64 protein-coding genes and 2 riboswitches (2 of these 66 cut by a window edge) are annotated in these 56438 nt (G+C 39.8%); of the genes, 17 read left to right on the forward strand and 47 right to left on the reverse strand.

Going from position 1 to position 56438, the window contains the following annotated elements:
• On the reverse strand, window positions 1-337 hold the start of the coding sequence (gene yutH / locus FZC88_RS13335) for a spore coat putative kinase YutH (protein ID WP_148995264.1). 665 nt of this gene lie to the left of the window's left edge; the window shows 337 of its 1002 coding nt (coding positions 1-337); it begins with the start codon at window positions 335-337; its stop codon lies off the left edge, out of view.
• Window positions 338-620: 283 nt separating this feature from the next.
• Here yutH and FZC88_RS13340 point away from each other — a divergent pair, with 283 nt between their 5' ends.
• Both FZC88_RS13340 and sda read left to right on the forward strand, forming a co-directional pair.
• A complete protein-coding gene (locus FZC88_RS13340; protein ID WP_113968983.1) occupies window positions 621-1121 on the forward strand; it encodes a phosphatidylglycerophosphatase A family protein in 501 nt (166 codons plus the stop codon).
• Between the two features lie 317 nt (window positions 1122-1438).
• Window positions 1439-1561, forward strand: coding sequence for a sporulation histidine kinase inhibitor Sda (gene sda / locus FZC88_RS13345; protein ID WP_113969158.1), 123 nt, complete (start codon window positions 1439-1441; stop codon window positions 1559-1561).
• On the opposite strand, the gene FZC88_RS13350 is transcribed toward sda, so the two are convergent.
• From FZC88_RS13350 to FZC88_RS13360, 3 genes are all read right to left on the reverse strand, one after another.
• A complete protein-coding gene (locus tag FZC88_RS13350) occupies window positions 1558-1809 on the reverse strand; it encodes a helix-turn-helix domain-containing protein (protein ID WP_098350080.1) in 252 nt (83 codons plus the stop codon). The genes sda and FZC88_RS13350 overlap by 4 nt on opposite strands.
• 584 nt (window positions 1810-2393) lie before the next feature.
• Window positions 2394-3158 carry a TIGR01457 family HAD-type hydrolase gene (locus FZC88_RS13355; protein ID WP_148995265.1) on the reverse strand — a complete coding sequence of 255 codons (765 nt, stop codon included), beginning with the start codon at window positions 3156-3158 and terminating at the stop codon, window positions 2394-2396.
• 130 nt (window positions 3159-3288) lie between these two features.
• Window positions 3289-3726 (reverse strand): DUF86 domain-containing protein, encoded by a 438-nt coding sequence (locus FZC88_RS13360; RefSeq protein WP_148995266.1) that lies wholly within the window; start codon window positions 3724-3726, stop codon window positions 3289-3291.
• A 133-nt stretch (window positions 3727-3859) separates the two neighbouring features.
• On the opposite strand from FZC88_RS13360, the gene FZC88_RS13365 reads away from it, so the two are divergent.
• Together FZC88_RS13365 and FZC88_RS13370 are read left to right on the forward strand one after the other, a co-directional pair.
• Entirely contained in the window at window positions 3860-4129 is a 270-nt protein-coding gene (locus tag FZC88_RS13365) for a DUF3055 domain-containing protein (RefSeq protein WP_148970783.1), read from the forward strand.
• A gap of 77 nt (window positions 4130-4206) precedes the next feature.
• Window positions 4207-4509 (forward strand): cytosolic protein, encoded by a 303-nt coding sequence (locus tag FZC88_RS13370; protein ID WP_148970784.1) that lies wholly within the window; start codon window positions 4207-4209, stop codon window positions 4507-4509.
• A gap of 44 nt (window positions 4510-4553) precedes the next feature.
• On the opposite strand, the gene FZC88_RS13375 is transcribed toward FZC88_RS13370, so the two are convergent.
• Window positions 4554-4829 carry a YutD family protein gene (locus FZC88_RS13375; RefSeq protein WP_113968994.1) on the reverse strand — a complete coding sequence of 92 codons (276 nt, stop codon included), beginning with the start codon at window positions 4827-4829 and terminating at the stop codon, window positions 4554-4556.
• Between the two features lie 102 nt (window positions 4830-4931).
• On the opposite strand from FZC88_RS13375, the gene FZC88_RS13380 reads away from it, so the two are divergent.
• Window positions 4932-5660 (forward strand): YhcN/YlaJ family sporulation lipoprotein, encoded by a 729-nt coding sequence (locus tag FZC88_RS13380; protein ID WP_148995267.1) that lies wholly within the window; start codon window positions 4932-4934, stop codon window positions 5658-5660.
• A gap of 115 nt (window positions 5661-5775) precedes the next feature.
• Here the strand turns inward: FZC88_RS13380 and lipA are convergent, their stop codons facing one another.
• Window positions 5776-6693 (reverse strand): lipoyl synthase, encoded by a 918-nt coding sequence (gene lipA, locus FZC88_RS13385; protein WP_148970786.1) that lies wholly within the window; start codon window positions 6691-6693, stop codon window positions 5776-5778.
• 268 nt (window positions 6694-6961) lie between these two features.
• Between lipA and FZC88_RS13390 the strand changes: the two genes are divergently transcribed.
• The gene (locus tag FZC88_RS13390; protein WP_148995528.1) at window positions 6962-7921 is read left to right on the forward strand and encodes a M23 family metallopeptidase; all 960 of its coding nucleotides are present in this window, start codon (window positions 6962-6964) and stop codon (window positions 7919-7921) included.
• 47 nt (window positions 7922-7968) lie between these two features.
• Here FZC88_RS13390 and FZC88_RS13395 read toward each other — a convergent pair whose 3' ends face one another.
• The 9 genes from FZC88_RS13395 to FZC88_RS13435 all read right to left on the reverse strand — a co-directional run bounded on the left by FZC88_RS13395 (window position 7969) and on the right by FZC88_RS13435 (window position 17413).
• A complete protein-coding gene (locus FZC88_RS13395) occupies window positions 7969-8076 on the reverse strand; it encodes a methionine/alanine import family NSS transporter small subunit (protein ID WP_148970787.1) in 108 nt (35 codons plus the stop codon).
• 1 nt (window position 8077) lies between these two features.
• Window positions 8078-9604 (reverse strand): sodium-dependent transporter, encoded by a 1527-nt coding sequence (locus FZC88_RS13400; protein ID WP_148970788.1) that lies wholly within the window; start codon window positions 9602-9604, stop codon window positions 8078-8080.
• Between the two features lie 308 nt (window positions 9605-9912).
• A complete protein-coding gene (locus tag FZC88_RS13405) occupies window positions 9913-11478 on the reverse strand; it encodes a Na+/H+ antiporter NhaC family protein (RefSeq protein WP_148970789.1) in 1566 nt (521 codons plus the stop codon).
• Between the two features lie 115 nt (window positions 11479-11593).
• A riboswitch (Lysine riboswitch) is annotated at window positions 11594-11775 on the reverse strand.
• 79 nt (window positions 11776-11854) lie between these two features.
• Window positions 11855-12619, reverse strand: coding sequence for a sporulation protein YunB (yunB, locus tag FZC88_RS13410; RefSeq protein ID WP_148970790.1), 765 nt, complete (start codon window positions 12617-12619; stop codon window positions 11855-11857).
• A 59-nt stretch (window positions 12620-12678) separates the two neighbouring features.
• A complete protein-coding gene (locus FZC88_RS13415; protein ID WP_148970791.1) occupies window positions 12679-13791 on the reverse strand; it encodes an HD-GYP domain-containing protein in 1113 nt (370 codons plus the stop codon).
• 194 nt (window positions 13792-13985) lie between these two features.
• Window positions 13986-14288: a YunC family protein gene (locus tag FZC88_RS13420; protein ID WP_148970792.1), complete on the reverse strand. Its 303-nt coding sequence runs from the start codon at window positions 14286-14288 to the stop codon at window positions 13986-13988.
• Between the two features lie 56 nt (window positions 14289-14344).
• Window positions 14345-15697 carry a bifunctional metallophosphatase/5'-nucleotidase gene (locus tag FZC88_RS13425; RefSeq protein WP_148995268.1) on the reverse strand — a complete coding sequence of 451 codons (1353 nt, stop codon included), beginning with the start codon at window positions 15695-15697 and terminating at the stop codon, window positions 14345-14347.
• Between the two features lie 27 nt (window positions 15698-15724).
• On the reverse strand, window positions 15725-16549 hold the full coding sequence (locus FZC88_RS13430) for a sulfite exporter TauE/SafE family protein (protein ID WP_148970794.1): 825 nt from the start codon (window positions 16547-16549) through the stop codon (window positions 15725-15727).
• Between the two features lie 21 nt (window positions 16550-16570).
• Window positions 16571-17413 carry a DUF72 domain-containing protein gene (locus tag FZC88_RS13435; RefSeq protein ID WP_148970795.1) on the reverse strand — a complete coding sequence of 281 codons (843 nt, stop codon included), beginning with the start codon at window positions 17411-17413 and terminating at the stop codon, window positions 16571-16573.
• A gap of 493 nt (window positions 17414-17906) precedes the next feature.
• On the opposite strand from FZC88_RS13435, the gene FZC88_RS13440 reads away from it, so the two are divergent.
• From FZC88_RS13440 to FZC88_RS13460, 5 genes are all read left to right on the forward strand, one after another.
• Window positions 17907-18914 carry a DUF3231 family protein gene (locus tag FZC88_RS13440; RefSeq protein WP_148970796.1) on the forward strand — a complete coding sequence of 336 codons (1008 nt, stop codon included), beginning with the start codon at window positions 17907-17909 and terminating at the stop codon, window positions 18912-18914.
• A gap of 180 nt (window positions 18915-19094) precedes the next feature.
• Window positions 19095-20639, forward strand: a complete 1545-nt coding sequence (locus tag FZC88_RS13445) for a spore germination protein (RefSeq protein WP_148970797.1) — start codon at window positions 19095-19097, stop codon at window positions 20637-20639.
• 17 nt (window positions 20640-20656) lie between these two features.
• Window positions 20657-21733 (forward strand): Ger(x)C family spore germination protein, encoded by a 1077-nt coding sequence (locus FZC88_RS13450; protein ID WP_148970798.1) that lies wholly within the window; start codon window positions 20657-20659, stop codon window positions 21731-21733.
• A gap of 27 nt (window positions 21734-21760) precedes the next feature.
• On the forward strand, window positions 21761-22864 hold the full coding sequence (locus FZC88_RS13455; protein ID WP_148995269.1) for a GerAB/ArcD/ProY family transporter: 1104 nt from the start codon (window positions 21761-21763) through the stop codon (window positions 22862-22864).
• 139 nt (window positions 22865-23003) lie between these two features.
• Window positions 23004-24101, forward strand: coding sequence for an L-dopachrome tautomerase-related protein (locus FZC88_RS13460; RefSeq protein WP_148995270.1), 1098 nt, complete (start codon window positions 23004-23006; stop codon window positions 24099-24101).
• Between the two features lie 331 nt (window positions 24102-24432).
• On the opposite strand, the gene FZC88_RS13465 is transcribed toward FZC88_RS13460, so the two are convergent.
• From FZC88_RS13465 to FZC88_RS13490, 6 genes are all read right to left on the reverse strand, one after another.
• Complete coding sequence (locus FZC88_RS13465) at window positions 24433-25332, reverse strand: aldo/keto reductase (protein ID WP_148970801.1); 900 nt, start codon at window positions 25330-25332, stop codon at window positions 24433-24435.
• Window positions 25333-25469: 137 nt separating this feature from the next.
• Window positions 25470-25982, reverse strand: coding sequence for a type 1 glutamine amidotransferase domain-containing protein (locus FZC88_RS13470; RefSeq protein WP_148970828.1), 513 nt, complete (start codon window positions 25980-25982; stop codon window positions 25470-25472).
• A gap of 141 nt (window positions 25983-26123) precedes the next feature.
• Complete coding sequence (locus tag FZC88_RS13475; RefSeq protein WP_148970802.1) at window positions 26124-26423, reverse strand: iron-sulfur cluster assembly accessory protein; 300 nt, start codon at window positions 26421-26423, stop codon at window positions 26124-26126.
• A 144-nt stretch (window positions 26424-26567) separates the two neighbouring features.
• Complete coding sequence (locus FZC88_RS13480; RefSeq protein ID WP_148970803.1) at window positions 26568-27590, reverse strand: LLM class flavin-dependent oxidoreductase; 1023 nt, start codon at window positions 27588-27590, stop codon at window positions 26568-26570.
• A 43-nt stretch (window positions 27591-27633) separates the two neighbouring features.
• Window positions 27634-28065, reverse strand: coding sequence for an LLM class oxidoreductase (locus FZC88_RS13485; RefSeq protein WP_187443437.1), 432 nt, complete (start codon window positions 28063-28065; stop codon window positions 27634-27636).
• A 90-nt stretch (window positions 28066-28155) separates the two neighbouring features.
• A complete protein-coding gene (locus tag FZC88_RS13490) occupies window positions 28156-28407 on the reverse strand; it encodes an ArsR/SmtB family transcription factor (protein WP_397541043.1) in 252 nt (83 codons plus the stop codon).
• A gap of 396 nt (window positions 28408-28803) precedes the next feature.
• Here FZC88_RS13490 and FZC88_RS13495 point away from each other — a divergent pair, with 396 nt between their 5' ends.
• Entirely contained in the window at window positions 28804-29823 is a 1020-nt protein-coding gene (locus tag FZC88_RS13495; RefSeq protein WP_148970830.1) for a zinc-binding alcohol dehydrogenase family protein, read from the forward strand.
• 306 nt (window positions 29824-30129) lie between these two features.
• Here FZC88_RS13495 and FZC88_RS13500 read toward each other — a convergent pair whose 3' ends face one another.
• Window positions 30130-30558, reverse strand: coding sequence for an ASCH domain-containing protein (locus FZC88_RS13500; RefSeq protein ID WP_148970804.1), 429 nt, complete (start codon window positions 30556-30558; stop codon window positions 30130-30132).
• 188 nt (window positions 30559-30746) lie between these two features.
• Window positions 30747-30962 (reverse strand): LysR substrate-binding domain-containing protein, encoded by a 216-nt coding sequence (locus FZC88_RS24745; protein ID WP_148970805.1) that lies wholly within the window; start codon window positions 30960-30962, stop codon window positions 30747-30749.
• Window positions 30963-31219: 257 nt separating this feature from the next.
• Between FZC88_RS24745 and FZC88_RS24750 the strand changes: the two genes are divergently transcribed.
• Together FZC88_RS24750 and FZC88_RS13515 are read left to right on the forward strand one after the other, a co-directional pair.
• Window positions 31220-31906: a benzoate/H(+) symporter BenE family transporter gene (locus tag FZC88_RS24750; protein ID WP_397541195.1), complete on the forward strand. Its 687-nt coding sequence runs from the start codon at window positions 31220-31222 to the stop codon at window positions 31904-31906.
• On the forward strand, window positions 31845-32306 hold the full coding sequence (locus FZC88_RS13515; RefSeq protein WP_148995272.1) for a benzoate/H(+) symporter BenE family transporter: 462 nt from the start codon (window positions 31845-31847) through the stop codon (window positions 32304-32306). Before FZC88_RS24750 ends, FZC88_RS13515 begins: the two co-directional genes overlap by 62 nt.
• Window positions 32307-32800: 494 nt before the next feature.
• On the opposite strand, the gene FZC88_RS13520 is transcribed toward FZC88_RS13515, so the two are convergent.
• The 4 genes from FZC88_RS13520 to zwf form a co-directional block, all read right to left on the reverse strand.
• A complete protein-coding gene (locus tag FZC88_RS13520; RefSeq protein ID WP_148970808.1) occupies window positions 32801-33151 on the reverse strand; it encodes a winged helix-turn-helix transcriptional regulator in 351 nt (116 codons plus the stop codon).
• A gap of 266 nt (window positions 33152-33417) precedes the next feature.
• Window positions 33418-33900 carry a hypothetical protein gene (locus FZC88_RS13525; protein WP_148970809.1) on the reverse strand — a complete coding sequence of 161 codons (483 nt, stop codon included), beginning with the start codon at window positions 33898-33900 and terminating at the stop codon, window positions 33418-33420.
• A 124-nt stretch (window positions 33901-34024) separates the two neighbouring features.
• The gene (gnd, locus tag FZC88_RS13530) at window positions 34025-34918 is read right to left on the reverse strand and encodes a phosphogluconate dehydrogenase (NAD(+)-dependent, decarboxylating) (protein ID WP_148970810.1); all 894 of its coding nucleotides are present in this window, start codon (window positions 34916-34918) and stop codon (window positions 34025-34027) included.
• A gap of 47 nt (window positions 34919-34965) precedes the next feature.
• Entirely contained in the window at window positions 34966-36423 is a 1458-nt protein-coding gene (gene zwf, locus FZC88_RS13535) for a glucose-6-phosphate dehydrogenase (protein ID WP_148995273.1), read from the reverse strand.
• 964 nt (window positions 36424-37387) lie between these two features.
• Between zwf and hxlA the strand changes: the two genes are divergently transcribed.
• The 3 genes from hxlA (at window position 37388) to FZC88_RS13550 (ending at window position 39421) form a co-directional block, all read left to right on the forward strand.
• Window positions 37388-38020, forward strand: a complete 633-nt coding sequence (gene hxlA, locus FZC88_RS13540) for a 3-hexulose-6-phosphate synthase (RefSeq protein WP_148970812.1) — start codon at window positions 37388-37390, stop codon at window positions 38018-38020.
• An 8-nt stretch (window positions 38021-38028) separates the two neighbouring features.
• A complete protein-coding gene (gene hxlB / locus FZC88_RS13545; RefSeq protein WP_148995274.1) occupies window positions 38029-38586 on the forward strand; it encodes a 6-phospho-3-hexuloisomerase in 558 nt (185 codons plus the stop codon).
• Window positions 38587-38701: 115 nt separating this feature from the next.
• Window positions 38702-39421, forward strand: a complete 720-nt coding sequence (locus FZC88_RS13550) for a 3-ketoacyl-ACP reductase (protein WP_148970814.1) — start codon at window positions 38702-38704, stop codon at window positions 39419-39421.
• Between the two features lie 410 nt (window positions 39422-39831).
• On the opposite strand, the gene sufB is transcribed toward FZC88_RS13550, so the two are convergent.
• The 20 genes from sufB to FZC88_RS13645 all read right to left on the reverse strand — a co-directional run.
• Window positions 39832-41229, reverse strand: a complete 1398-nt coding sequence (gene sufB / locus FZC88_RS13555) for a Fe-S cluster assembly protein SufB (protein ID WP_148970815.1) — start codon at window positions 41227-41229, stop codon at window positions 39832-39834.
• A gap of 39 nt (window positions 41230-41268) precedes the next feature.
• A complete protein-coding gene (gene sufU / locus FZC88_RS13560; protein ID WP_148970816.1) occupies window positions 41269-41709 on the reverse strand; it encodes a Fe-S cluster assembly sulfur transfer protein SufU in 441 nt (146 codons plus the stop codon).
• Window positions 41699-42928: a cysteine desulfurase gene (locus FZC88_RS13565; protein WP_148995275.1), complete on the reverse strand. Its 1230-nt coding sequence runs from the start codon at window positions 42926-42928 to the stop codon at window positions 41699-41701. The genes sufU and FZC88_RS13565 overlap by 11 nt, the downstream gene beginning before the upstream one ends.
• On the reverse strand, window positions 42928-44238 hold the full coding sequence (gene sufD, locus FZC88_RS13570; RefSeq protein ID WP_148995276.1) for a Fe-S cluster assembly protein SufD: 1311 nt from the start codon (window positions 44236-44238) through the stop codon (window positions 42928-42930). The genes FZC88_RS13565 and sufD overlap by 1 nt, the downstream gene beginning before the upstream one ends.
• Before the next feature lie 17 nt (window positions 44239-44255).
• The gene (gene sufC / locus FZC88_RS13575; RefSeq protein ID WP_044338171.1) at window positions 44256-45041 is read right to left on the reverse strand and encodes a Fe-S cluster assembly ATPase SufC; all 786 of its coding nucleotides are present in this window, start codon (window positions 45039-45041) and stop codon (window positions 44256-44258) included.
• 351 nt (window positions 45042-45392) lie between these two features.
• Window positions 45393-45539 (reverse strand): YuzK family famiily protein, encoded by a 147-nt coding sequence (locus FZC88_RS24080; protein WP_187443439.1) that lies wholly within the window; start codon window positions 45537-45539, stop codon window positions 45393-45395.
• Between the two features lie 830 nt (window positions 45540-46369).
• Window positions 46370-46735, reverse strand: coding sequence for a carboxymuconolactone decarboxylase family protein (locus FZC88_RS13580; RefSeq protein WP_187443384.1), 366 nt, complete (start codon window positions 46733-46735; stop codon window positions 46370-46372).
• 139 nt (window positions 46736-46874) lie between these two features.
• Entirely contained in the window at window positions 46875-47696 is an 822-nt protein-coding gene (locus tag FZC88_RS13585; protein WP_148995277.1) for a MetQ/NlpA family ABC transporter substrate-binding protein, read from the reverse strand.
• Between the two features lie 15 nt (window positions 47697-47711).
• Complete coding sequence (locus tag FZC88_RS13590) at window positions 47712-48380, reverse strand: methionine ABC transporter permease (RefSeq protein ID WP_148995278.1); 669 nt, start codon at window positions 48378-48380, stop codon at window positions 47712-47714.
• On the reverse strand, window positions 48377-49399 hold the full coding sequence (locus FZC88_RS13595; protein WP_148995279.1) for a methionine ABC transporter ATP-binding protein: 1023 nt from the start codon (window positions 49397-49399) through the stop codon (window positions 48377-48379). Before FZC88_RS13595 ends, FZC88_RS13590 begins: the two co-directional genes overlap by 4 nt.
• A 149-nt stretch (window positions 49400-49548) precedes the next feature.
• A riboswitch (SAM riboswitch) is annotated at window positions 49549-49655 on the reverse strand.
• A gap of 111 nt (window positions 49656-49766) precedes the next feature.
• Window positions 49767-50117: an SCP2 sterol-binding domain-containing protein gene (locus FZC88_RS13600; protein WP_148970065.1), complete on the reverse strand. Its 351-nt coding sequence runs from the start codon at window positions 50115-50117 to the stop codon at window positions 49767-49769.
• 278 nt (window positions 50118-50395) lie between these two features.
• Window positions 50396-50713 carry a thioredoxin family protein gene (locus tag FZC88_RS13605; protein WP_397541032.1) on the reverse strand — a complete coding sequence of 106 codons (318 nt, stop codon included), beginning with the start codon at window positions 50711-50713 and terminating at the stop codon, window positions 50396-50398.
• 2 nt (window positions 50714-50715) lie between these two features.
• A complete protein-coding gene (locus FZC88_RS13610) occupies window positions 50716-51075 on the reverse strand; it encodes a toprim domain-containing protein (RefSeq protein ID WP_148970066.1) in 360 nt (119 codons plus the stop codon).
• 182 nt (window positions 51076-51257) lie between these two features.
• Complete coding sequence (locus FZC88_RS13615) at window positions 51258-51494, reverse strand: YusG family protein (protein ID WP_148970067.1); 237 nt, start codon at window positions 51492-51494, stop codon at window positions 51258-51260.
• A 98-nt stretch (window positions 51495-51592) separates the two neighbouring features.
• Entirely contained in the window at window positions 51593-51976 is a 384-nt protein-coding gene (gcvH, locus tag FZC88_RS13620; protein ID WP_148970068.1) for a glycine cleavage system protein GcvH, read from the reverse strand.
• A 128-nt stretch (window positions 51977-52104) separates the two neighbouring features.
• On the reverse strand, window positions 52105-52461 hold the full coding sequence (locus tag FZC88_RS13625; protein WP_148970348.1) for an arsenate reductase family protein: 357 nt from the start codon (window positions 52459-52461) through the stop codon (window positions 52105-52107).
• 117 nt (window positions 52462-52578) lie between these two features.
• Entirely contained in the window at window positions 52579-52881 is a 303-nt protein-coding gene (locus FZC88_RS13630) for an ArsR/SmtB family transcription factor (protein WP_148995280.1), read from the reverse strand.
• 32 nt (window positions 52882-52913) lie between these two features.
• Entirely contained in the window at window positions 52914-53693 is a 780-nt protein-coding gene (locus FZC88_RS13635) for an SDR family NAD(P)-dependent oxidoreductase (protein WP_148995281.1), read from the reverse strand.
• 157 nt (window positions 53694-53850) lie between these two features.
• A complete protein-coding gene (locus tag FZC88_RS13640) occupies window positions 53851-55635 on the reverse strand; it encodes an acyl-CoA dehydrogenase family protein (protein ID WP_148970071.1) in 1785 nt (594 codons plus the stop codon).
• Between the two features lie 70 nt (window positions 55636-55705).
• A protein-coding gene (locus FZC88_RS13645; RefSeq protein WP_148970072.1) for an acetyl-CoA C-acetyltransferase crosses the window boundary here: on the reverse strand, window positions 55706-56438 show its 3' portion. 446 nt of this gene lie beyond the right edge of the window; only the last 733 of its 1179 coding nucleotides appear in the window; its start codon lies beyond the right edge, outside the window; its stop codon occupies window positions 55706-55708.

Here is a 56438-nt window from a genome sequence, read left to right on the forward strand (position 1 = left end):
TCCGTCCCCTGAAATGGAATTTGCTTAACTTTCTTCCCAGCTTATTATCCGGGGGGGATTGGATGCTTTCATTTCGCAGCACCACAAAGTCTTTATCTTTTTCTACAACAAGAAATCTTCCTTCGTGGTTAGGAACGAAGGTTGAAACATGGCGATCCCCCTGACTTTTAAGGTGTTCTGCCAATTTGTAGAGTTCCACTAAGGTTTCTTGTTCCATATTCGTTACGCCGACAATACTATATACTAACCCCCCAACCAAATATCGATTCATCATTCCATCAAAGAATGCCCTCTCTGGATGCAATCCAAAATGATTGATTAATATTTCTTGAGACATGTTGATCTCTCCTATCTAAAGTGACCGTCTTTTTATTTTTCGCAAGGTGATCTGTGTCAAAGGAACTCTTTTTCATATTGTCATTTTCCTTCATTTGAAGGACACAAATTATATGAATATAACCTTTAAAGACATTTATGAATATCTGAAACTGGAGATGGGCAAGAATGAGAGTAGAAGCTATTATTATGTCTATTTTTTAAATAGGAATCATATGTGTAAAACAAGGCTTCGTCTAATCGAAATAGGGGTTTTATAATCTTTCAAAGAAAAGGTGAATAGGATGAAGGATAAAGAATCAATGGATTTATTAGAGAAAACGGCACGTAAATGGCTGCATGAAAGAGGAGTGGAGATTGAAGATATCGCTCAATTGGTCATGTACCTTCAACAAAAATATCATCCTGATCTTGAACTAAAGGAATGTGTCTATAATGTTGAACGTGTGTTAACGAAGCGGGAAGTACAGAATGCAATACTGACAGGTATTCAACTAGATATATTGGCTGAAAAAAAGATGCTTGAAGAACCGCTTCAAGCGATTATTGAAGTAGATGAAGGACTATATGGTGTGGATGAAATCCTGGCCTTTTCGATTGTGAATGTATATGGATCGATCGGATTTACAAACTACGGATATATAGACAAGCAAAAACCTGGAATTCTGGAGAGGCTAAATGATAAATCATCCGGTATGTGCCATACCTTCCTTGATGATATTGTCGGAGCTATTGCAGCGGCTGCTTCCAGTCGGTTGGCACACAGGGCGAAATGCGCAGAATGAGGTTGAAGAATTATCCAAATCAGACGACATGGGTCGTCTGATTTTTTAGTGATAGAAGAAGTGGATATATACGCTAACAAAATAATCATACTATATTCCCTAAAAAATTACAGACTACAATAAATAGATCCTTTTAACTAACTTTATTATTGCACATCGATGAATAGTTTTATATAATTACAACTATAGTTGTAATTAACATCAATATAGTTGTAACAAGGCTTCTTTAGAATAAACACCAGATAAAGGCTATCACTTTTATGAGATTCGAAAGAATTTCACATACTACATACGAAGAATAATTGAGGTGAAATCCTATCCGGCTCCTAAGTGACCAAGCCCTTATTGATGCCTATAAAAAAGCAAAACAGTTAAAACTCAGTAATGAATTCATCATTCTGATCGAACAAGAAATTAAAAAGAGAAAATTAGTTCATTAAAGAATCGTTTGATTGTAGATGTCTTCGTGTTCTTCACAAGTCGGCATAATGTCTTCCCACTGAACGTCAAGAGCACATACAATGGCATTCAGCTTGTTCAGGGACGGATTCGCCTCTCCCTTTTCAATCAACGAAATATAATTAACCGTTAATCCACATTTGTGACTTAATTCTTGTATGGTGATTTCTTTTGCTCTTCTATGGTGCCTTATTTTCTTTCCGACAAGTCCTGTAACTGTAATACTCATTACCTCACTACCCTTTTAAAAATTCTTTAGAAATGACGTGGAATGTTTCGAAAATCAATTAAGAAACAGTGACTTTCATTCTTAAAGTTGCTTGCATTCGTAAAGAATAGTTAGAAATTGAAAAGGTATCAACGCTAATAGTCCCCTACTACCTTTGATGTTTACCCTAGTTGCATACCTTTACACTTTTTTTCGTAATATTTTTTAAGAAAAATCTTTAAATTCTTAATGTTTTTTTGATCCTGTCTTTCTAGTCCTTCTGAGTACTCAAATATGTGTAATGGAAAAGTTAGTTAGAGGAAAAATCACATAATACTTTAGGAGTATAATCTTCATCACTGCCATTATTATACTCACCGACTATCTACAGAGGAATAGATAGTAGTAAAAAAGACCAGTACAAAGGTCCCCCCTAGTATAAATAGTATTTTGATTACTTCTTTTAACACTAGTTCTATTTTACTTATACCAACGATTGTTGTCTATCATGAATATGTTCCTAATTCAAGAAATTTTTTCTAATTTGAGTACTCAGAAGGGTTTAGAGAAAGTGGAGGCTATAAATACAGCCCCCACTTTTTTTATTATATATCCCATTCATCTAACGTTTCGATTGTATATGTCGGCTGAATATCTTTCGAACTCAAAGCTTCTTTTGTTGTGACACCTGTATGAACAAGCAGTGTATCCAGTCCGGCGTTTATCCCTGCTAATATATCTGTATCATAATTGTCCCCAACCATTAACGTATCTTTCTTAGGCACCCCCAGTACAGATAGCGCCTGCTCCATAATGATCGATTCAGGCTTCCCGATGAAGACCGGTTCAGTTTGTGTGGAGACTGTGACAACTGACGTAAGGGAACCGTTCCCTGGAAGCAACCCTCTTTCAGTCGGAATCGCGATATCTCCATTGGTTGAAATAAACGTTGCTCCATTTCTCACGCCTAAACAAGCTAGGGATAGCTTCTCGTAATTAATATCACGATCAATTCCCACTACCACGAAATCAGGTTTCTCATCCTGAAGAGTGATGCCGTTCTCTTCCAGTGCCGAGCGGATTCCTTCTTCCCCGATGACATATGCCGTCCCATTTGGCTTTTTCTTCGCCATATACTGGGCTGTTGCCATTGACGTAGTAAATACCTGTTCCTTCGTGGCAGGGATATCAAAGGACTGCAATTTTTCTGCAACCTGTTCAGGTCTTCTCGAAGAATTATTGGTGACAAACAAATAAGGTAATCCCTTTTGTTTTAATCGTTTAACAAAATCTCCTGCTTCTTCGATTTTCTCTTTTCCTTTATACATTGTGCCATCTAAATCAATTAAGTAACCTTTATATTCCTTCATTATGTACCTCCGTATGCTTTGTGTATAGTATGTCCAAATACCTGTTGTAGAGCCTGTGCTATTTTCGGTAAAATGCATTCCATAAATAAAACAAAACGCTCCCTATATAGAAAGCGCTGTCAAATGCTGATTAATTTTTAAATGCAGACACAGGTCCCAATTCATTTTCAAGGTAGTTCTGAACCTGTTGGGGAAACTTCTCCAACGAGTGGAATACCTCGTTTAAAATCGTATGTAATTGCTCATGATGAATGGCTGTATACTCTTGAACAAGAACCTTACGCTCTGCTACAAGTCGTTTAAGATCCTCACTCATCTTGTCTCCAATGACCTTTTCATCCAGAAGAATATCTATGATATCCTCATAGCTTCCCGGATCTCTCATAATGAAACCGTCGATCATACTGTTTCCTACATCGAGTATAGATTCAATAATTGTGTGAGCCATTCGCTCCAAAGCTAATTTTTCTAATGTTCCGTCCCATTGATCATGTTCACTAACAGTCTTTAACTGCTCATTCATATACAATAATATTTCCTCTATTTTTTCTCTATCTACGAAATACATGGTGCACCCCTCTCTATGAACGATCCTCCCTTTTATTTTACCATATTCCCCTCACTGTCATACAGGAACTTCCTGCAATTCTAAGCTCAGTTTGTTATGATGAGATAAGCAAAAAAAAGAGGAGGACATCGTCATGAGTGAACGATTTTATTTATACGATGATACAGAAAATACAAAAACACGCTTTGTGAGTTTTATGGGGGAAAATCAGCGGTACGACTTGGCGATTACCCAGACAGCTCGCTATTACGGGAAATCTTTAGTATTAGACCTTCAAGGCAGTCGATTCGCGATCGTCGGCAGGGATGACCTGGATGAACCTGGATATGTAGAAAGTGTGTTCAAGCTAACGGAGGAAGAAGCCGATGAGTTGAGGGACTTTCTAGGAGAAATCATTATGTAGTCGTTCTTACAGCGGACTATTAAGAATGAAGTACACCCCACTCTCACATACTACAAGTATGAAAGGTGGGAGATATAATGAGTAAAGAACCAAGAGACAAAGAAGATGAAGTATATAGTGACTTTTCCAACGTTGAAACATACCGCAATTTTATCGTACCGGAAACACTGCCAGAAGGGCCATATGGCGCTCCCCGAGGAAAGCATACTCCCGTTGAGAACAAAAGCACTCCTTGGAGAGAAGGGCAGCGATATTACAGTGCTTTCAACTACGAAAATAAATCACTTCATCAGGATATCCCACGTCAGGAGCCTGGATCACACCCTGTTCATGCAGATCCCGATGTGAATGAAGAACCTCCATATACTGAAAATAAGTAAAATAACAAAAGGAACAAACTGTACGGTTTGTTCCTTTTTCACCATTATTTATTGACTTTTTTCACAAGAAAATAAGCGCAGCCAAAGTTACAGTATTCATATAAGTAATCCTTATGTGTACTCACCTTTGTGTCAAAAGAGGCTTTTTGATTATGATCATCAAAGAATCCTTTTAAGCGGAGCTGGCCATATCCCCAATCCCCAAGGATAAAGTCGTATTTACTTAAGATGTCGCTATACCTCTCCTTAAATGCTTCCTCGTTGAACCCGTCTCTAAATTCCTCAACGATTTCGTAGCATGTATTCTGCACACAAATCATCTTGTCCACCCACTTTCATTTCCTTATCTTAAATTATAACGGATTGTCCATTAATTACTATGAAAAATTGTCATAAGACATGGTCACCCTATCAAATAGGGGGTGTTTAACTTGAATAAATTCATTCTGGGTACAACTGTACTAAGTATTGCTATAATCGGAACCGCTTGTGATGGAATTGACACGGCCAATGAAGAAATGTTTCACGACAATGGAAATACCATTAACGTGAATGACCGGGAGGACCTGTACAACGAAAATAGCTGGACGAAAAAAGGAGCTCACCGGGGTGAGGACTTCGGCTATGTTCGCCAACAGAAAAGTCCTACAGGAGGTCAAACCATTTCCACAAAGGATATGTACAGCATCAATCGTGAACAAGTAGCCGACACGATCAGCAAAATGAGTGTTTCTCTTCCAGACGTAAAGGATTGTTCCACTCTTGTCACTGATGAAGAAGTGCTGATTTCATACGTGACGGACAAAAAGGATAAAGATGGCCGCTTTGAAGTAGCCGACCAAGTAAAGAAAACAGCCATGTCGGTTATTCCCCGTTGGTACCATGTATATGTGACCGATGACAAGAGCCTGATGCGCAGTGTAGAAAACCTTGCCAAAATGGATAGCGATAGCCGTAATGCCAACACGGCCATTGATGATACCATCAACCTCATGCTGCAGGATTCTCCTCAGGGAAGAAATGTAGACGCAGGTGAAAATCCAAATGGTGAAATGACATCTGAGAAATACGAAATGCAGGATGACGACGTCCACAAAATCAACAAAGACCGTCAAAAGCGAAAAGATAACACAGATAACGTGGTCGATTAATTAGAAGAGAGTAGAGACACGCATCTAGCCTTGCCGGATGCCATACTCTTTGCTACAAAAAGGACTGACTGTTAGAGATCTTCTCCTTCAAGTCAGTCCTTTTATATATGAAAAATTATGCCTTTTGAACTTCTTGCTCACCGGCTGCTTGTCTTGCTTTGGCAGCTGCATTAACTTGCTCATCTGCATGGTAGGAAGAGCGAACGAGCGGTCCTGCTTCACAGTGACTGAAGCCTTTTTCCATCGCCGCTTCACGTAGTTCAGCAAACTCATCAGGGTGATAATACTTCTGTACCTTCAAGTGTTTCTTCGATGGTTGCAGGTATTGACCTAATGTCACAATATCAACATGATTGGCACGCAGATCATCCATTGTTTCAAGAATTTCTTCCTTCGTTTCACCAAGACCAACCATGATACTTGATTTTGTTGGAATTTCCGGATTTAATTCTTTTGCACGACGCAGGAATTCCAATGTGCGATCGTAGGTAGCGCGGGCACGAACTCTTGGGGTCAAGCGACGAACGGTTTCGACATTGTAGTTCATGATGTCTGGCTTTGCATCCATCAATGTTTTGATATTATCAAAAACTCCACCCATATCGGAAGGTAATACTTCAATGGAAGTGAACGGACTCTTACGACGAATGGCACGAACCGTTTCAGCAAATACTTGCGATCCACCATCTTTCAGGTCATCACGTGCTACAGCTGTAATAACTACATGCTTCAGGTTCATTAATTGAACAGAATCTGCAACGCGTTCTGGTTCTTTCAGATCTAATTCAGTTGGAAGGCCTGTTTTTACTGCACAGAAACGGCATGCTCGTGTACAAATATCTCCAAGAATCATGAAGGTTGCTGTTCTTCTAGTTCCCCAACATTCATGAATATTAGGACAACGAGCCTCTTCACATACCGTGTGAAGGTTGTTTTCACGCATCATTTTCTTCAAGCCCATATAGTTATCATTCGTATTCAGCTTAATTTTAAGCCAATCCGGTTTACGAATGTGCTCATCTTTCTTACTCATACCCCTCATCTCCAATCCTAAATAATTCTGACTTAGGCAAAGAGTGAAACGCTTTCTAAATCGTTCATCTTATGTAAAAAAAGCCATCATCAATATACTTCTTTTGTCACTTTATCATACTAAAAAAGTGAAAACAAGCATGTGATACCCTATTACCATTTATTGATGATTATGAATCCCGATGAACGATACAAACTAGTAGTAGGCCCCTAAAAATGGAGGGATAATTTTGTACAAACGATTGGTCTTAGCCTTTGTGGTTTTCTGCATGTTGATAAGCCCTTGTCAAACCTTTGCTGCAGAAAAGCTGACAGACGAACAGATTCACACGAAAAGGATGGATTTATTTCAGAAAAGCTCGGCTCTGACTCATATTCCCTGGTACTATCTTGCTGCTGTTGATCAGTACGAACGCAGTCTACGGTTTGCCCGTAAAGATAGGGAAAAGCCCTCTTCACTTATATCGATCTATATGGAGCCTGAAAAATGGGTCGGCCCTCTGAATCCTAACCGGGAAGACGACAATCCAGAAACGATATCCCTATTCAACGGGATAGGCCGGGATGGTGACTTCGATGGAAAAGCCAGCCTTAAGAGTGATGAAGATATACTGGCTGCTTTGACAGATTTTATTTTACAATACGGAATTGACCGGGATAATTTCAAGCTCGCACTGTGGGACTACTACAAACGCGATAAAACGGTCAGTATCATCATGGGAAATGCCAAAATCTATAAACAATATGGGACCATCCATTTAAACCAAAAAGCCTTCCCCCTTCCCCTCAGATTCAACTACAGTTACCGAAACACTTGGGGTGACGCCCGTGGTTGGGGAGGAAGACGGATTCATGAAGGGACGGACCTCTTTGCTGATTATGGTGTACCTGTAAGAGCAACATCGTATGGAATCATCGAGATGAAAGGATGGAACCGATATGGAGGCTGGCGTATCGGCATACGTGACATTAATAATACCTATCATTATTTTGCCCACCTTAGCGGTTTCTCTAAAGATCTTCATATAGGTCAAGTGGTGGAACCAGGAATGGTTATTGGCGGTGTCGGTAGCTCAGGATACGGACCCCCAGGGACATCAGGGAAATTCCCTCCCCATCTGCACTACGGAATGTACAAGGATAACGGTTTGACGGAATGGTCCTTTGACCCTTACCCTCACTTACGAATGTGGGAACGTCAAGACAGAATCAAAAGCAAAAAACGTTAAAAAAGCAGACAATGGTTAACCCATCGTCTGCTTCATCTTTTCACTCTTTACATCTGTTTTTTGGATTTGGAAACAGCGTTCATGATACTAGCTGCTAATCCACCCCAGATGATGACCATTCCTACAACCATCATTGCAATAGCGCTACCTGTCATGTTAGCTTACCTCCTTATAGCTTTCAGCTTCAGTTTTGGCATGCCAGCGTTTGAATGAGAAGGCAACACCTGCAAGGATCGCGAATCCTGCTACAAACCATCCGCTGTAAAGGATGAAGGCATCTGAGTAACCTCCATAGTTTCCAGTTTCAGTTTCAAATTCTCTTAATAAATTCATTTTGAATAATCCGAACATCATCCATCCAAGAACGATTGGTGTGATGACGCCTAAGCATACTTTCCACCAGGCACCAAGCTGAATATCAGAGATTCCATTAGCGTGAGATTGGAATGTACCTAACTTGCGCAGGAACCAGGCAATCACTACTACTTCAACTAACCCCACGAATGCTACACCAAACTGGTTGATAAAGTAATCTGCAGCGTCCAGGAAGAGTAATCCGCCCTGAGTGGCAAATAAGATTGAGATGACCGCAGAAAGACCTCCGCCGAAAAGAACCGCTTTCGTACGGGAAATTCCGAACTTCTCAGAAACCCCTGCTACATAAGTCTCCGTAATCGAGATGAGTGATGACAGCCCGGCTAACACCAGGGAAGCAAAGAACAGGAATCCGAATAATCCGTTAAGTGCCGGGAATTCGTTAATGATTTGCGGGAATACCACAAACGCCAATCCAACTCCACCGCTTACTACTTCCTGCACCCCTACACCTTGAGATTGAGCCATGAAACCTAAAGCAGCAAATACCCCGATACCTGCAAGTAATTCAAACCCTGAGTTACTGAAACCTGTGATGAATGCATTATTTGTAATATCTGATTTCTTCGGAAGGTAACTGGAATACGTAATCATAATCGCAAATGCAATGGATAAACTGAAGAAAATTTGTCCGTATGCCGCTACCCAAACACCAGGGTCAGCTATTTTGCTGAAATCCGGTTTGAAGAAAGCATCTAACCCATCCAATGCTCCAGGCAATGTTAAAGCGCGAACAACAATTATTAAGAATAAAATAACTAGTGCCGGAATAAAGATCTTATTCGCTACTTCGATTCCCTTCTTTACACCTTTGAAAAGAATCCCTAGTGTAATCACCCATACCAATACAAGTGGAATGAATACTCCAGGAACGATACTTCCTGTCTGACCTGGATCAACCGTAAGCTTCAAATAGTCGTTGAATAAGAATGACTCTGTATCCTTCCCCCAACCTAAATTGAAAGAAAACACACTGTACGACATCGCCCATGCGATAATGACGGCATAATAGGTAGATATGACAAATGCGATTAATACTTGCCACCAGCCAAGCCACTCAAATTTCCTATTAAGACGGAAATAAGATAGTGGTGCCGACCCACGGTACTTATGACCTAACGTAAATTCAAGCACTAATAATGGAATTCCCGCTGTAAGAAGAGCGAATAAATAAGGAATAAAGAATGCTCCTCCACCATTTTCATACGCTACTGCCGGAAAACGCCAAATGTTTCCCAAACCGATTGCTGACCCGACAGCAGCAAGAATAAATCCTGCTCGTGTTCCAAACTGGGCACGTTTCTCCATGTTGGTCCCCCCTAGTTCTTTCCAACTACCATATTAAGGTATTTGAAATTTTTATATTTTCAGATTATTTATAATCTAAAGTCAGTATAGCTAGTTCCACGCCAATTGTCAAAGCTATTTTGAAGCTTTTAAAGAGATTTTTTAAAATTGGGACAGGTACTATTTCACTATAAGAATTTTGTCGAAACATGAAGGATTAATGATCGGAAAGGTTGAGGTGGGTTTTGGGATACCGTCACGGGTTTTAATAAAAGCACGAATGCATAATAAAAAACCAGAAGCCGATGAGCTCCTGGTTTTTCATTATATTATTGTTCTGAAACTGCCGGTTTTGCTTTTTCTCCAAACAGAAAAGCGAATGCGATGATTAAGATGATCACAACGCCAAGACCGAATAGTGTGCTTCCAGTGAATCCTAATACAAGATATCCAATTGAAGCAGCAACCGCTCCTATTAATGCGTATGGAAGCTGTGTAAGAACGTGATCGATATGATTGCTTCCTGCCCCTGTAGAGGAAAGGATGGTTGTATCCGAGATTGGAGAACAGTGATCTCCCAATACGGACCCGGCTAATACAGCTGCCATAGCAGGAAGTAAGATACTTACATCTGTAGCTGCAGCAATTTCCCCGGCGATCGGAAGTAAGATTCCGAAAGATCCCCATGAAGTTCCCGTCGAGAATGCCATGATTCCGGCAACTAAGAATAAAATGACTGGAAGTGCCTGCATCGGTAAGCTTGATTGTTCAACCAGACCCGCAAGATACGTACCTGTTTGCAATTGATCGATCAACGTGACGATCGTCCAGGCGAAGATAAGGATGTAAACGGCCGGCAACATGGATTTGATCCCTTCCACTACTGCTACTCCAACTGCTTTACCTTCGATTCCTTTCAAGCTGACTTGACGGATGAAGAAGATCAGCGCAACAAGGAGACCGAATAATCCACCATATAATAATGATTTCGTTACATCTGTATTTTCAAAAATCGGCAGGATGTCAAATGATCCAACGGCTTGATACCCTGTCCAGAGCATCATTCCAATTGTACCGATAACAAGTGCTACGATCGGCCAGACAAGATCACCAACTGATCCTTTCGAGCTGACAGGCAGATCATTTTTCAATTCGCCTGGAATCTCCTTTTCAGGATCATAAAGGGCTCCCGTTTCAAGGGCTCTTACTTCATGCTCTTTCATCTTTCCAAAGTCCAGGCCTTTAGCAGCAACCATGATTACAAGCAGAACAGCTGCCCAGACATAAAGGTTCATTGGAATCATTTGAACGAAGGCTGAAAATGCGGTGTACTCTGTGATACTGTGAGTAGCGAGAATCGAACCGATGATACCGATGATGTACGCTCCCCAGCTTGAGATTGGTGAAACGACACAAATCGGTGCAGATGTCGAGTCGATGATATAGGCCAGTTTGGCACGTGAAATTTTGTGACGATCCGTAATGGGTCTCGAAACCTGCCCAACAGCAAGTGCGTTAAAATAGTCATCAATAAAAATTATGATACCTAAAACGGCTGCAAGAAGCTGTGCACCTTTTCTCGTTTTCACACGTTTCATCGCCCATTCACCGAATGCGCGGCTACCGCCGGAAATATTCACAAATGCTGTGATGACACCAAGAATGAGCAAGAAGAAGATAATATAGACATTCCAGGTGTTGAGCGCTCCATCTGCGACAAAGATGCCTTTAAATGCGTCCCACATAAAGCTGAATGTTTTCGTAATTGAGAAATCTGCTAACAGAAAGGCAGACGCAACGATTCCTACTCCCAGAGAAAGTAGAACCCGTCTCGTAAGTATAACCATAAGAATGGCTAAAAGGGGTGGTAATAATGAGTAAATCGTGTTTTCCATAGTGTCCTCCTCCTATTTGATAGGGGGGAACCATCGTAGCATGACAGAGGATAATAAAAAAAGGCAACGATAGAGAAGCTATCATTACCTTAATAAGTAATTTAAGTGCTCCATCACGATCTGTAGCTCCCCATTATAGAGATTCCCTATAATGACAGTGTTATCCTTCTTCAAGATAACCCCAGCAAATACACATTCGACATGTATATTTACTTCGGCAAAAGTTCCCTTTCATCTGTTCTCTAAGTTGTCATCCTCAAACAGCTTACTCTTGAACTCTGCGCCTCTACCCCATCGGACTGATGATGTGGTGTGTTATAAAATTTTCTTTATTAATATATCAAACTATCATTCTTTTGACAACTTTTTTTCCTGACTAATTTGTGGGAATTTCAATAGAAGGACTGGATTCCCCACCTCCATTGTTATAAAACTGCGGTACATCCAGGTGGACGGTACCCATGGCAACCAGGATATCCTGCTTGATGGTTTCAGTTTTCGTTGCAAATGGAATGATGATCTGGACATTGACTTCAAGCTCGACAAACACTTTTACAACGGCATTATTTATCCCGAATTGCTCTACCGTAGTCTTAATATCAGATCGGACATCCCCGATCGAGTGAAAGCGAATCGGCACTTTTGGACCAAGGTTACCGAGTAACACGTTGTTGGTCGCTTGGCCAAGAGGGACAGAGTAAGTGATGCCCTTCGCTGCTTTTGACTTACCTTCATCGATTTCCACTTCGGTAATAAATTCAAGGTTTTCTAAATTCCCTTCCTCTGCTTCTTGCAGGTTTTGCTGAACTAAGTTGGTGATTTCTGCCTGAACCCGGTTGATGGTCTGAGTATTATATTTAAATGAAACAATATCGCCTTCTGTATTCTTCACTTCTTCCGTTATATCCGAAATATCAAGAACATCTGCAATTTTTTTGTTTATTGCTTTATTGATAACCAACGTACCGATCCTGCTGGTTTGAGTTTCAGCATAAGCAAGCAGTGTCGGTTTCAAACCTTTGTTAATGATCCACAATCCGAATCCAGTCGAAATCATAAAGAATAGAATCGTGATGATCATCACATATCGAAAAGGCAGCGGCCCTCCTCTTCGGGGTTTGTATGTTTTAAACTTTGACAAAAAAATCCCCCCTTACAAGCTATTTGTATGCAAAGTAAGAGGGGTTTAACGCAAAAAAATTATTTAATTTTAAGAGATTGTGGTTCATAATCCGGATCAAATCCGGTAATCACCTTATCTAATTCCGCACTTAAATCCATGGGATAAGGAGTTCGTATTTCCTGTCCATCTTCTTCGATGATCCGGATCACCGGTCGATCCGTTACACCTTTATTTTGATCGGTCACAATTCCTTTTCGCCCATCATTCAGCTCGACAACCATCCCATTTGGATATATGGCCACAGAAGACCTGAAGGCTTCAATTACATTTGTATCAAACAGAGTACCGCTTCCTGCATATAATACCTCCAGCGCTTGATGTGGAAGCATTGCTTTCCGATATACACGATTTGACGTCATGGCGTCGAATACATCGGCCACCGCAATGATTTTTGCAAAGGGGTGGATATCCTCACCTTTGATTCCCCTTGGATATCCGGATCCATCAAGCCGCTCATGATGCTGATACGCGCAGTGAGCAATGATCAGGGACACAGAATGAAGCTGTCGCAAAATCTCAAAACCGTGTTCTGAATGCTTCTTGATTTCACAAAATTCGTCTTCTGTCAGCTTTCCTGGCTTCAGGAGAATTTCCTCCGGCACAAGCATCTTACCGATATCATGCAAAATTGCTCCCACGCCTAACTGCTCGAGCTGTTTAGTGGACAGTTTAAGTTCCAGACCTATGGATAATGTATACAAAGTCACATTAAATGAATGATGAAAAATATAGGAGTCATATGTGAAAACATCCGTCAAAATGGTTAGGAGATCATGATTCGCCTTTACTTCAGACAAGACTACATCAATCACCTGCTTCAATTGCTTGGCACTATCTTCAATCATAAGCACACCTGGTGGCGCTTTCGATACGCTTAGTTGATTAAAGGCCATCTCAATATTGTTTACAGCTTGCTGTCTCACCTTACTCGAAACAGTTCCCTTTACATGGATTCCCTTCGAAAGGGAGTCTTCAATATAGACATACTGGATGCTAAGCTCCTGCAACCTGAAAATCATGCGTTCTGTAATCGGAACGTTATCATGAATTAAAGCTTGACCTCTCATATTATATACGGTTGTAGCTAGAACCATGCCCGGTTTCAAAGCCCTAGTTGATATAAGCCTCATAGAATTCTCCTATGTAATTCTTTCATTTTTCGACAAAATTTCCTAGTATCTCCATTATAAAGGATAAAAACGTTCTTGCAAGGTGTATTTCCTGATATATTGTTAATTATTCATGAAAGAATATAAAGCGAATGGTGATATTCACCCAACAAAAAACCAGCGCTCTCGGAAAAAGCAACTGGTCCAATTTATACTTATATCATTTTCAACAATGCATCCCGGCCGATCATGCCCGGTGTGATGCCGCGATTTTCTGCCTCATAGGTGATGGATTCCAGAGGGGCGTCCAGAAGCTGATCGATTGTTTTTACACCGACTGCTCTGCCTGCAATGATTCCTCTGTCTTTCAACTTCTCATTTAGTAACCCTACGTCCAGTGCTCCACACATTATATATCCTATATCACTCGTTACAACGAGGAGATTGGTTTTGGGCAGTTCAACAGAAATCGCTAAAAAGGTATGTCCCTGAATGGAAATCGGAGATACATTCATCATGTGCTATCGCTCCTTTCCCTCATATGTATGATACGGGATTGGAAACGGTGATACATTTACTGCTTTAATTTCCACTGGAGGACATCCCGTAAAAACTCAGGCATAAAATATTTTTTCTCCAGTCTTTGAAGGTCTGGAAAGAAGTGTCCAAACGTGAACATATCTGGTAAGGCAAGCTTGTATATCTTCTGTGGATCAATCGGTTTTTGACCGATTAAGATTTCATGGCCGTTGAATTGAATATTCCTGTATACAAACCGGCCCATCACCTTGCCTCTGAATCCTAATCCCTTTACTTGAAGATGCGGCCATTCCTCATTAAATGTCTGTTTAATGATTTCCTTCAGCTCTGCCCCCTTCATCTCGATGAGACATGGATTGATGGGGTGAGGCAGGATCCGGTGCAGATCCTGTTTCGTCACTGCCCCCTCTTCCAGTCCATCAATGAGCAGTCCTGAATTGAGAAAAGCACAATCAGCCTCACACCATTCAGCAACAGCATTACATAACACATCCGGAAGAGGAGAAAGATTAAACCAATCCACTGCCAGGGGTTCGGCGAGCTCGGTTACTTTTTCTCCTAACAATGCCTCCCCCTCCTGATACCACTCGAGGCTTTCCTGCTCTTCTTTTTCTACAGGGGGAAGTTCCTGCTGTTCATAAAGCTGTGCTTTTTTGCCGACAATCTTTTTATTGGCTATGTCAACCTCTATCATCATATGACCAACATAATGACCATACTTTCCAGCTGCGCCAAGCATCGTTTTCTTAATTTCTTTTCCTTGATGCAACACATGATGGGTATGAGCTCCAAGGATCACGTCAATTTCGGGAAATTGCGCTGCAATCAACTCATCATCCCGAATCCCCAGGTGAGATAGAAGAATCACCATATCCACCTGGGGGTGAAGCTCTTGAACCAATTTCTCAAGCTCATCCAACGGAGAAGTAATATTCCAGCCGAGGGCTTTATAAAAAGGTTTAAAATAAGCTGTCAATCCGATGACGCCAATTTTCATGCCACTATCCGTTTGATAAATATGATGGGCTTTGGCCCAGCTCGGAAGCTGCGAAGACTGGTCTAATAGATTGCCTACAATCACGTGAAAATCTGCATGGTCATACAGGCTGTTTAAATCTACATAGTCCAGTGTAATTCCTTCATTGTTCCCGATCGTTATAGCATCATAGCCTACTTCATTTAGAAAATCGACGTTTCCTTTTCCTAAAGTAGCTTCACTTAATGGATGCCAGCGGTCTACATGATCTCCGATATCAAATAGATAAACAGGTTCTCCTTCATCCAGATGCCATTGTTTTCTCTTCTTCAAAAATTCCCGAATCCTTGACCAATGCTCAAAATGACTGTGAAGGTCGTTTGTATGATAAATATGAATGGTTTCTTTCACTATTTGCTCACTCCTATTGGAGGTATATTATCCTGTAATACCTTGGTAAATCAATCGAATTCCAATTAAAATTAATATAATCCGCAAAACACTCACTAATACTTTTGATTCGAGCTTCGTATTCAAATAGGCCCCAAACTTTGCCCCTATCCAGGCACCGGGAATGAGTGCAAGTGCATATAACCACTTTACATTGCCAAACATGACATGCGTTCCTGAACTGACCAACGCCGATAGAAAAATCATGAACATGGATGTCGCGACGGCTACATGAGGTGGAAAAAGAAAAATCAAGATCATTGCAGGTACCATTAATGATCCACCGCCAATGCCAAATAATCCAGATGTAAATCCAACTGCAAAGGCAATAGCCGCCCCTAATAAAGGAGGATACCCATATCGAAAGGTGTTTCCGCCAGGATCGGTGAATTCCCGTTGAAACGATGCACTCTTGAATGTCTCAATAGGCTTTAACTTGTTTCTAATCATGAGCACTATGGCAATCAGGATCATAAATATACCAAAATATAAATTAAAGCTTTCCATGTTCAATCCCTTGTTTACCCATGCTCCAAGTATCGAACCTGGCCCACTTCCGGCAAAGAAGATCAGGCCGCTTTTATAATCAACGGTCTTATGCTTTAAATAAGCCAGGGTGGATGATAACCCTGTGAAAATCATAATGACCAATGATGTTCCTACAGCTGTCTGAGGATTCATTCCCTCTATCAAGCTTGTATATGTACCGAAATAGATAAGGGCAGGAACAATGATGACTCCTCCCCCCAGTCCTACGAGGGATCCTATCGCTCCTGCTAAAAGTCCGATTGATAGAAGCATGATCCATTCCATCTGTCTTTCATCTCCTGTCAGCTAAAATAAATCTAGTTGCTTTGGTGCAAGCCCTCCATATTCAAGATCTAATAATTCAATGAGCTCTTTCGCGTTGGCAGCAGCATCTCCACCGGAGTTATTATTGAAAAGAATGTATAGATCTTCAGAGTTTTCGTGCAACTGATGAATATGCGGAATCCATTCCTCCAGTTCAGCACGATTATAGCGATATAAATAACGAACCTCGCGCCAGTCTTCCCCATTCGGTTTATTCCAGCCGTACAGATTCCTGCCGTGAAAACGAATCAGAGTGGCATCCTTATGAGTGGTTTCCAATACCCGTGGTACAGATCCTTCCCCTGCTTGCGGTTCATCACAAATGCTATGGATCCATCCTTCCTTTTTCATAAACGTCAATGTCTTATCCCGAAACTCCGGTCTGAACCAGCTTTGATGGCGAAACTCCAACGAAAGTGGAAATCCCTCTAGCTGTCCCTTGCAGTACCGGATATAGTCAACATGCTCTTTTTTACAATCGTACCAAGGGGGAAATTGAAGCAGAACCATCGCTAATTTTCCTGCATCCACGTACGGAACAAGGGATTCCTTAAAGGCATTGAACATCTCTTCTTTTGTTTCAAAAGGGATCTCTCCCCGCTGATGCCCCGTCATTCCCTGGTAAGCCTTAACAATAAATTTAAAGTCTTCCGGTGTTTCCCTTACCCATTTTTCAGCATTCCGAAGTGGCTGGACAGCATAGAAAGTTGTGTCCACCTCTACAATGGGAAAATGTGCACCGTATTCTTTTAATTTATCTCTCTGGGAAACATTTTCATAAAGGGTATCATGATCTCCCCAGCCTGTTACTCCTATGTATATCATCTTCCATCACCTGCTTTATTATGAACATGTCCATTTTATCATAAGGGAATTGGAAATTCTTATGTTTGGATTGATTGGGGAAGAATAGCGGGATTTAGTTAATTATGAAGGCTCTTTTCTCAGAGTTTGTTACATACATTTAATCTACGGGCACTGCCAAATAGTGTGTGCATGATGGTGAGGGGAACCGCTCCGCTTGCAGCTAGCGTTCGGCCGAGCCTCCTCAGCTTAGCCGAACGGGGTCTCGGCACGCCCGTTCTTCCGCAGGAGTCTACGCAGTTCCCCTCACCATCTATTATTAATTTATATGAGGACAAGCTAAATCCTGTTGTGGCATATGAAAAGCACCTCTCTAAATTGAAACGTTGATCATCCCATGGGGGTACTGCTCTTTTATATGTGTTGTTTGAATACGGGCTTACGTGTAAGTTCACGAATAAAAATATTGTTAAGGGTAAACCTTTATATATAAAGGTTAGGAGGGGTACATGAAATGGAACCGATTAATCACCAAACTAAGATTAATGCGGCAGAATATGCATCTATTTGGTCACAATATATTAATGACAGTTTATCACATTGTGTTCTCCGCTATTTTTTGAATGATGTTAAGGACGAAAATATTAGTAGTTTAATTCAATTTGCCTTGGAATTATCGGAAACCCATTTAGAAAAAGTTAAGCAACTTTTAAATCAAGAAGGCCTTCCTATTCCAATAGGGTTTGTAGATAAAGACGTTACAATAGATGCTCCAAGTTTATTTACCGATACATTTAAGGTTGTTTATTTACATATTATGTCGATTCACGGATTAATAAGATATTCTGGGGCGACTAGTGTCAGTATTCGAGAGGACATCAGAAAATACTTCATTCAATGTACCTCACAAACATTGGATCTGTATGATAGGGTAACAAATGTTTCATTGCAAATGGGTATTATTAACAAACCTCCTACTTTAAACAATCAACAAAAGATAGATTTTGAAAAGAAGCAAACCTATTTAACTGGTTGGTTTGGGAAACGCAGACCAATAAATGCAATCGAAATCACTGGTGTACATCTTAATATGCAGAAGACAATGGTTAAAATGGTGCTGGAGTTAGGTTTCAGTCAAGTTTGTCAGTCCAAAGAGTTACGAGACTATATGGAACGTGCCCGGAAGATTTGTATAAAACACTTTGATATTCTTAGTTCTATGTTAAAAGAGGAGAATTTACATGTTTCTAAGAGTTTTGATTCAGAAGTAACAGATTCAACAGTCCCACCATTTTCTGATAAACTTATGCTCTTCCATATAGTAACACTGCTTTCTGCTGCCTTGGGATACTATAGTGAAGCTTTATCAATGAGCCAAAGAAGAGATTTATCTGCAGATTACGTACGAATGAGTACAGAAATAACCTTAATTGCCGAAGATGGAATAAATCTTTTAATAGAAAAAGGATGGATGGAACAGCCTCCGACTGCTACGGACCACGAAGGCTTGGCAAAAAAATGATAAATGTGCGTGAAATTAATGAGGATAAACAACTAGTTTATCCTTTTTTCTTTGAAAGTCAGTATTGTTACCGATTGATTGAACTCTTATTGATTTTTAGTTTGACAATAGAATAATCGCAGGTAAAGTTCATCATACTAAACATAGTTATAAATGAGTTCAAGGTTTGAGGTGAATTGCATGTTCTTCAAAAAACGGTCCGCCAGAAATAAAAGGAAAGCACAAGCAAAAAATTCTCAAGCCAGCAGCTATTCAAGTATTGAAGATTTGTTTGCTAAATCGAAAGAGTCTCATGATTTTCATCAACTGCCGGTAACCGACATCAAGGGATATTTAATCATTTCCTATTACGGTACTCTTGTCGATCATCTCCGACTGGAACAGAAAGTTCTGTGTGTCTTCAGGGGTCCATATTTTCATCCTGAAAAAGTAAAGGACATTGATGATATAAAAAAGATCATACCAATTGAAGATATAGTTATTACAGAAGACATGAACGAGATAGAATCTAAATTCCTAAAAGGATATGCCATACTGCAGATCAGAGAAAAAGATCAAAAATGTGCCTTAATAAATATAGGTGATACTAAGGCCGGGATGCGCCAGGAAAACAACGTTGAAAATGAATACAGTGTGATCGGGCCAAGAATTGGGTTTGTTGAAAATATTGTAACTAATATTAACTTGCTAAGACAGAATATAAACACTCCCAATTTAATATTTAAAGAAATACATATTGGTTCTTTCTCACATACCAAAGTAGTCATTGCCTATATTGATGGAGTGACCAATGATCAATATATTCAAACAATGACTCAACGTTTACAAGATATTGATTTTGATGTAGTGTTCGATTCATCTCAACTTCATCAAATAATAGAAGATGATTCTTTAACGCCATTTCCGCTATTCTTATCCACGGAACGCATAGACAGGGCTGCATTCGCATTAATAAAGGGACAAGTGGTTGTATTTAATCATGGTTCATCTTATGCCATTACAGGACCCTCTACACTGCTTGATTTTTTTGCATCCCCTGAGGATTACTATATGCCTTGGCTTGTTGGTTCTTTTTTTCGCATAATACGTATTTTGAGTGTTCTTTTCTCCATTTTTGCTACTCCTTTATACGTAGCCATATTAACCTTTCATTATGAAATGATACCTAGAATTTTGCTAAGTACCCTTGGCTTTTCCCGTCATAACATACCATTCACTCCAGTATTGGAAGTGCTGTTTTTGGAACTTACAATTGAACTTCTGCGAGAGGCGGGAGCCCGTCTGCCAACTAAGGTAGGTCAAACACTAGGTATTGTTGGCGGTATTGTTATCGGTCAAGCATCCGTTGAGGCAGCTCTTACCAGCAATGTACTTCTTATTATCGTTGCATTAGCAGCATTAGCTTCCTTCACGACTCCTATTTATAAAATGTCGAATACGATTCGGTTTTTGCGTTTTCCTTTAATTTTATTAGCTTTTGGATGGGGCATGCTGGGTATTGTTGTAGGAATCAGTTTTATACTTGTTCACCTTACCCGGTTAGAATCATTAGGCGTTCCTTATACCGTTCCCCTATATCCATTCAGGCCTGAAGATTATGGGGATTCCTTTGTCCGTTTACCTTTCAGTAAAACAAATAAAAGACCAGGCTATTTACGTCCTAAATCAATTCTGAGATATCAACCGCATACCGAGAAAAAAAAGAAAAACGATTTTGATGAATAGCAGTTGAGGTGAAGGAAATGCAACGATTTTTTCTTTTTTTGGTTAGTATAACTGTTTTCCTAACAGGGTGTTCCAATCAAAGAATTATTGATCGTGTTCAAATTATTCAAGTTCTTGGATACGATATTCATGATGATAAGGTGAAAGGAACTGTAATTTATCCTACTTATGAAGAACAGGGCAAAACAGTATTGCATACTCTGAACACCGAAGCGGATACTTTTGATTATATTCTAGAAAATTTGAATACCAAATCTTCGCACCCCATCGATGCAGGACAATTGCGTACAGTATTATTCAGCAAGGATTTCGCTGAACAAGGAATTGATCCTGTTATTCAGTTTATGATCAGGGATCCGATAGTGGGGAACAGAATGCAGCTTGGAATTACCGAACCATTGGCAGAAAACATCATTCAATTAAGTGTAAACCAAAAAGTTCCCTCCCACTTATACGATAAGATTAATCATAATATAAAGCATGGAAGTTTGCCGAAGATGAATCTTCATGTATTTTTGTCTGATTTTTATAGTGAAGGGAAGGATCCGTTTTTACCTTACTTCATTATCGAGGATGGCGAAGTCAAAATTGATGGATTAGCTATATTCAAAAAAAGTAAGTATATCAACCATATTAATTTGAAGCAGTCCTTTCTTTTAAAAATGTTGAAGGATGGAACAAAAGATGGGAACTATGAAGCCAAAATTAAAGAAGAAGATAGTGAAGGTCATATTTATTTGAGAAAATTGGACTCGAATGTGAACTATACCATAAATCAAATAGATCATAACCCTAACATATCAATTGATTTAACAGTGAAAGCTCAGATCAAAAGAGTTCCTGAGTGGCTTCATTTGACCAAAAATAAGGACATCGAAAAAACGGAGAAGATGTTGGAGAAACATTTTAATAAAGAGATCCAACAGTTAATTTCGGTGTTTCAAGAGTACGAAGCAGATCCCATCGGAATGGGAGATATGATGAGGGCTTCATCGAGAAAATGGAATTATGAACGTTATCTGAGTACATACCCTGATCTTAAGACCACTGTTAACACACATGTAAAAATCATCCAAACAGGTGTGGAAGAATAAGATATTCAATTTCTAAGGAGGGCAAAAGTGAAAACTGTCATCGATGAACGTTTTTTAGTATCTCCTTATTTCGCTTTCTTTCTGATCTATTCAAATATTGTAGGCATTGGGATTATGAACTTTCAAAGAGAAATAGCCAAGGATGCTGGTTACGATGCATGGATATCGGTAATCCTAACCGGATTAAGCATTCATTTATTACTTTGGATGATGTACCGGATACTTAAAATGGCAAATGATGATGTCATTTATATCAACCGATATTGCTTTGGGAAGTGGATTGGAGGATTATTAAATATTTGTTTCATCGTTTACTTTTTTGTATTAGCTCTGATTGTTTTCCGTGTCTATATTGAAGTGGTACAAGTTTGGATGTTTCCTCTAATGAAGACATGGCAGATCAGCTTCATATTTCTAATCTTGCTATACTATATTATTTCAGGTGGTTTTCGTGTCATTACCGGAATATGTTTCTGGGGAACCATTATCCCTTTTATGATTTTGACCCCAATTAGTTCATTTGCCTTGGAATTTGCAGACATTAACCGTTTATTACCGATTTTTAATCATTCATTAACAGAAATATTAGGATCGTCTAGATCCATGGTTTTTCAATTTCTTGGTGTTGAAACTTTATTCATGTTTTATCCTTTTCTAAAGAATCCTGAAAAATCACAAAAATGGGCTCATTTTGGACTTCTGTTTACAATAGTGCTCTATCTTTATGTTACAATCCTAACATTTTTGTACTTTAGTGAGGGACATCTTAAACATACCATATGGCCTTCCCTCACACTAATGAAAATAGCAGAGATTCCTGTCATTGAAAGGTTCGAATATATTACGGTTTCTTTTTGGTTTCTTTTGGTTTTGCCTAATATCAGTGTTAAATTATGGGCAGCCTGCCGCGGGGTTAAAAAGTTGATATATATCAAACAACGGACAATCTTGTTTGTTTTTCTGCTTTTGTTTTTCCTTTTTGCCAATCGTATAGAGGACGTTATACAAATAGAACGAATACAGGATATTTGTTCAAAGATTGGTTTCTCTCTTTTATATGTTTATATCCCTTTTCTCTTCCTGGTTATTCAAGTGAAACAGAAAATGACGAAAGATCTTGATAAGTCATAAAAGGGCTCACGTCCATCATTCGGGAATGCTTTGAGTCCATTTTTGCAATCCGCTTTTATCCAATTAAGAACCAGGAACTAAAAAAAATTTATATCATATATAGGTGATATCCCCGTGCGAAATTTTTAAGGAGGAGATCTTGAAACCTATGTTACCTATGGAAAAATATTTCGGTAAGTTAGAACTCGTCTATGCATTTTATGGGGCTATGCCCACAGGCGTTAGTGTATCAGAAACCGGTCGTATTTTCATTTGCTTTCCGAAATGGGGAGATGACGTTAAATTCACAGTGGGGGAAATTGTTGGGGATACTTTGCAGCCTTATCCCAGTTTAGAAGCCAATTTGGGTAGTCAAGGTAATATCGCAATGTCTTTCATCAGTGTCCAAAGTGTAGTTACGGATGGAAGGGGAACACTTTGGGTATTAGATACAGCAGCACCGAATTTTTCTGTACCAAATATAGGAGGGGCAAAATTAGTCGCTGTGGATTTAAAGACCAATACAATCAGAAAAGTATATACCTTTACCGAAGATGTTGTCCTGCCAACAACTTATCTGAATGATGTCCGATTTGATTTTCGAGTTGGAAAAGCAGGTTATGCCTATATAACGGATTCATCTTCCAAAGGACCAGGGGCTATTATCGTTGTAGATTTAGAAAGTGGAAATGCGTTCAGACGGTTAAATGGAGCAAATTCAACTTCACCCGACCCTTATTTTTTACCGAAAGTAGAAGGAGAAATTTTGATGAACCGAAACAAAGATGGTTCAACATACCCATTCAGATTGGCGTCTGACGGTATAGCGATCTCTCCAGATGGAAAGGTTTTATTTTATTGTCCACTTTCCAGCCGGCATTTGTATTCAATCTCAACAGAAGCTCTAAGAGACCGAACGATCCCGGAAACCGATTTACCTTACAGGGTCGAGTACTGGGGAGAAAAAGGTGCGTCTGATGGAATGATCACTGGGGCAAAAGGAACGATTTATGCCGGAGACTATGAAAACAACAGTATTCGAAAGATATTGCCGAATGGCATAATGGAAACCATTGCTCATGATCCGAGAATTTTATGGCCGGATACTTTTTCAATTGGGCCGGATCAATACTTATATGTCATTGTGAACCAATTACATCGGCAGGCAAGGTTTCATTATGGAAAAGACCTGCGGCAGAAACCTTATAGTTTACTTCGTATGAAAATTGATGAATTCCCTGCTTCTACCTTTTCGTAATAAAAAATAGTTGAGTAATATTTACATTACGTCAGGTGAGGTTTAATCGGTTTTTTACAGAAATTAGCTGACGATTCTACCTTCAATCTAAAACTCATATATTTCCGATCATTTCACAAAAAAATGGTTGTAGGAACAGTTTTATTGGTCAATGTTAAACTGTTCCTAAAAATTTTCAATAGATTAGGTGACTTTAATGCTGAATTAATATTATAGAGATCCAAATTGTAATTTTCATAAAAGAGGTTTTAGCTGCATCTGGAGTAAATCTTCCAATACCTCTGTTGATATACACATTGAATCCCCTCTCTTTGTCTATCCTCTATAATATCTATATAATGTCCAAAGGCATTTTTCTAGTCGGTTGCGGAAATACCTCATCAAGTCTATTTAAATCCTCTTTTGTTAATTCAATGATAGTAGCTTCCGCATTTGCTAGTACATGTTCTTCTTGAACAGCTTTTGGAATAGCTAGACAATCGTTAGAACGGATTGTCCAAGCGAGAGCGATTTGTAAGGGTTGGACAGCGTATTTTTCTGCAATCTCATTAATGGTTGAATCCGTTAACAATTGTCTTCTTAATGAGCCTCCTTGAGCCAGCGGGCTATATGCCATAATAGGAATGTGATGATCTCGCTGCCATGGTAAGAGATCATAATCTATACCCCTTGAACCAAGATGATATAACACTTGATTAGTCATACAATTTTTCCCGTTAGTGGTATTCCATAACTCTTTCATATCATCGGTATCAAAATTGGAAACTCCCCACCTTGCTATTTTCCCTTCCTTGCGTAGCTTTTCCATTCCTTCAATGGTTTCTGCTAAGGGCACACGTCCTCGCCAATGTAAAAGGTACAAATCAAGATGATCGGTTCCCAGCCTTTTTAGACTGTTTTCACACGCTTTGGCAATCATATCTAATCCTGCATGATGAGGATATACCTTTGATACTAAAAAGACGTCATCTCTACGTCCCCTAATTGCTTCACCTACTAAGCGTTCAGAATCGCCATCACCGTACATTTCCGCCGTATCTATTAGTTTCATGCCTAATTCTATTCCGAGTTGTAAAGCTTTGATTTCCCTTTCTCTCATTTGAGGATTTTCTCCCATGTACCAAGTTCCTTGTCCTATTCTTGGTAGAGAAGTTCCATCAGGCAATGTAACTACACGACTTTCAAGGGAATTTTTTATTTTTGTTAAATTATTTTCGTCCTGTACACCCATTCAAAATCAACACTTCCTTTTGTATCTTTTTATGTACGGATTGAACAAAAAAGGCGGCAATACTCTTTTGTAGTATTGCCGCCAGTAAATCACTTAATTCTTACCTTATTTCTATCACGAACCAATCCTTCAATTTATTATTCAGCTAATAATTTTAAGGATTCACGATTAAAGGCAGGAATGTCATCCGGAACACGGCTTGTTACAATATTATTGCTTACCACAACTTCTTCATCTTTGTAGTTAGCACCTGCATTTTTGAGGTCGTTCCTTATCGATTTGAAACCTGTTATGTCTACCCCTTTTAATAGGTTTGTATCAATTAATACTTGTGGGCCATGGCAAATGGCAAAAACAGGTTTGCCTTCTTGTATAAATGCTTTTGCGAATTCACCAAATCGGTCATCTTCACGTAATAAATCAGGAGAGAAGCCGCCAGGGATTAACAAAGCATCAAAGTCTTGAGGATTAACTTCCCCGATTCCCTTAGCTATTTTTACTGTTTCACCTTTTTTACCAGTAATATCTTTTCCAGCCTGTATGTCGATTGTGATCACTTGATGACCAGCATTTTTAAATGCCAGTGCTGGTTCTGTGAATTCTACATCTTCAAATAAGTCTGTAATTAGTGTGGCGATTTTTTTGCTCATCATGATAAGCCCCCTTAAATTTGTAAAAACATCGTTGGTATTATTCTCATTTAACACAATAAATACAAGTAATCTACCGTGATTAGTATTTGTTACTGCTAGATATATGAGGGTAACATTCAGTATCGCTCTGTCACGTGTTTAATGATGGTGATGCCCTTTGGAAGAATTCGTGATTTCAAATCCTGCTTGCGGCACATAGAAATACTTGATCCAGACCCCATCTAAAAACGGTTCCCTTTTATCAAGTAAAACATCAATATCTTTGTCTGTTTTCACAATTTCATCGTGTTCTGTAGGAGTATCAAGCTTTATATCATAATGGGCATGGTCCCCATGCTCTAGTGTAACGTATACACGAACCATTTTCCCTTCAGCCTCTTCAACTTCTAACATTTGTTTCAGCACTTTAGCAGCATTTCGGTTAATTTTGCAGTTCATATCATTTTCTCCTATTCTGACAACTTTTATCATTTTAATTAAGGAATCTTGTAAACAACCTCATAACCTGATCTCACGGTTTTATTCATATTCAATGCCTTAGAAAAATCACCAAAGAAGGTCTCCTTGCTGATGTCCTCCTTTTTACCTTTCGCTTTTTATAATTTCTGCCAGAAGCTCGTATGAATCCAGGCGGGCTTTGTGGTCGTAAACTTGGGCAATGGCCATGATTTCATCAGCCTGGCTCTCCTTCAAAAATGTATGCAGCTTGTCCTTTACCGTCTGCTGGCTGCCAACAATCGAGGTGCCTAATTGCTGCTCGAGAGCCTTTAATTGGTAGCCGCTGGCCACTTCGGATATGTTATCTACCGGTGGTTGAAGCTTTGTAAGGTTGCCGCTCATCAGATTCAAAAATTGCTGCTGCAGTGTTGTGAAAAGGTGTTTTGCCTCTTTATCCGTTTCTGCTGCAATGATATTCAATGCCACCATCGCATACGGCTTATCGAGAACATTCGAAGGCTTAAACGCCTTGCGATAGATCTGTAGAGCACCAAGAGTGTTAAGTGGCGAGAAATGGGAGGCAAACGCGAATGGCAAACCCAGTTCTCCGGCCAGCTGCGCACTGAAGCCGCTTGAACCCAGCAGCCAGATTGGAATATTCAAACCTTCCCCTGGAATCGCTTTTATTGGGTTCCCTTGGGCCAAGGATGGATCAAAGTAACCGCGGAGTTCCGCTAATTGCTCAGGAAAGTCATCTCCAGTACTTCTCAAGTCGCGTCTCAATGCACGAGCGGTCCCTTGATCTGTACCGGGTGCCCGCCCCAGACCAAGGTCAATTCGCCCAGGATATAAGGATTCAAGAGTGCCAAACTGCTCAGCGATGACGAGCGGAGCGTGATTCGGCAGCATGATTCCTCCTGAACCAATCCGGATTTGTGATGTAGCGGCTGCCACATGGGACATCACCACAGAAGTCGCGGAACTGGCGATAAACGGCATATTGTGGTGTTCAGCGAGCCAAATACGGTTGTAGCCAAGTTTTTCAGCATGCTGTGCGAGATCCAATGTATGGCGGAAAGAATCAGCAGGAGTACTTCCGGCAGTTATCGGTGAAAGATCCAGCACCGAGAATGGAATTTCGTTTAGTTGAATTGCATGTTTAGACATAAGTTCATCTTCTTCCCTTATCTAATTTTATTAAAAACTAATCTCATACTGGAATTTCATGAGTCTGAAAGTAAGGCCGCACAAACTCTCCAAGCTCCTGTATGACTTCCTCGGGAGGGCGCTTTGAAAAATACAATACAAATGCCAGGTGATTGACACCTATGGATTGAAATTGATATAAAATTTCTAATAACTGTTTGTGCCCTACACGAAATCCTAAAGGAATCGGAATAGGAAGTACATCGGTATTTTCCGATAAATCGATATATAAAGTCTGAGTGAAAGGCTTAAACACTCTTGGGACGTGAATTTCCGATAACTCGCGATAGTCGTTAGTCAATTGAGTTTGTTGTGAGATAACCCTCAGGTAATGGATCCAGCCGTCCCCATTCTGAGCGATCCATTCGATCGATTGATTGCTAAATCCTGTCACCATGGTCTGAATCGAAGAAGAAGGATTGGGGATCATTCTCATATCCGTTCCATCGATGACGCCTACTCATATTATTCTTTTGGTACAACCTGTTATATGCTCGAAGTTGTAATAAACTCACTTCAATTCTCCTTAAATTTTTGTACCAATATATTTTTCGAACTTTTTAATCGTCTCCTCATTACGGCGATAATACGTCCATTGTCCGATTCGCTTTATTTCAACAAGCCCGCTTTGCAGCAGAATCGATAAATACTGTGAAGTAGTGGATTGCGAAATCCCCGCCTTGCTTCGGATATCCCCTACGCAAACCCCGCCTTCAAATCCTTCATCCGCAATAATATGGGCTTGCGGTGAAAAATGACTGCCGGGATCTTTTAACATTTGAAGAATGCCCACCCTCGTCTGGTTCGACAATGCCTTAAAAATTTCAACGGCTTGTTCATCATTTAAGCGTTCCAATTCCTGCTTCAATGTCATCTGCCTCTTTCTATATCGATTATCACTATCCCAATGGAAGCTGGGTAGATGATCTGAAAGCATCATGCCATATCGGTAATTCCCGATATTAGTATATTAACCCTCTGGTCCTTCCAAATCAAATGATTTGTTTCTAAGGAGATACGGCGTAAAGCTTCCATTTTAAAAAAGACCACTAAAAACCCTTCAAATGACAGGTTTATTCGACTGTTCCCCACTCTACCTTTTAACGCTAATAGTTAAGCTCTTACGAATAACGGGTATACTAATAAGGAAAGGGTGTGGTTCATCGTGAATACTATGAAGGCGGTAGGATTAACTCGTTACCTTCCAATTGATAATCCCCAAAGTCTGGTGGACGTAGTTGTAGAAAAGCCAAAAGCAACGGGTCGTGACATTTTGGTCAAAGTTGCGGCCATATCGGTCAATCCTGTTGATACAAAGGTACGAGCTCCTAAGGAAAAAGTTGAGGAAGTTCCTAAGATTCTAGGTTGGGATGTAGCAGGAGTCGTCGAAGAGACAGGACCGGACTGTTCATTGTTTCGTCCGGGAGATGAAGTTTTTTATGCTGGCAGTATTGCACGACAAGGCGGAAACAGTGAATACCATCTGGTCGATGAACGAATCGTTGGGCGCAAACCTGTTTCCTTAAGTTTTGTGGAAGCCGCAGCTCTTCCCCTAACCTCCATTACAGCTTGGGAAGCGTTATTTACCCGAATGGCTATTTCCCAAGATCCGGGCCCTAACCAAGGAAAGGCTCTGCTAATCATTGGTGCAGCCGGGGGTGTAGGTTCCATTGCCACTCAGCTTGCAAAACAAGCGGGGCTTACTGTAATCGGGACTGCTTCCCGATCGGAAACTGTTAGCTGGGTTAAATCAATGGGAGCGGACTATACCATTAATCACCTTGACCCGCTCCTTCCACAACTTCAAGCAATTGGATTTACAAACGTTCCGTACATTTTTTGCCTGAATGCTTTGGAAAAACACTGGGCCGGTATTAGCGAAGCTATTTCTCCGCAAGGAGTTGTGTGCGCAATTGATGATCCAGCCTCTCCGCTGGACCTCAAATTGCTTAAGCAAAAAAGCGTCACCTTCGTGTGGGAGTTTATGTTTACTCGCCCTGTTTACGAAACAGATGATATGATTGAGCAGCATCTATTGCTTAATCATATTGCTGATGCTGTGGACCATCAAAAATTAATGACAACACTGGCCGAAGTCCTTGGACCGATCTCAGCAGAAAATCTCCGTCAAGCCCACAAATTTTTGGAGAGTAACAGGGCGATTGGTAAAATTGTCCTGGAAGGTTTTGTTTAAAGACCTGTTTACAGAGAGCGATAAATTGGTGATCCGATAATTGCAATTTGATATAAATACAAAGCCGGCTGCTGATCGCAACCGGCTTTAATTAAACAAAGAAACTTTCTTTTACTTATGATATGGTTTACCGTAACGAATCTAAATGAGGTTTTTTATTGTATTAAAAAGAGAAGTGGTGTTTTAAGATGTTCATGGTTTGGGAACATATGATAATTACAAAAGGATGAAATAAAGTCACCTCAGTATAAAAATTAATCTGTAATTCCTATGTACAAGTGAAATCCCGCTTACCTCCATCGCCTTTCATAATAAATCAGTTTCCCATAGTCCAAGCTGGCCTTTTGCTGGGATACGTTCATTCAAGATCTTTATGTCTTGAACCTCCCACGCATATCCTCCCACATTAAAGTCTCCTAAAAAATAATCATTTCCTGATACGATTTGTCCATTTTCCAGGACTGCTGAGGTCTGGTTTTTTTTAGTTATTTCCAGACAATTTTCAAGCCTGCCTACAGCAATGATCATTCCGGTCGGAAGTGTCTTTTCTGTATATCCATGCTTACCGAGCAGCGAACGGATGGCCACATGCCTGCAGACATCCTTATCTATTTTTTTACTTGTATGAATGGCAAGGGATCCGCGATAGTTTGTTTTCCATGACCTTGTTTCAAATTCATTCTCTCGTAGGACAAAAAGACTTGCCCAAGGCTGAATCATAGATAATACCTTCATTCTCACGGCCACCAATCTATAAAGTTTCGTTTCTCTTATCGTGTCCATAGAGAAGAATGTTATTATCAAAAAGGTTTAATTGGAATTCGGAAACCAGAATTATATTTCATAAACACAAAGATTTACTTGTTTTATTTTCCGTTTTTCATCGTTGAACTCTTTTACTTTTAAGTAAATAATTTTGGTGTCTAAAAAAGTTTTAAAAATTCTTTTGCTGCTTTTGATAAGTAACTATTCTTCCTCCAAATTACTTTGGGTTCAGATATTAAGGTCTGTTCCTTTAGCTGAATGACTCTCAATCCTCCCAATGAATGGAGGGATAATAACGAGAGCGGTAAGATCGTCGCACCAAACCCCGATGAAACGAGACCAAGTAACATTATTAAATCCTGACATTCGCACATTATATTTGGTTCTAAATCTAACCGTTGAAATTCATTGACAATTTATCCATAAGCACCTAAACCATAGTTTGGCCGCAGAAGAATCAATGGTATATCGATAATTTCCTCTAACCTGCATTGTTCTGATCCAGTCCACGTCCATTTTTTAGGTAAAACAAGCACATATGGACCCCTTTCCAAGGGCATTTGAGAGATACTTTTTTCTGTTATATTTGTCTGATAGCATAACCAGCTCATGGATCTTCGCCATATATGGAATGGGGGGACTCCTAACGCTCATCGTCTCCTTATATTATGGGCAGCCCATAGGCTATGCCTTTTCAATACCTGGAGCCATTCTTGTCGGCTCAAGCTTAACCCATTATTCTTTCAACCAAGTGGTTGGTGCTTATATTATAACCGGGATCCTTATTTTTCTTTTAGGATTATCTGGCCATGTTACAAAATTGATGAAGGTTTTGCCTATGCCGGTTATGATGGGGATGGTATCAGGCGTTTTACTCCCTTTCGGAACTGAAATGATCGGCTCGGTAGTAAAAAATCCTTTACTCAACGGAATCCCGTTACTTGTCTTTTTTGCTCTTTCTTTTTTCTTACCATTTTCAAAAAAGTTTCCACCTAGATTAGGGGCGGTCATTGCAGCAATTCTTTGTCTTAAATTTTTGCCGAATGTTTCTGCACAGCCTCTCCATATAACAATGGGCATTCCCCATTTTATCATCCCATCATTTAGTTTTTCCGTTGTAGGGGAACTTGTCATTCCATTACTCTTAACGGTTATTGCCATTCAAAATGCCCAAGGGATTGCTATGTTAGAGACCCATGGCTATCGTCCACCGATCAATGCCATGACCAATTGGAGCGGAATCGGTACCATTATAAATGCTTTTTTTTGGGGGCCACCCAGCCTGTATTGCAGGTCCCATGACGGGCTTACTTGTTAATAAGGAATCAGGCAAACTTGAACATAGGTATGTCGCTGCCATTGTATTAGGAGTATTATCCTGTCTATTAGCTCTATTTTCTCCAATGGCTTCGCAAATTCCACATGTCATTCCTGCCTCATTAATTCAATTACTAGGTGGAGTCGCCATGATTAGTGTACTGGTTGACTCTTTGAAAATGAGTTTCTCTGGTCCATTCAAATCAGGCGCCCTATTTTCCTTTATTATCACAACCTCCGGAATCTCTATTCTCCATATCGGAGCGCCATTCTGGGGTCTGGTTGGGGGTACATTAGCCACTGTATTCTTGGATAAACAAGATTTTTATAAATCCGAATCAAGTGACCCTAACAATGAAACTAACTTGAATGAAGCCCTTTTAAAGGAAAAAATTTCTTAACAGCAATTTTATAGACCTCGGATACATCTTTAGGACACAATAAAGGGACACCTAGACATAGTGCGGTCTAGGTGTCCCTTTATTTCTTTGTATAGAATAAAATCTTCATCTACTATGATACGGTTCATCACTATTAATCCTAAACTAATTTATCAATTAATAGAAATGTTAAAAAAGAATTTATGAACAGCTATCGTAAATTCACTATTCATTAGATTTCACTTCTTCTTGGCACCTGTACTGTACTACTAATTAATACAGTTCGAAAAGTCAATGAAATGGTAAGTTACTTTTATGCCGATTTTTAGTAATAGAAATTGAATTTACTTTTTTAATGCCTCAAATTCTTCGCCAATTTCCGCCAGACTCAAGCCCCATTGAGTATCATTATCAAAAAAAGAACAAAAAATAATTATTAAATTATCATGAAAGAGGTTGACCCCCTTGGCTGGCGTCAACCTTAAATTACCAGTTAAAATTCACCTAATCGACTCTTATTTTACTAAAGGATTCAAACCAGCAGTTTCCATATAATCTTTTCCCCAATTATACATAGCATCGAGAATCGGCATTAAACTTCTCCCTTGTTCAGTAAGGGAGTATTCTACTTTTGGAGGAACCACGGGATAGACTTCGCGTTTTACAATCAAGTCTTCTTCCAGTTCTCGCAATTGATTAACTAGCATTCTCTGCGTGATCCCTGGCATAAGAGCTTTCAATTCACCAAATCGCTTCGTTCCCTCTTTCCCTAGATGCCATAGTATAAGCATCTTCCATTTACCACCGATAACGGAAAGAGTTAATTCTTTTTCACAATTAAACATCTTTTCCTGCATTCGCGACATTTATAATCACCTCCATATTTATTATAGCCCATAGTATACTTTTTTCACTATATAAAATAAAAGTCTGTACTTGTAATATCCTTCCATACATAATGTATTAGCAGTGTACATATAATTCTCTATTCTGCTATTCAACGGAAGATGCATTACAGAAATAGAAGCAGAAGTTAAATAGGGAATTCATACCGTTTGAAATTCCCTATTTATCTTTTTTAAAAAACATACCCCAAATAAATTTTCTATCATTTTAATAGTTATTTTGGAAGCTAGTGAGTTCTCTCAACACGAGCACTTAAAATGTCTTCTGTTGTGATTTCAAGTAATTTCTCCAGGAACCTTATTGTTCCTTTTATATTTTTCTCCGTTTTAACGTTTTCCAATTTTTTAATATCTATCAAATCATTAAGAACTTTTCTGAAAGCATTGCTTTTTATTAGCCACTCTCCAATCAGTTCCTTTGTTGCAGATCTTTCAAATTCATTTTTCACAGCAAATAAACTTTCTTTTTTTGTTTCTATTAGAGTAATAGCATTTAAATTAGAATTCATACGCATCTTAAAATATCTCTTTTCACTATTATAATAATTTTCATTCCTTAACCGAAAATACTCTACACCAATAGTGATTTCGTAAAAAGAAGGTGTCTCTGTAACATATTGAATGTCTTTTACTTCAACATTTTTCAATAGATCTAGATAAGTTTCTATACCATACTGAGTATTTATCATTTTTGCATCCAATACATTCATGAACTTATCATCCTTTTCTACCATCATATTCATTGTTTTCATCACCATTTCACATATAATGAGCTATTTTTCTTCACCTATTTTTATTGACTTTTTTCTATTTAATATGACAGATGTAATTCTGTTAGTTTTTTTCAACAACATGTCCTCCAAATTCGTTTCTTAATGCAGCTACCACTTTACCTGTAAAAGTATCGCTGTCTAATGAACGGTAACGCATCAAAAGCGACATTGCGATAACAGGAGTGGCTGCTTGTAAATCTAAAGCTGTTTCAACTGTCCATTTCCCTTCACCAGAAGAGTGCATAATCCCTTTAATTTCATCTAGCTTTGCATCTTTTGAAAATGCACGTTCAGTCAACTCCATGAGCCATGAACGAATAACTGAGCCGTTATTCCACACTCTAGCTACTTTTTCGTAGTCAAAATCGAACTTGCTTTTTTCTAATACCTCGAATCCTTCACCAATCGCTGCCATCATACCGTATTCAATTCCATTGTGAACCATTTTTAAGAAATGACCGCTCCCTGCTTTACCAGCATAGATATATCCGTTTTCGACAGCTGTATCCTTGAAAATAGGTTCCACGATGCTCCAGGCTTCAGGGTCTCCGCCAATCATATAACATGCTCCATTACGAGCACCTTCCATTCCACCAGATGTACCGGCATCCATAAAGTGAATTCCTACTTCCTTTAGCTGGTTATATCTCCGAATGGATTCCTTATAGTGAGAATTTCCAGCTTCAATTACGATATCTCCAGTGCCTAGTAATGGTGCCATTTCATCAATTACTGAATCTACCACAGCATGCGGAACCATAATCCATACAACTCTTGGTTTTTCTAATGATTCAATAAGTTCTTTTAAATCAGATGTACCTTGAGCACCGTATTTCTTCATTTCTTCAACGGCACTTCCATTTACATCGTAAGCAACTACTTCGTGCTTGTTATCAATTACATTTTGACCTAAGTTTAATCCCATTTTTCCTAAACCTATTAATCCAACTTTCATATTCATTTCCTCCTTAATAATCTAAAAATATTGCTCATCTTTTATTACTACCACCATTTATACCCTTCTTCTTCCAACAATTGGCGGGAAGCTTCTGGTCCCATTGACCCGGATGGATATAATTGAAGGGGAATTGTATTTTCCTCAAAAGCCTCTAAGATAGGCTGTACCCATTTCCAAGACAACTTCACTTCTTTCCAGTGTGCAAAGAATGTTGAGTCGCCACGCATTGCATCGTAAATTAAAAGCTCATATGCTTCAGGAACATCTGCTTGCTTAGCAGAAAAATCAACATTGACTGGTTCGACTTTTCCATTGTTTAATGGGTTTTTACTATTTAATTGTAATGAAACACTTTCTTTTGGATTGATTTCAATCACTAAAAGATTTGGAGCAGTTTCTTCTTCTTGAGTCCTATATAAATCCTTTAAAGTATTTTTGAATTCAATCACAATTCGGGTGGATTTCTCTGTCATTCTTTTTCCTGTACGGATATAGAAAGGAACCCCTCTCCAAAAATCATCATCTACATATAGACGGGCAGCCACAAATGTGTCATTTAATGAAGAAGTAGCAACTTCAGGTTCTCCTTTATACCCAACAACTGGTTTACCTTGGATTTCACCAGGACCATATTGACCTCGAATCACATGATTCACCACATCCTCTTTCTTTAATGGACGAAGTGATTCTATTACTTTTCTCTTTTCATTTCGGATCTCTTCTGCACTAATTTGTTTTGGGAGCTGCATTGCTGTCATCATCAACATTTGCAGCATATGATTTTGAAACATGTCGCGAATAGCCCCAGCTTTATCATAATAATCAGCTCTTTCTTCAACCCCAACTGTTTCGCTTGCAGTAATTTGCACATTTGCAATGTATTGGTTGTTCCATAATGCTTGAAGAACTGGATTTGCAAATCCTAACGCTTCCAGGTTTTGTATCATCGGCTTTCCAAGATAATGGTCGATGCGAAAAATTTCTTCTTCATTAAAAGCTTTATTTAGTTTATCGTTTAATTCTTGAGCTGATTTCAAGTCATGTCCAAATGGTTTTTCGATAATTAGACGTTTCCAACCTTTAGTAGATGCTAGACCACTCTCTTTAATGTTGAAAGCAATCACATTAAAAAGCTCTGGAGCAACAGATAGGTAGAACATACGATTTTCTGGAATATTCAATTCTTCTTCACGTTGTTTAACGAGTTCAAGCAATCCTTTATATCCTTCAGCCTTGAAAGCATCTACATGGCTATACCGAAAGAAACGGATAAACACTTCAAGGTTTGAATCGTCATGTAGTGATCGTCTAGAAAATGTTTTTAAAGAATCTTTCACAAGGTTTTGAAAATCAGTATCTGATAAATCTCCTCTGCCCACCCCAATAATTGAGATGGGCAAAGGTAATTTTTTATCCAAAAATAAATTATATAGTGCCGGGAAGATTTTTCTTTTTGCTAAGTCCCCTGTCGCCCCAAATAAGACAAATGTCATTGCCTCCATATTACATACCTCCAAAATTAAAATTTCACTTATACCTTTCTAAAAAACTACTATAACTCTTGATAGCCAATCCGTGGCTTAGCCATATTTTTATTTGAACCTGCTTGGATCGTAATAATGATGTTCCTAAAATGCGAATGAACACATTTTGGACAATAACCATTATTCGCTGTGAGAGTTAGGCATCTTGAATAAGCTATGTGATGCTTTGCACCCGAACATACTATTCACCCTTTCAATGTAGGAAATTGAATGCGGAAGATCAGATGACTGATCAATAACCACAGTATTCGTGAATCCAATGTTGCAACAAGATGTAAGTATAATACCTACATTTCTAAAATGAAAGTACGCACTTTTCATTTAAATAGTGATAACAAAATCACATACTTACAAAATGTATACTATAGGAAATAAACTCATCTATTTTGGGCTAGATAAATTAAAAAGCCAGGGTGAGCATCCTCTCCCTGGCCAAAAATAAAAAGTGATATTAGTTTGTTGAGTACAGTATTCTTTATGTGTTGAAGCTTTTGGCGTAATAAGCGGATTATCTAAACGGGATGTCTCACAAACATAAGACGCCTCCATAATTGCATTAGGATCAACTTACAATATATAAACAACATCAACAATGACAATTTGGGCAATTATCGATCAACTTATACAGAAAATAAGCCATACAAAATAGCGCAGCGCATTGTTTCTTTTAAAGTTAATAGTAAGACTAATAAGCGGTTTGTCTTATAGTATACTTTTTAACACTATGTAAAATAAAAGTGCGTACTTTTATTATCGTATTATACGTTGTATACTTGCAATTGTTCAGTGAGAGGCCATTATATTCCTTATTGCCCGCAGTACAGATAAAGCACTATAAGGAATATATTACTGTAAAAGTATTATTACACTTTGGAGAAATTATCACTGTACAACAATAAAAACATTATAGGAGTGAATATAGATGGAATTACAATTAGCATTAGATTTAGTTAATATCCCAGAAGCAATAGAGTTAGTTAAAGAAGTGGAGGAGCACATTGATATCGTTGAAATCGGTACACCGGTTGTAATCAATGAAGGTCTACATGCTGTAAAAGCAGTTAAAAAAGCATTCCCTACCTTAAAGGTATTAGCAGACCTAAAAATCATGGATGCAGCTGGTTATGAAGTAATGAAAGCTTCTGAAGCAGGTGCAGATATCGTGACAATTCTTGGAACTGCTGAAGATATGTCAATCAAAGGTGCTGTTGAAGAAGCGAAAAAACAAGGTAAAAAAATCCTTGTTGATATGATTGCTGTTAAAGACCTTGCTGAACGTGCAAAAGAAGTGGACTCTTTGGGCGTGGATTATATTTGTGTTCATACTGGCTACGATCTTCAAGCAGTTGGAAAGAACTCTTTTGAAGATTTACAAACCATCAAAGGTGTTGTAAAAAATGCTAAAACTGCAATCGCAGGTGGTATTAAGTTAGACACACTTCCAGAAGTCATCAAAGTACAACCAGACCTTGTCATTGTAGGTGGCGGAATTACTGGCCAAGCTGATAAAAAAGCTGCTGCTGCCAAGATGCAACAAATGATTAATCAGGGGTAATTCAGATCATGAATACAACCCAATATCTAGCTGAAATCATAAAAGAGTTAAATCGCTCCGTAGATTTAATTTCGAATGATGAAGCTGAAAAATTAGTTAATGGGATTCTTGAATCAAAAAAAATCTTTGTTGCAGGCGCAGGTAGATCTGGATTTATGGCCAAATCATTCGCCATGCGAATGATTCACATGGGGATAGATGCCTATGTGATTGGAGAAACAGTAACCCCTACCTTTGAAAAAGATGACATCTTAATCATTGGATCAGGTTCAGGAGAAACGAAAGGTTTAGTTTCCATGGCTGAGAAGGCAAAAAGCATCGGTGGGACGATTGCAGCTGTAACCATTTTCCCTGAGTCCACTATTGGGCAATTAGCGGATATCACAATTAAGTTGCCTGGCTCACCTAAAGATCAGTCGGAGAGTGATTTTAAGACTATTCAACCAATGGGCTCATTATTTGAGCAAACACTTTTATTATTTTACGACGCTGTGATTCTTCGGTTCATGGAGAAAAAAGGCTTGGATACCAATAAAATGTACGGTAAACACGCCAACTTAGAATAAATATATGATCCCTCTAGTTCTAAATAGAAAAGACCGCAAGCTGTTACCATGGTAAGTTGCGGTCTTTCTGTTAGAAAGAACTACTTCAATTTGTAATAATTTTAGGAGTGATAAAATGATTTCTTTAAATGGAAAAACTGCAATAGTTACTGGCGCAGGAAGAGGCATTGGACGCGCTACTGCTATCGCCTTAGCAAAAGAAGGCGTTCATTTAGGACTAATTGGCTTAAATATGTCTAATCTTGAAAACGTTGCTTCTGAACTTGCACAATATGATGTAAAGGTTTCTGCTGCAACAGCAGATGTGACCGATCTTGAATCCGTTTCACAGGCGGTTGAACACATCACATCTAACTTGGGTCCAATCGATATCCTAATCAACAATGCAGGTGTTGCAAAATTTGGTGGCTTCCTTGACCTAACACCTGAAGAATGGGAGAAAATCATCCAAGTTAATTTAATGGGCGTGTATAATGTAACAAGAGCAGTGTTACCAGGTATGATTGAGAGAAAATCAGGTGATATTATCAATATATCTTCATCTGCTGGCCAAAAAGGTGCTCCAGTTACAAGTGCTTACAGTGCTTCTAAATTCGCTGTTTTAGGGCTAACAGAATCACTTATGCTAGAAGTAAGAAAACATAATGTCCGTGTTACTGCTTTAACACCTAGTACGGTGGTTACAGATTTAGCCATTGATACAAATCTTGTTAAAGGCAACGAAGAAAACGTGATGCACCCAGAAGACCTTGCAGAATTAGTCGTGGCTAGTTTAAAATTTAATCCAAGAGTTTTCGTTAAAACAGCTGGATTATGGTCAACAAATCCTTCATAAAACGAAGCAGATCCAGTGGGGTCTGCTTCTTTAGTTCGTACAAAAAACTCTTATATATATCAGTGATACAAGGACATTACTTTCTCTACCGCGATATAAGCGGGTTTGTGAAATTGTTTAGTGTTACATCTTTACCCGCTTTAAATTAGATTGCGTTAAATTAACGTTAATTTTAACATCCCTCTGGATTGTTTTTTTAAAAAAAGCTTCGATTTCGAAATTTCGCACTCAAATCTATGTAAAGGTTGTAATCGATGCAGATGAGTATCTAGATATTACAGAGAAGATTGAATTAGATGAATTAAAGAAGTTTGCTGTACACAAAAAGATAAGGAGTCGGCACGTATTAGGCACGACTCCTTATCTTTACTATTATACGTCCATAAACCCCTGTGTTAAAAAGGTTTGAATTATCCGATTGAACCTTCCATTTCGAACTTGATCAGGCGGTTCATTTCGACTGCGTATTCCATTGGAAGTTCTTTCGTGAATGGCTCGATGAAGCCCATTACGATCATTTCTGTTGCTTCTTCCTCTGAAATACCACGGCTCATAAGATAGAATAATTGTTCTTCGGAAACTTTTGATACCTTCGCTTCGTGTTCTAACGAGATGTTATCGTTTAGAATTTCGTTGTAAGGGATCGTATCGGAAGTTGATTGGTTATCCATGATCAGCGTATCACACTCGATGTTTGAACGTGCGCCTTCCGCTTTACGGCCAAAGTGTACAATTCCACGGTACGTTACTTTACCACCATGCTTGGAGATGGATTTAGAAACGATTGTAGAAGATGTATTTGGAGCCAGGTGAATCATTTTCGCTCCGGCATCCTGATGCTGGCCTTTACCTGCGAGTGCGATGGATAGTGTCATACCACGGGCACCTTCACCTTTAAGGATGACCGCCGGGTATTTCATCGTTAATTTAGAACCGATGTTTCCATCTACCCATTCCATTGTTGCGTTCGCTTCACATACAGCACGCTTCGTAACAAGGTTGAACACGTTGTTCGCCCAGTTTTGAATCGTCGTATAACGGCAGTACGCATCTTTCTTGATGATGATTTCAACGACTGCAGAGTGAAGTGAATTCGTTGTGTAAACCGGTGCTGTACAACCTTCAACATAATGTACGCTTGCACCTTCATCCACGATGATCAGTGTACGCTCGAATTGACCCATGTTTTCTGAGTTAATACGGAAATATGCTTGAAGTGGTGTATCCACCTTGATACCTTTAGGAACATAGATGAAAGATCCACCTGACCAAACCGCCGAGTTAAGGGCAGCAAACTTGTTATCCGTAGGAGGAATAACCTTCGCCCAATGCTCACGGAAAAGTTCTTCATTTTCTTTTAAAGCAGAATCTGTATCTTTGAATACAATCCCCATGTCTTCAAGATCTGATTGCATGTTGTGGTATACAACTTCTGACTCATATTGAGCAGAAACCCCTGCAAGATACTTTTGCTCTGCTTCCGGAATACCTAATTTATCAAACGTCTGCTTGATTTCTTCAGGTACTTCATCCCAGCTGCGTTCTGACTTTTCAGAAGGCTTCACATAGTAAGTGATCTCATCAAAGTTCAGTTCCTGCATGTCTCCGCCCCATTGAGGCATTGACATATTATAAAAATGTTCAAGTGACTTCAAACGGAAATCAAGCATCCATTGAGGTTCTTCTTTCATGCGGGAGATTTCTTCTACGATTTCGCGCGTCAAACCACGTTTGGAACGGAAAATTGAGACGTCTTTGTCGCTGAATCCATATTTATAATCTCCAATCTCAGGCGCTTTCTTAGCCATGTTGATTCCTCCATTCTTTGGTAGTGCCGAAGGAGAGCATCATTCCTGCTCTTCCTCTGACACTCCTTTTTCCATCGCTTTCCATGCCAATGTCGCACATTTGATACGGGCAGGAAATTTAGCGACTCCTTGTAATGCTTCAATATCTCCTAAATCCACATCGTCGTCATAGTCATTGCCTTGCATCATATCAGAGAAGATCTTGGAAAGCTTCAAAGCTTTCTCAATCTCTTTCCCTTTAACCGCCTGGGTCATCATTGAAGCAGAAGCCATGGAGATCGAACACCCTTCCCCATCGAACTTCGCATCTTGAACGATACCATCTGCAACCTTTAAAGTCAGGTGTATGCGATCTCCACAAGTAGGGTTATTCATATCGATGGTAAAGCTTCCATCCTCTAAAGAACCTTTATTTCGTGGATTCTTATAATGATCCATGATGACTTGTCGATATAACTGATCTAAATTATTAAAAGACATCGCTGAAAAACTCCTTTGTCTTCAATAGGCCTGCAACAAGTTTATCAATATCTTCTTCCGTATTATAGAGGTAGAAGCTGGCACGTGCTGTTGCGGATACGTTCAACCACTTCATAAGAGGTTGCGCACAGTGATGACCCGCGCGAACTGCAATCCCTTCAGCATCAAGTACGGTTGCCACATCATGCGGATGAACATCATCAATGTTAAATGTAACAAGGCCGGCCCGCTTTCCGGGATCACTTGGTCCAAAAATTTTCATGCCTTCGACTTCATTCATTTTCTCCAATGCATAAGCCGCCAGCTTATGTTCATGTTCTTCAATGTTATGAAGTCCTACTTCTTCAAGGAAATCAATCGCCGCTCCAAGGCCAATGGCACCTGCAATGATCGGTGTACCACCTTCAAACTTCCACGGTAGCTCTTTCCAAGTGGATTCCTGAAGCCCGACAAAGTCGATCATTTCTCCACCGAATTCTACCGGTTCCATTTTGTTCAGGTGTTTTTTCTTACCGTAAAGTACTCCGATACCTGTAGGACCTACCATTTTATGACCTGAAAATGCAAAAAAATCACAGTCAAGATCTTGTACGTCAACTTTCATATGTGGAGCGGCCTGTGCTCCGTCAACGACCATGACTGCTCCATTTTCATGCGCAATCCTGGTGATTTCTTTGATTGGATTCATTGTGCCAAGCACGTTTGAAACCATCATGATCGAAACAATTTTCGTTTGTGATGTGACAGTCGCTCGTACATCTTCAATCGCAATCGTGCCGTCTTCCTGAAGAGGAACATATTTTAATGCAGCTCCGGTTTCTTTGGCTAACTGCTGCCAAGGAATGATATTGCTATGATGCTCCATGTGAGTAATCACAATTTCGTCACCCTCGGTAAGGTTGGCGCGACCGTAGCTTGCTGCAACTGTATTGATTGCTGTTGTCGTCCCACGGGTAAAGATTACTTCTTGAGTCGAGGAAGCGTTAATGAAATTACGGACCTTTTCACGGGCACCTTCATATCCATCTGTCGCTCTCGTCCCAAGAGTATGAACACCCCGGTGAACATTCGAGTTATATCCACGATAATAGTCATTCATCGCTTCGATAACGGAAACCGGTTTTTGCGATGTTGCGGCACTGTCAAGATAAACAAGTGGATGGCCATTTACTTCCTGGTCGAGAATCGGAAATTGTTTACGAATCTCTTTTACATCCATTAGTTTACTTTCCTTTCGATAACCTCAACAAGTTGTTTCTTAACTCCTTCAATCGGCAATTGTTTTACAACAGGAGCCAAGAAGCCATGAATAACCAGACGTTCCGCTTCATGTTGCGGAATTCCACGACTCATTAGGTAGTAAAGTTGCAGCGGATCCACTCGACCTACAGACGCAGCATGTCCTGCCGTTACGTCATCTTCATCGATTAGAAGAATCGGATTCGCATCTCCACGTGCTTTTTCACTCAGCATCAATACACGGGATTCCTGCTCTGCATTCGACTTAGACGCACCGTGTTCAATTTTACCGATACCATTGAAGATGGAAGATGCTTCGTCTTTCATAACTCCATGCTTAAGGATGTATCCTTCAGAGTTTTTACCGAAGTGAACAACCTTCGTCGTGAAGTTTTGTTTCTGTTTTCCGCGTCCAACGACAACGGTTTTTGTATCACCATATGAGCCATCACCCATAAGATTCGTCACGTTTTCTGAAACGGTGTCTCCATCGTTCATTAATCCAAGAGCCCACTCGATGCGAGCATCTCTTTGTGCGATTCCACGACGGTTAACATACGTTGTTAATCCGCTTGCTAAATTATCCACAGCACCGTATTCCACTTTAGCATTATTGTTTGCCAAAACTTCCGTAACGATGTTGTATACGCCGTCTTCAACATTTGTTGTAGAAATGTAGTTTTCAACATACGTTACAGAGCTGTTGTCTTCAGCCACTACTAATACGTGGTTGAACATCGCTACTTCAGCATTGTCATGAACGTATACCGCTTGAATCGGTTGAGTCAATTCTACATTTTTTGGAATGTAAAGGAACACTCCCCCATTCATCAATGCTGCATGAAGGGCTGTAAGCTTGTGCTCATCCGTTTTCACACCTTCAGTCATGAAGTACTTCTGTACAAGCTCACCGTGGTCTTTAACAGCTGTAAAAATATCCGTAAAAATAACACCATTGTCTTTTAATTCATTTGAAAGAGAAAGAAAAGCAGGTGTATTATTTCGTTGAATATAAAGACTTTGGTCATTGCTTTCTATATCAACTAATTCTTTTGCTTCATCCGGCAGCTCACTCAATGATGAGAACGTATCACTATCCACTGTATGCTTCTGGAATTGAGTAAAATTCCAATTCGTGATTTTCGTTTTATCAGCAACTGGAAGGCTTAGATCCTTTACTTTATCAAAGGCATCTGTGCGAAGGGTTGTTAACCATTCGGGCTCTCCGAGTTGTTTTGAGTAGGAGCTGACATAGTCCTGATCTACTGGTAGTTTCGTTTCTACAGTCATTTTCATCCCCCTAACACTTACGCTTCTTGGCCAACAGTTTCGTCTTTGATTCCTAACTCTTCTTTAATCCAGTCATATCCTTCTGCTTCAAGGCGTTGCGCTAATTCTTCCCCGCCTGATTTCACAATGCGTCCTTGCATCATAACGTGGACATGATCAGGAGTGATGTAGTTAAGAAGACGCTGATAGTGAGTGATGATCAAGCAACCGAAATCCTCACCGCGCATTTTATTGATTCCTTTTGATACAACTTTAAGGGCATCGATATCAAGACCAGAGTCAATCTCGTCAAGGATGGCAATCTTTGGTTGTAACATCATTAATTGAAGGATTTCATTACGCTTCTTCTCTCCACCGGAGAACCCTTCGTTTAAGTAACGCTGTGCCATATCCGGATCCATTTCCAGGTATTCCATTTCAGAATCCATTTTGCGGATGAATTTCATAAGAGAAATCTCTTCGCCTTCTTCGCGACGGCTGTTGATTGCTGAACGTAAGAAGTCTGCATTCGTTACACCGTTGATTTCACTTGGATACTGCATTGCAAGGAATAGACCTACGCGAGCGCGCTCATCCACTTCCATTTCAAGAACATCTTCACCGTCGAAGTGAATGCTTCCTTTTGTCACTTCATACTTTGGATGACCCATAATAGCAGAAGATAAAGTAGATTTACCTGTACCATTTGGTCCCATTACTGCGTGGATTTCTCCACCTTTAATTTCAAGGTTAACCCCTTTCAGGATTTCCTTTCCTTCAATCTCAACATGAAGATCTTTAATTGTTAAAGTAGAACCTGCCATGTGTATTTACCTCCGTGACTTTATAATGAATTTAAGAATTAAATTCTTTAATCATTCTCAATTTATTCTCATTCTAATCTTATAACAAATAAAAGCTATAATCAACTTTTTCAACTATACAGATAGTGTAAACTTGACAAGATAATCCTTTTCTATTGTTAGCTTAAAATAAAGGAAAAATGTAGGGATTTCTTGTCCGGTTTCCTGTCTTGATGAACATACCGCCACTGAAATAAATTAAAGCCTATGAGACCGTCCGCTTTGTTCTTCGGTTATTAAGGCTTGCCGCTAATTGCATAACAATAAAAAAACCAGTGCATCGTCTACACTGGTTTCCTTTTTTCTTCCTTATTATATATTAGAGTGCACCTTACGATCAAGTGCCGCAATCATTCTTCTGCTTTCCTTATATTCCTGCTCTCTTCTTTTCTCTACTTGCATTCTGACATCATGCTTTCGTTTGTACACCTCATAACCAATCCCATGGGCTCCATGCATTGCCTTTTCCATTTCACTTGTGTACGAGATACTTTCAAGAGAGTCGATAATGAATCATTCCTTTCGGGTTTTTAATTACTTTACAACTATACTACCCCCTCGTTCACAAGACAAAACCAGTATAGGGTCATTTTTTCTTAAATTCATCCTTTTCATCCTAACCTAAAGGGGTTACCTTTAAGTTTTCACAAAATTCCGCCATTATACTGCCAATTAATAGCTTTATTAATAAATATTTATCATTTTGAATAAGAATTCATAATGAAATGTGCTATTATTTGCCTTTTTACTCTTGTTACATAGAAGGCTAAAAAAAAGACCACTGTCAACAGGTGTGTGTGCTTGATGGTGAGGGGATCCGCTCCGCTTTCCGCGGACGTACGGCCGAGCCTCCTCAGCTTAGCTGAACGGGGTCTCGGCACGCCCGTTCTTCCGAAGGAGTCTACGCGGTTCCCCTCACCATCTTTAATAGATTTTTTCTGACAGAGCTAAATGGTCTCATAAGAACAAACTAACAAGTAAACAGAATTCTTCTTACTAAATAGCAAATCAAACTCTACTCAGCTTAAGAAAGGTTTACCCAGTTTTTTGTTTTTATTTAAGAAAATATACTCAAAGAAGTTGATTGGAGCGGAGGGTGCTCGACTCCTGGGGGAATAGCAGGAAAGTTGAGACCCCACAGGGCAAAGCCCGAGGAGGCTCAACTCACGCCCCGCGGAAAGCGAGCACTTGGAGCGGAAATCAACCACCACTCGCTATTATAGAAATAACAATATTTACTAATACAGCCTTGTATAAAAAATGAGAAGGAATCACCCTTCTCATTTCACTTATTGCTTTAACTGATTCAAATCCTGAATCGATTGCTGGATTAAAGTGACAGCCTGACTCATGACCGCTCCGCCGCCAAATGCAGCAGTTACTCCAATTGCTTCAAGGATTTCTTCTTCTGAGCACCCTTGATCAAGGCATCCTTTTGTGTGGTAGATGATACAATATTCATCCTGGGAATAAAGACTGATTCCTAACGCGATCAACTGCTTTTCTTTTTTAGAAAGAACCCCTTCTCTAAAGCAGTGCTCAGTGAACGTATTATACTGTTCGGCCAGCTCAGGCATTTTTTCAGTGAAGATTCCAAGTCCCATTTTATAATCATGAAGGGCAGCTTCTGTTGTATTTCTTGGTTCCATCTGCATTTCAATCAGCTCCATTTCTGAAATAGATTCATCGAAAATAGTATGAACCAATAAGGAAATGATTATGTTAAAAATTTAGGGAAGACCTTGCAATGAAAAAAACCGATTCTGTACATTGACAGAATCGGGTTTGCACACTTTATTCACTTACCGGCACAACGGCTCCATCCCATTCTTCATTAATGAAGTCCTGGATTTCTTTCGAACGCAGTGCTTCCACTAGAGCTTTTACTTCCTCTTTGTTTTCATCACCTTTGTTAACTGCAATCACATTCACATAAGGAGAGTTACTATCTTCAATGGCAATTGAATCTTCAAGAGGTTTCAACCCTGCATCAATGGCATAGTTAGAATTTATGACAACCGCGTCCCCTTCTTCATTTTCATACATTTGTGGGAGAAGAGCTGCTTCGTACTCATAATCAAATTGGAGATTTCTAGGGTTTTCTTTAATGTCTTCAAGTTGGGCTTGCGTATTTTCCACCCCGTCCTTTAACGTGATGAGACCTTTTTTCTCTAACAATGTAAGGATACGTCCATGATCCGATACAGAGTTACTCATTAATATCGTAGCGCCTTCAGGAAGCTCCTCGAGAGATTTGAATTTTTTAGAATAAACACCGATCGGCTCAATATGAATCCCGCCTGCATTGACGAAATCATATTCATTTTCCTTCATTTGCAAATCCATATAAGGTGTGGTCTGGAAATAGTTTGCGTCAATATCTCCATTATCCAGATCTTTATTGGGGAGGATATAGTCTTGATACGTTTCAATTTGCAAGTCGATCCCTTTTTCTTCTAAGGCAGGCTTCACTTTTTCAAGGATTTCAGCATGTGGAATATTAGAAGCTCCTACTACCAATTCCTTTTCGTCATTTCCAGAGCCTGAACCGCTCCCACATGCTGCCAAACCAAAAATACTTGTTGCTGCTATAACTCCTGCTACCCATTTTTTCATTTTATTTCTCTCCTTTTATCGTTTATCTAATTTATTTGTAAAGAAATCACCCAGTATCTGTATCGCAAACACAATGAGTAATATCATAATGGTTGCGGCGATCGTCACGTCTTCCCTGCTTCGTTGGAAGCCGTCTAAATAAGCTAAGTTACCAAGTCCGCCTGCTCCGATGACCCCGGCCATTGCCGTGTATCCAACAAGGGCTATGGCTGTCACCGTAATCCCTGAAATCAAAGCCGGCATGGATTCCGGTATGAGTACTTTCCATATAATTGTGCTCGTCTTCGCCCCCATCGCTTTCGCTGCCTCGATGACTCCTTTGTTCACTTCTCTTAAAGCTATTTCTACCATGCGGGCGTAAAATGGAGCAGCACCGATGATCAGTGCGGGCAAAGCTGCATTCGCTCCGCGGATTGTGTCCAATAAAAACTTGGTGAACGGAATTAACAACACGATCAATATAATGAATGGAATCGATCTGAACACGTTTACGACTGCACTTGTTATCGTATAGGTCAGTTTGTTATCCCATAGATTTTCCTTAGAAGTGAGGAAGAGTAAAATCCCAAGGATCATTCCGAGTACAAAGGTAATCAATACAGACATCCCGGTCATATACAGAGTTTCGAGGGTTGCTTCCCACATCTTCTCCCAATCTACATTTGGAAATGAATTTTCAATCATCCTCTCAACACCTCCACTTGAACCAGTTGCGTATGAACATACGCCAATGCATCTATAATGGTTTGTTCATCTCCATCTAGGTGAACAAATAACGTTCCATAGGCACCTTTTTGGGTTTGGGAGATTTGTCCTTGCAGGATGTTTACGTCTAAATCAAACTTTCTTATCAGCGTGGTGATGAGCGGCTGCTCAGTTGATTCACCTACAAATGTAAATTTGAGCACTTTTCCATTGGGGTATTGTGTCAGTAGGTGTTCAATGGTTTCACCCGTTTCCTTTACTTCCGATACTTCTCTTACGAAACGCTTTGTCACTTGCTCTTGTGGATTTCGGAACACTTCCAATACATCCCCGAGTTCCACGACTTTTCCCTGTTCCATGACTGCCACACGGTGACAGATCTTCTGGATTACGTGCATTTCATGAGTGATCAGGACAATCGTCAGCCCTAAGCGTTTATTAATATCCACCAATAAATCAAGGATGGAATCGGTTGTTTGTGGATCTAAAGCGGAAGTAGCTTCATCACATAGAAGGACATCGGGATTGTTTGCAAGGGATCTCGCAATCCCCACTCGTTGTTTCTGTCCGCCGCTCAGTTGAGACGGGTAGGCATCTCCTCTGCCTTCCAAGCCTACAAGCTTCAATAATTCATTGGCTCTTTGCACTCTCTCTTTCTTAGATACTCCAGCAATTTCTAATGGGAACTGGATATTTTCTAATACAGTACGAGACCAGAGGAGATTAAAGTGTTGAAAAATCATGCCTATTGACTGTCTTGCTTCCCTCAGCTTTTTCCCCTTTACCTGGGAAACGATTTGACCATTCACGTCCACTATTCCATCTGTAGGAACTTCAAGACCATTAAGCATCCGGATCAGCGTACTCTTACCTGCCCCACTATAACCAATCACTCCAAAAATTTCTCCTTGGGCAATATCAATATTGACCCCATCAACGGCTGAGATCGGACCCGATTTGGATTGATATATTTTCTTCACATCTGAAATGGTAATCATGTTGTATCCCACCTTCTTTCGGAGTAAAACGACCTGTTTAATCAGAATAATAGTTGTACTTGCCTGATGTTTCCTGCTCCTTTTCTGAAGCAATAAAAAATGCCTTCCTGCGATAAGCAGAAAGGCATAATCATATAGGACTATCCTTTCTCTCATCTTTCAAAGCAAATGCTTTGAGTGAATTGGCACCATTTCAATTTTCATTGACGGTTGCCGGGCTTCATAGGGCACGTCCCTCCACCTCTCTAAATAAGAGTAAAGTATATTATTTAATTATTTGGATTAGTTAAAGACTCTGAAAATTTGCTACAAGAGAGATTCTATCACCGGATATAGAGTGTGTCAATTATTTTTTTCTACTTGATGTTTAAACTTCAATCGGGTCTTTTTCTCTGGATCTTGTTAGCCAAAGAACTGACTCCACAAATAATAGCGGACGATATCCTCCCCTTACTTCCAGGGATCCGTCCTCAATCAGTTGAGACAACCGTTCTTCCCCCATAAGAAGAGAAACCACTGTTTCCTCCATTCCTTCAATGACGAAATGAGCATCCCTATCCAATTCATCCAACACTGTGCATCCCTTGCTTGAAATTGAAATACCGTACAAATTTTTTCCACAATCAAACTGAAGAATAAACGGGCTATCTGGAAATAAGAGTCGTAAGTGATACCTTGAATGACATTGATCTACTAATTCCTCTAAATTTATTCGCATGAATACCCTCCCAGTGAAACTTCTATATAATAACAATTCCACTTTTAGGTATTTTCCCCTCTTATACTTTCTCGACATGTTTTGAAGAGAATCATCTAATTTGTCGAACAGTAAGAATTTGAATGATGACCAGTCAAAAAATGATGTCATTCGTAACATTTCCCGAGAAATATGTCTTCGTATGTAGAAAGAAAATCGTTCTATAATTGGATTTCATGAAGAAATAGGTGAATTTAGACAAATAAAAAAGACCTTCTCCCAAAAGGTCTCTTATCCCTCTAGCTATCCGCGGTCTTGTTTAGGGTTTCATATAAAAATGGCACGGATTGAAAGGCATAAATCCTTTCCTGTTCGACGCCATCTTTAAATAAAAGTAGACAGGGTACACTTTCGATGGATTGCTCTTCTGCAAATTGGGGCAAGTAATTCAGGTTGGCCTTCGAAAAATGATAGGATTGTGGAAGCTTCTCCACTACGTCAATCATCTTGCTTGCAACCTGACAGGTACCACACATCGGTGTATATAAATAAACAGCTTCGAACGCATGGACTTCAATCGATTGTTTTAAAGTTTCGGTACTACTTACCTCAATCAAAACTAGATCATCCTTTTTCCTAGAAATTCTTTATGAACGTCTATATTGGCTCCAATAAGAACTGATGCGAGATGATACTCCGGAGCTGCGGCCACTTCCTTGTACATTCGATCAATATACAAATGTTCAGCTTCAGGAAACTCACGTTTAAATTGCTTACGTAGTTTTTCACCTGCATCATCAGCATCTACTAATATATAGACATCCCTTTCCAATAAAGCATCAATGAGTTCGTCCATTTTCGTAATGCTAATGGTCCCGTTTGTACAAATAATTTCAATCGGTTCTTTAATGATATCCCTTACTTTTCGTTTATCAGTTGTACCTTCGACAATGATTACTTTTTCGTCAAGTTCCATCATGATCATCACCTTATCTTTCATAAATAAGATTACGATAGTATATTCAAATAACAAGAGATGATGTCCACTTTCTACTTATATTTTCTCATGTTTATAAAAAAAAGTGCAAGTGGTTTGCATAAACCAACTATTTTTTACAAATAGTGCCAGATTCGTAAATGAATCTGGCACCACGAGCATCTCTAACACCAGCCACCCTCATCACAATCTGTGTATCTTGCCTGATCGCCTTCTGTGGATGTGTAGCTTTGATATATTTTATTTTCTTTTGCTTCAAAGTTCGGCTCCATGGTTATTCCGTCAAGAGGCAAAGCCATTCTGCCGATTGGCTGATTATCCAAATATAGTTCTACTTCACCATCTTTAAGTTTTCCTGTCACTCTATTGGTTACATCTAATTTCCTAGGCTCAAGTACCATTTGTATTCATCCTCTCTATGTGAAAAAACGTCTACTCATATGGTACCCAAAATAAAAAACAAAACACCTTGAGAAATTCTCAAGGTGCATGGTAGAAATTATCCTTCATTAATCATTTCGTCATACTGTTCAGCTGTCATAAGCTTGTCTACTTCTCCAGCTTCTGTTGGTTCAACAACGATCATCCATGCTTTTTCATAAGGTGATTCGTTCACGAATTCAGGGCTATCGGATAGCTCTTCATTCACTTCTACCACCTTACCAGATACAGGTGCATATAGCTCGGAAACGGTTTTAACCGATTCAACACTACCGAATGGTTCGTCCGCTTTGATCTCATCTCCAACCTCTGGTAACTCAACGAATACGATATCGCCCAGTTCAGATTGTGCAAATGATGTGATTCCTACGCGTACATTTTCCCCTTCAACCTTGACCCACTCATGTTCTTCTGAATAACGAAGTTCTTTCGGTGTACTCATTCTCTATCCCTCCAAATGCTAGTTATACAACCTAATATTGACACACTTTTCATTGAAAAAGCAAGAAAACTAAGCGTGAATAATGAAACTTTTTCATTGTCCATGATTTGGTAATCACAGTCCTCTTTTTACTTCCACGTTTCTTCAAAGGTTTCTTCCTTGAAACCTACTGTCACCTTGTTTCCATCCGTCGTAATCGGACGCTTGATCAGCATCCCGTCTGTGGAAAGGATTTCTAATAATTCCTCATCAGAAGCAGAGTTCACTTTATCCTTCAAGCCTAGTTCACGATACTTTTTACCACTTGTATTGAAGAACTTTTTTAGAGATAAATTACTCTTTTCATATAGGCTTTTGAGCTCGTCTTTTGACGGCGGGTTTTCCACAATATGTATTTCATTCATTGCTATACCTTGATCTTCCAGCCACTTCTTTGCTTTGCGGCATGTACCACACTTGGGATAAGAATAAAAAGTCAATGACATCATTCCACCACCTTTCATTATGATCTGGATGAAGCAAGGCTCCATCCAGCATTCTGTATTGCACGAATCTATCTCTACATTCGACAATATTGATTATTATCCTTCTTTTGTGAAACATTACTCACATTGTTTTTCAACCGTCTCAACCAGTTCCTTTAGAAGGACGGTTGCATTATCCAATTCAAGAGAATAGAAGCGCTGTGTCCCCTTTTGCTCTAATGACACTAATTGCTGACCTCTCAGGATCTTTAAATGGTGAGAAACAGCCGGGCGAGATAATGTTAGATTTTCAGTTATTTGATTGACCGTAAGAGGTTCTTGTTCGGCAAGAAGTAATATTATGTCCTGACGATAAGGATCACTCAGTGCTTGAAATAATGGAATGCAAGCACGAAAGGTATCGATTGCTTTTTGACCCATAGTCTTCTCCCTTCAAACTCATTCACATTCAATTATACCCGTTCTTGTACTTTACGAACAATATTTGTGACCAATTTCCTCGGCATAAAACGAATGGACTGAGTCAGTATTCTGTTCTTAAACCCCGGGATGATAACCGTTTTATTTTTCATCATCATTTGGTTATACCCCTCTTCTACCACTTCTTCCACGCTCATCACACCCGACTGAAATAGTTTAGAAGACTGCAGGTCAGCTACATCGCTGAATCCCGTTTGGGTAGCTCCGGGACACAAAGCAGTCACTTTCACTCCGTGTGGTCCCCATTCATTAGCCAAAGCTTCTGAGAGTGAAAGGACATACGCTTTTGTAGCATAGTAAACGGCCATTAACGGACCCGGCTGAAATGCGGCTGTTGATGCGACATTTAGGATATGTCCACGTTTCTTCTTCACCATTTCTCTTCCAAAATACTTGCTTAGCTCGGTAAGGGCAGTGATATTCACTTGAATCATGTCCAGCTCTTTTGAGAGCACTGTTTGTTCGAATTCACCAAACAAACCGAAGCCTGCATTATTGATTAGGAAATCAACCTGGATCCCTTTTGCTTTGACTTCCTCATATAACGTTTCAGATGCTCCTGGCTTGGAAAGGTCTGATGGTATGACATATGCTTTCACACCGTACTTACTTTCTATTTCTTTTGATAGAATACGAAGCTTCTCTTCACTTCTTGCTACAAGAATCACATCATGACCTGAACCTGCAAATTTATGACTAAAGTGCAAGCCTATACCACTTGAAGCCCCTGTAATTAATACTGTTTTATTCATCTATGATTACCACCTTATATTATATGTTTAAACACTTAAAAGTTTAAGTGTTTAAACATATAATAATTGGTTATGATGGCTAAGTCAAGTTTGGAGGATTACTTCAAACATAAAGAGACGGACCTCCATTCAGAGGTCCGTCCCTTTAACTTCTCAATTAAACTGTATATTTTTCCGCGTCGATCAGCTTTTCTGATGCTGCACGTTTGACTGCAATCACGTTGATTGGTGTATGGCGGGTAAATTTACGCAGTGCTGACAGCATCATGCGCAGTGTGTCACCCGTTTCAGTTGCTACCAGTGTTTCTTTTGCATGCTGTTCGATTTCGTTGAATGCTTCTTGACAGAAGATTTGTGTGTAAAGAAGTTTTTGCTGAGCTTTCTCTACTCCACCTTTTTGAATCGCTTTTTCTGTTCTGAGAACAACGGACTCCATCGCGTATGCGTTTGAAACGATATCAGCAATGTTCACAAGGATTTCCTGCTCTTTTTCAAGAGCTTTACCGAATTTTTGAGCAGCTAAGCCGGATAGCATCAAGCCGATTTTCTTCGCATTTTTCACAAGGTATTTTTCCTGAGCAAGCGGCTCATCTCCTACTTCTTCAGGCATAAGCATCATCAGTTCTTCTTGAAGTGCCTGTGCTTTTTGAAGTAATGGAAGTTCACCTTTCATTGCTTTACGAAGGTACGTGCCAGGAACCAGAAGACGGTTGATTTCATTCGTCCCTTCAAAGATACGGTTGATACGGGAGTCGCGGTACATTCTTTCGATTTCGTATTCTTGCATGAAACCGTATCCACCGTGAAGTTGAACACCTTCATCGACTACATAATCCAGTACTTCTGTTGCGAAGAATTTATTCAGTGAACACTCAATCGCGTATTCTGCAATCGATTTTGCCACTTCAGTTCCGTTCTTCACTTCTTCATCCGTAAGCTTGCTCATACGATCCTCGAACAATCCTACTGTACGGTAAACGGAGCTTTCTGCTGCGTATAATTTAGACGCCATCGTTGCCAGTTTTTCCTTTGTCAGGTTGAAAGCAGAAATTGGTGTTTTGAATTGCTGACGTTGATTCGTGTATTGTACCGTTACCTCTAGTGCACGTTTACTTGCTCCGACAGCACCTACCCCTAATTTGTAACGGCCGATGTTTAAGATATTAAATGCAATGATATGGCCTTTCCCTGCATCACCAAGAAGATTTTCCACTGGAATTTCAGCATCTTCCAGGATTAATGTCCGAGTGGATGAGCTTTTGATACCCATTTTCTTCTCTTCCGGACCGGTTGAAACGCCTGGGAACTCTTTTTCTACGATGAACGCCGAGAAATGCTCCCCATCGATTTTCGCATACACAACGAATACATCAGCAAACGCAGAGTTTGTGATCCACTGCTTCTCACCATTTAAAATGTAGTGAGTACCTTCTGCATTCAATTTAGCTGTCGTTTTAGCTCCCAGCGCATCTGAACCTGAACCCGGCTCCGTTAATGCGTAGGCTGCCAGTTTTTCACCAGTCGCCAATGGAGGAAGGTATTTTTGCTTTTGCTCTTCGTTTCCGAACAGAACGATTGGAAGTGACCCGATTCCAACGTGTGCACCGTGAGAGATGGAGAATCCGCCTGCACGTGACATTTTTTCAGCAATCAGTGCCGAACTTACTTTATCCAATCCCAATCCGCCGTACTCTTCGGGAACATCTGCACCCAGAAGTCCAAGGTCCCCCGCTTCTTTTAACAGGCGGACAGAGTGGTCAAATTCATGGTTTTCCAGATTATCGATAACAGGTACCACTTCATTTAACACATAATCCTCGGTTGTTTTGGCAATCATTTTTTGTTCATCAGAGTATTCCTCCGGTGTAAAAACTTGCTCACAACTTACATCTTCAATTAAAAAACTTCCACCCTTGATTAGCTTTTCTGTTTGATTCGCCATTTCGAATCCCCCTAAAAATTTTTATTTTGAAGGAGCAGGGGGCCTCGGTATTCGAGGACCGTCCCTCCTATTAACCTATTAGTTCAAAGACGCCGGCTGCCCCCATCCCGCCGCCGATGCACATGGTGACGATACCAAATTGCTGGTTTCTGCGTTTCATTTCATGTACAAGGGAAAGGGTCAGCTTGGCACCTGTACAACCAAGTGGATGACCGAGAGCGATGGCTCCACCGTTTACGTTCACTTTTTCTTCGTCCAGGCCCAGCTGACGAATGACTTGGATGGATTGAGAAGCGAATGCTTCGTTCAGCTCAAATAGTCCGATATCCGACAGCTCCAACCCTGCCATCTTCAATGCACGTGGAATCGCTTCGACTGGACCGATTCCCATGATTTCCGGTGGCACTCCGGCTACCGCAAAGCTTCTGAACTTCGCCATTGGTTGCAGTCCTAATGAACCAGCCTTTTCTCTATCCATTACCATGACAGCTGCTGCTCCGTCACTCGTCTGGGATGAGTTCCCTGCCGTTACAGAGCCCTTCACATTGAAAGCCGGGCGTAACTTAGCCAGTACTTCCGAGCTTGTTTCAGCACGTACACCCTCATCTTTTGAAAACTGGAATGATTTCTCCACCAATTTATTTTCATTGCTTACTGAGCGATGAAGCACATCAACCGGTACGATTTCATCATCGAACTTTCCTTCAGCAATAGCTTTGGCCGCTTTTTGGTGACTTCTTACCGCAAATGCATCCTGATCTTCACGGGATACACCGAACTTTCTTGCCACCTGCTCGGCTGTA

Source organism: Rossellomorea aquimaris (genome assembly GCF_008180865.1).
Lineage (GTDB): Bacteria > Bacillota > Bacilli > Bacillales > Bacillaceae_B > Rossellomorea > Rossellomorea yichunensis.

Bases quoted from the DNA above. Each gene is read 5' to 3' on its own strand.
- FZC88_RS13615 (WP_148970067.1), bottom strand. From the start codon at position 51,494: ATGGTACTTGAGCCTAGGAAATTAGATGTAACCAATAGAGTGACAGGA.
- FZC88_RS13565 (WP_148995275.1), bottom strand. From the start codon at position 42,928: ATGGATGTAAAAGAGATTCGTAAACAATTTCCGATTCTCGACCAGGAA.
- FZC88_RS13625 (WP_148970348.1), bottom strand. From the start codon at position 52,461: ATGTCATTGACTTTTTATTCTTATCCCAAGTGTGGTACATGCCGCAAA.
- sufB (WP_148970815.1), bottom strand. From the start codon at position 41,229: ATGGCTAAGAAAGCGCCTGAGATTGGAGATTATAAATATGGATTCAGC.
- FZC88_RS24080 (WP_187443439.1), bottom strand. From the start codon at position 45,539: ATGCATGGAGCCCATGGGATTGGTTATGAGGTGTACAAACGAAAGCAT.
- sufU (WP_148970816.1), bottom strand. From the start codon at position 41,709: ATGTCTTTTAATAATTTAGATCAGTTATATCGACAAGTCATCATGGAT.
- zwf (WP_148995273.1), bottom strand. From the start codon at position 36,423: ATGGAGGCAATGACATTTGTCTTATTTGGGGCGACAGGGGACTTAGCA.
- hxlB (WP_148995274.1), top strand. From the start codon at position 38,029: ATGAATACAACCCAATATCTAGCTGAAATCATAAAAGAGTTAAATCGC.
- gcvH (WP_148970068.1), bottom strand. From the start codon at position 51,976: ATGAGTACACCGAAAGAACTTCGTTATTCAGAAGAACATGAGTGGGTC.
- FZC88_RS13635 (WP_148995281.1), bottom strand. From the start codon at position 53,693: ATGAATAAAACAGTATTAATTACAGGGGCTTCAAGTGGTATAGGCTTG.
- FZC88_RS13420 (WP_148970792.1), bottom strand. From the start codon at position 14,288: ATGATGAATGTATCTCCGATTTCCATTCAGGGACATACCTTTTTAGCG.
- FZC88_RS13450 (WP_148970798.1), top strand. From the start codon at position 20,657: ATGCAACGATTTTTTCTTTTTTTGGTTAGTATAACTGTTTTCCTAACA.
- FZC88_RS13435 (WP_148970795.1), bottom strand. From the start codon at position 17,413: ATGATATACATAGGAGTAACAGGCTGGGGAGATCATGATACCCTTTAT.
- FZC88_RS13520 (WP_148970808.1), bottom strand. From the start codon at position 33,151: ATGTCGCGAATGCAGGAAAAGATGTTTAATTGTGAAAAAGAATTAACT.
- FZC88_RS13375 (WP_113968994.1), bottom strand. From the start codon at position 4,829: ATGATTTGTGTGCAGAATACATGCTACGAAATCGTTGAGGAATTTAGA.
- FZC88_RS13630 (WP_148995280.1), bottom strand. From the start codon at position 52,881: ATGGGTCAAAAAGCAATCGATACCTTTCGTGCTTGCATTCCATTATTT.
- FZC88_RS13485 (WP_187443437.1), bottom strand. From the start codon at position 28,065: ATGAGAATGATCCCCAATCCTTCTTCTTCGATTCAGACCATGGTGACA.
- FZC88_RS13495 (WP_148970830.1), top strand. From the start codon at position 28,804: ATGAAGGCGGTAGGATTAACTCGTTACCTTCCAATTGATAATCCCCAA.
- FZC88_RS13415 (WP_148970791.1), bottom strand. From the start codon at position 13,791: ATGAGGCTTATATCAACTAGGGCTTTGAAACCGGGCATGGTTCTAGCT.
- FZC88_RS13515 (WP_148995272.1), top strand. From the start codon at position 31,845: ATGCTTTTTTTTGGGGGCCACCCAGCCTGTATTGCAGGTCCCATGACG.
- FZC88_RS13550 (WP_148970814.1), top strand. From the start codon at position 38,702: ATGATTTCTTTAAATGGAAAAACTGCAATAGTTACTGGCGCAGGAAGA.
- FZC88_RS13355 (WP_148995265.1), bottom strand. From the start codon at position 3,158: ATGAAGGAATATAAAGGTTACTTAATTGATTTAGATGGCACAATGTAT.
- FZC88_RS13500 (WP_148970804.1), bottom strand. From the start codon at position 30,558: ATGAAGGTATTATCTATGATTCAGCCTTGGGCAAGTCTTTTTGTCCTA.
- lipA (WP_148970786.1), bottom strand. From the start codon at position 6,693: ATGAGTAAGAAAGATGAGCACATTCGTAAACCGGATTGGCTTAAAATT.
- FZC88_RS13440 (WP_148970796.1), top strand. From the start codon at position 17,907: ATGGAACCGATTAATCACCAAACTAAGATTAATGCGGCAGAATATGCA.
- FZC88_RS13525 (WP_148970809.1), bottom strand. From the start codon at position 33,900: ATGAATGTATTGGATGCAAAAATGATAAATACTCAGTATGGTATAGAA.
- FZC88_RS13395 (WP_148970787.1), bottom strand. From the start codon at position 8,076: ATGACAGGTAGCGCTATTGCAATGATGGTTGTAGGAATGGTCATCATC.
- FZC88_RS24745 (WP_148970805.1), bottom strand. From the start codon at position 30,962: ATGTGCGAATGTCAGGATTTAATAATGTTACTTGGTCTCGTTTCATCG.
- FZC88_RS13480 (WP_148970803.1), bottom strand. From the start codon at position 27,590: ATGTCTAAACATGCAATTCAACTAAACGAAATTCCATTCTCGGTGCTG.
- FZC88_RS13430 (WP_148970794.1), bottom strand. From the start codon at position 16,549: ATGGAATGGATCATGCTTCTATCAATCGGACTTTTAGCAGGAGCGATA.
- sufC (WP_044338171.1), bottom strand. From the start codon at position 45,041: ATGGCAGGTTCTACTTTAACAATTAAAGATCTTCATGTTGAGATTGAA.
- FZC88_RS13595 (WP_148995279.1), bottom strand. From the start codon at position 49,399: ATGATTACCATTTCAGATGTGAAGAAAATATATCAATCCAAATCGGGT.
- FZC88_RS13585 (WP_148995277.1), bottom strand. From the start codon at position 47,696: ATGAAAAAATGGGTAGCAGGAGTTATAGCAGCAACAAGTATTTTTGGT.
- FZC88_RS13370 (WP_148970784.1), top strand. From the start codon at position 4,207: ATGAGTAAAGAACCAAGAGACAAAGAAGATGAAGTATATAGTGACTTT.
- sufD (WP_148995276.1), bottom strand. From the start codon at position 44,238: ATGACTGTAGAAACGAAACTACCAGTAGATCAGGACTATGTCAGCTCC.
- FZC88_RS13400 (WP_148970788.1), bottom strand. From the start codon at position 9,604: ATGGAGAAACGTGCCCAGTTTGGAACACGAGCAGGATTTATTCTTGCT.
- FZC88_RS13405 (WP_148970789.1), bottom strand. From the start codon at position 11,478: ATGGAAAACACGATTTACTCATTATTACCACCCCTTTTAGCCATTCTT.
- FZC88_RS13470 (WP_148970828.1), bottom strand. From the start codon at position 25,982: ATGAGCAAAAAAATCGCCACACTAATTACAGACTTATTTGAAGATGTA.
- hxlA (WP_148970812.1), top strand. From the start codon at position 37,388: ATGGAATTACAATTAGCATTAGATTTAGTTAATATCCCAGAAGCAATA.
- FZC88_RS13340 (WP_113968983.1), top strand. From the start codon at position 621: ATGAAGGATAAAGAATCAATGGATTTATTAGAGAAAACGGCACGTAAA.
- FZC88_RS13600 (WP_148970065.1), bottom strand. From the start codon at position 50,117: ATGCGAATAAATTTAGAGGAATTAGTAGATCAATGTCATTCAAGGTAT.
- FZC88_RS13365 (WP_148970783.1), top strand. From the start codon at position 3,860: ATGAGTGAACGATTTTATTTATACGATGATACAGAAAATACAAAAACA.
- FZC88_RS13350 (WP_098350080.1), bottom strand. From the start codon at position 1,809: ATGAGTATTACAGTTACAGGACTTGTCGGAAAGAAAATAAGGCACCAT.
- FZC88_RS13360 (WP_148995266.1), bottom strand. From the start codon at position 3,726: ATGTATTTCGTAGATAGAGAAAAAATAGAGGAAATATTATTGTATATG.
- gnd (WP_148970810.1), bottom strand. From the start codon at position 34,918: ATGAAAGTTGGATTAATAGGTTTAGGAAAAATGGGATTAAACTTAGGT.
- FZC88_RS13390 (WP_148995528.1), top strand. From the start codon at position 6,962: ATGTTGATAAGCCCTTGTCAAACCTTTGCTGCAGAAAAGCTGACAGAC.
- FZC88_RS13490 (WP_397541043.1), bottom strand. From the start codon at position 28,407: ATGTTAAAAGATCCCGGCAGTCATTTTTCACCGCAAGCCCATATTATT.
- FZC88_RS13610 (WP_148970066.1), bottom strand. From the start codon at position 51,075: ATGATGGAACTTGACGAAAAAGTAATCATTGTCGAAGGTACAACTGAT.
- FZC88_RS13590 (WP_148995278.1), bottom strand. From the start codon at position 48,380: ATGATTGAAAATTCATTTCCAAATGTAGATTGGGAGAAGATGTGGGAA.
- FZC88_RS13640 (WP_148970071.1), bottom strand. From the start codon at position 55,635: ATGGCGAATCAAACAGAAAAGCTAATCAAGGGTGGAAGTTTTTTAATT.
- FZC88_RS13580 (WP_187443384.1), bottom strand. From the start codon at position 46,735: ATGCAGATGGAACCAAGAAATACAACAGAAGCTGCCCTTCATGATTAT.
- FZC88_RS24750 (WP_397541195.1), top strand. From the start codon at position 31,220: ATGGGGGGACTCCTAACGCTCATCGTCTCCTTATATTATGGGCAGCCC.
- FZC88_RS13445 (WP_148970797.1), top strand. From the start codon at position 19,095: ATGTTCTTCAAAAAACGGTCCGCCAGAAATAAAAGGAAAGCACAAGCA.
- FZC88_RS13465 (WP_148970801.1), bottom strand. From the start codon at position 25,332: ATGGGTGTACAGGACGAAAATAATTTAACAAAAATAAAAAATTCCCTT.
- FZC88_RS13475 (WP_148970802.1), bottom strand. From the start codon at position 26,423: ATGAACTGCAAAATTAACCGAAATGCTGCTAAAGTGCTGAAACAAATG.